The organism is Hymenobacter tenuis (assembly GCF_054780495.1).
On sequence record NZ_BAAGWF010000004.1, the window covers coordinates 683,563 to 741,233 of the forward strand.

Here is a 57,671-nt window from a genome sequence, read left to right on the forward strand (position 1 = left end):
CTGGCCTAGTACAAACACGTCGCCGCTGTTATCGAGCTGCAGAAAGAAGATGATTTCGCTAGCGCTGGTGCCTAGGTAGGTACTTTGGTGCAACGTGTTGCCAGCCGGATCAAAGCACACAATAAATCCATCCCGCGCTCCGGCCAGCCTCGGTTGCAACGCCCCGGTTACGGTCGGGAAGTCGGAGCTGGTAGTGCCGCCAGCCACGTACAGGCGCCGGTCGGGGGTGAGCTGCACCGAGAAAGCTGCATCGGCGGTGCCGCCGCCCAGATACGTGCTCCAGATGAGCTTATCCAGCAGGCGCGGTAGCTTTACCACCACGGCATCAGACGTGCCCTTTAGCGTGGATTGCAGCGCTTGTGCCGTCGGGAAGTTGGTGCTCTGCGTGACCGAAACCAGGTACACGTTGTTGTCGCCATCGGTTACTACATCGCCCCGAAATTGGTCGCCGTAGTTGTTGATCAGGTTCAAGTTGAGCCCGTCGTTGCCGCCACCTCCCAAAAATGTAGAAGCCACCAGCTGCGAGCCAGTCGTAGTAAGCGTAGCCACAAACAAGTCGGACCCGCTGGAGTATTCCATTACGCCGCCAGAGGCCCCTCCAAACGGATTGATGGTGGGGCCGCCCCGAAAGGTGCCCTGCACTACCCCATTGGTAACGGGGAAGTTGCGCGAGCTGGTAGAGCCCAGAATTACGAGCTCGTCGCGGCCGTTTACCACTAAGCTGTGCGGCGCATCGGTGCCGTTGCCACCCAGGTACGTAGCATACAGCCGCGCCGCCGGTCCGGAGGCTGTGATCTTGTATTTGATGATGGCCACATCTGTAGCGCCAGCAAAGGTGGTCTGGAAGGCACCGATAGAGGCAGGGTAGCCCACGTTGAATGCTATGCCCCCCGAGTACATATTGCCGGCCTCATCATAGGTAGCCGTAAAGCCCCAGTTATCGGCGGTAGAGCCCGTAAACGAGGAAAAAACCACGGTTGGGTCGATGAGCAGGGGTAGGCGCGGATTGTATTCGCCGAGCTTGAACTGCACTACCTGCTTACTGAGCACAAACCGGCAGCTAACCGGCAGCCGCTCGCCGTTGGCGGCAATCTGCCAGGCGCGGGGAGCCTGCTCCGTAATATCTCCTACTGAGGTTTGAATCAGCAGGTGGCCCTCGGGGGTAAGCTGCAGCTGGCGCACGCCCTCATACCGCAGCCGAATGGCAGTTGGCTTAGCGTTAGGCGCGACCATGAAATCATATTCCAGCTGTTGGTCGGCGTTTTCATACACTTTCGCCCCAATGCCCGGATAAATCCCCGAATAATTTACAGTTCGGAAGCCGCGCACGTTGCTAGCCCACTGGCGTTGGTCGGAGCCCTTGAAGTAGTTGCGCACTTCGGAGGTAGGCTCATCAGCGCGTAATTGAGCATTGGCGTTGCCGCCCTCAAACGTCATAGTGTAGGCGTGGCCGTGCAGCTCATTTGATGCTGAGGCCGGGCGGGCAGCGGTGTTGCTTTCCTGAGCGTGCGCATGGGTGCGTAAGTCGGCGGGGTCCAGAAAGCTGTAGGTAAAGCCGGTGCGCGTCAGAAACAGGCGGCCGGCGGCGGGTAGCTCGGCCATATAGTGCGCTTTGGCATCCCACTGGCCTTTGTTTTCCACAAACTCCAGGCTTCGCTCCGGCACTGCGGAAAGAGCCGGGCTTGGCTTGGGAAAGGGGCTAGCGAAACTGCTTATAGAAAGAAATAACGCGAGAGAAAAGAAAGTAAAAAGTCGGGGCATACGCAGGTAGGATACAGCGGTAGTAAGATACAGAATGTGCGCGCAAAACTTGGTCCAGTTCTAAGTGCTAAGGCTTAAAGGTAACCTCTACCTTTGCTCCTGATCTACTAGTCAGGAAAAAGGTTGCTTGTGCGTCGTTCATTTGCTTTTAAGTGCACTGTATTGCTGGTCTTGTGGGTGCTGGTAGCCATTGCCTGCGTCCAGATTCCGGCCTACACCTTCTGGCCTGCCATCTTCGGGGCCCTCACGCTACCGGTGGCCCTAGGGCTTAATTTGGTGGCGGTGGTGTATTGGCTGCTGCGGCGCTGGCCGGTAGCGCTGCTGCCGCTGGCCGTGGCGGTGCTTACGTGGCCGCACTTTCAGCGCGGGCTAGCCCTGCACCCCTTGCGCGTAGCACCTTCTGAAGCCGCTCAGCAAGCCGGTGGTCCCATTGTAAAGGTGCTCTCAGCGAATGTGCGCATCTTCAATGTGTATCCGCAGCTACGCGACGCCGGCCTGAACTCTTCGCGCCAGATGGTGCGCTGGCTGGTCGAGAACCCAGCCGATATTCTCTGTCTGCAGGAGTTTTACAACGAGCCGACTTCTATCCGTACCAAGGATAAGGATGTGTTCCAGACAGTGGATAAGATTGGGCAGAAAGCTGGCCGCCAAGTCTTCCTTTCCAAAACCCTGACCAATAGTGCCGGAGCGGAGTTCGGTATGGCTATTTTCTCGCGCCACCCTATTGTAAACCGCGGTACCATCAGCTTCGGTAAGCTTACCCAGAACCACGCCATGTGGGCCGATGTGCAGCTGCCTTCTCAGGATACGATTCGGGTGTACAGCTTCCATCTGCAAAGCATGAGTCTGGATGAGCAGGATATCGTGGACAGTTACTCCAGTAAGGCGGGCCTGAAGCAAAAAGGACTCGGCTTGCTGCGGCGGTTTAAGCGCGGCGCCATTGCCCGGCATTGGCAAGTTGACACCCTAGTAAACCGCTTCGCCAAATGCCGCTACCCCATTTTGCTCTGTGCCGACCTCAACGATGTGCCCTACAGCTATAGCTACGATCAACTAGCTGACCGCTTTCAAAATGCCTGGGCAGCCGTTGGCAACGGCGTGGGTAGCACCTACAACGGCCGCTTGCCCTTTGTGCGCATCGATAACCAGTTTGCCGGCCCGCACTGGACGGTTTCGGACTTCTGGGTGCACTATGAAATTCCTTATTCCGACCACTTCCCCACCATGGCTACTTACCAGCTCCAAAAGAAGAATACGCCCTAGGTAGTTTAATACCCCAAACCCCAACGCATATACCGCTGAGTGAACTTTATAAACTACGCTCAAAAGCTTTTGTACCTCTTGGCAGTGGTTTTAGACTTAGTTGCGGGAAATTGGAGGGAATTTGGGTTGGTATGTAGCCTTTTTTCGTAGTTGGCTGTTACAACCCGCTACGCGCCGGACCCTCTGGCCACAGGTTATAAAATCTGTGCATTCCACTTACTCTGCAAATTCTGCGGTTACTTTTGTACCCATGCAGCACCCCCTATCGCTCTACAATACCCTCACCCGTCGGAAAGCCCCGTTTGAACCCCTGCACGCCCCTTTTGTAGGAGTGTATTTGTGCGGACCAACGGTGTATAACGAAGCCCATATTGGCAATGCCCGCGGTCCGGTGGTGTTTGATGTGCTGACGCGCTACCTGCGCTGCTTAGGCTACACCGTGCGCTACGTGCGCAACATTACCGATGTAGGCCACTTGGAGGGCGACGCCGACGAAGGCGAAGACAAAATCGGGAAGATTGCCCGCGCCCGCCAAGTAGAGCCCATGCAAGTGGCCGAAGGCTATACCAATCTCTACCAAACCCACGTGGAGGCCCTGGGCTGCTTACCACCTGATATCACGCCCCGCGCCAGCGGCCATATCATAGAGCAGATTCAGATGATTGAGGAAATCATCGGGAATGGGTTTGCCTATGAGTCCAACGGCTCGGTATACTTTGATGTGCCTGCGTACAACGCTGCTGGGCGCGGCTACGGCAAGCTCTCTAACCGCGTGGTAGAAGAGCTGCTGGCCGGCTCCCGCGACAACCTAGCGGGCCAAGAAGAAAAGCGCAGCCCCCTGGATTTTGCTCTCTGGAAAAAGGCCGATGAGCGCCACCTCATGCGCTGGCCTTCACCTTGGAGCGACGGTTTCCCCGGCTGGCACCTAGAGTGCTCGGCCATGAGCCGCAAATACCTTGGCGCCGAGTTCGATATTCATGGCGGCGGCCTAGACCTGATGTTTCCGCACCATGAGTGCGAAATTGCCCAGAGCCAGGCCTGCAACCACCCTACCAATGAGGCTCAGGTGTGGATGCACAACAACATGATTACGGTGAACGGCCAGAAGATGAGCAAGTCGCTCGGCAACTTCATCACTATCAGCCAGCTGTTTGAGGGCTCCAATAACACGCTGGCCCAGGCCTACTCGCCCATGACGGCCCGGTTCTTCCTGCTCCAGGCGCACTACCGCAGCACCGTTGACATCACGGACGAAGGCTTGCAGGCCGCCCGCAAAGGGTACCGTAAGCTGATGAATGGCTTGCGCCTGCTCGAGAAGCTCAACGATGCCAGCTTGTCGCGAGACGTTATCATGAGCCGCACTGTGCTACCGATAACGGAAGGCCAGGCGCCTGATACCAACAAAGGCGATGAAGAACTGCGCAAGCTGGTGGCTGACTGCTTTGCCGGCCTGAACGATGACCTAAACACAGCTCGTGCTATTGCCAGCCTGTTTAATCTGCTGCGCAAGCTCAACGGCTTTGCGGCCAACCCCACCACGCTTTCTACTGTGAGTGCAGCTGCGTTGCAGGAAGCCACTCAAGCCTACCAAACGCTGGTGCAGGATGTGCTAGGCCTTGCAGACGAGCCCCGCGCCAGCGCCGAAGACCTGCTGCGCCTGACCTTGGAGTTCTACCAGGAAGCCAAAGTCACGAAAGCGTATGATAAAGTAGACCAGATTCGGGCTGCACTCAAGGAGCAAGGCATTGTGGTGAAAGACACCAAGGCCGGCGTTGATTGGGCGTACAGTGAAGAGTAACCGAAAACCCGAAACGGGCGTTTCGGGCTGCCACCAGCCTAGTGGCTCTTTCTTGCCAAAGCCTTTCTTTGAGTAGCGAAGCTGGAGCTTCACGCTTATATCTGCAACTTGCCCTCATGACCACGCTCTTTCGCTTTGCCCCAGCCGCTTTGTCGGCGCTATTATTTCTTACGGCCTGCCCTTCTAAAAAAGACGCATCGGAAGCCGAAACTGAGGTAGCCGAGGAGGCTGCATTGCCCAAAGCGCCGGCCTTCAATGCCGATTCAGCCTACGCCTTCACGGCCAAGCAGGTAGCGTTTGGCCCGCGGGTGCCCAACACCAAAGCCCACGTGCAAACCGGCGACTGGATCATCAAGAAGTTTCGGGATGCCGGCCTGACGGTGAAGGAGCAGCCGTTTGAGGCCATGGCGTTTGATGGCAAAATGCTGAAGTCGCGCAACATTATTGCCCAGTACATGCCGCAGGCGCCGCGCCGTGTGGCAGTTTTTGCCCACTGGGATACCCGCCCGTTTGCCGACAAAGACCAGGCCCGCAAAAACGAGCCGCTCGATGGTGCTTCTGACGGCGCCAGTGGCGTGGCTATTGCCCTAGAAATGGCGCGCGTATTGGCCGCTCAGCCCGATAGCCTGGCCCCCGGCGTGGGCGTCGACTTCATTCTCTTCGACTCCGAAGATTATGGCTACGATGGCAGCACCCAAAGCGAAAAGAAAAATCTGCTGGGCAACAAGGAAAGCTGGTGCCTGGGCTCCCAGTATTGGTCTAAGAACTTGGTGCCCGCGAATTATAAGCCCAACTATGGCATTCTGCTGGATATGGTAGGGGCCAAAGGAGCCAAGTTCAGCCGCGAAGAGCTGTCACGCCAGAACGCCCGCGACGTGGTAGAGAAAGTGTGGAATACAGCTTCGGCACTGGGTTTCTCTGATTACTTCCTGTATCAGGATGGTACCGGCATCACCGATGACCATGTGTTCACGAACCAAGCCGGCGTTCGCACCATTGATATCATTGATTTTCTGCCGAACGGTGAGTTTCAGCCCTATCACCACACCACCCAGGACAACATGAACATCATCGACCGGCGCACGCTCAAAGCCGTGGGCCAGACGGTGCTTACCACCATCTACGGCGAGTAAATTACTAGGCATTAAAACATAAGAAAGCCCCGGTAGCCTATGTTGCCGGGGCTTTCCTGCTTCTAATCAGTTGCTAGTGAAGTAGCTTATAGTACACCACCGTGGCATATAGCGCGCCGCTGGCCACGCGCGCATATTCTGGGATGGCGCCCGCGGCTGTGTAGCCGAGGCCCTGATACAGCAGCTCCGATGAGGCGCCCTCCAGCGTGTCGAGCACCAACGTAGTGCGCTGGTGCTGTTGGGCTAGTTCTTCCACGGCGTGCATAAGCTGGCGGCCTACTCCTTGGCGTTGCGCTGTGCTGTGTACCAGTACTTTTGCTACTTCTGCCCGATGCGCCGCGTTGGCCTTCGTGGCCAGATGCAGCTGTGCGGTGCCTACCACGTCACTTTCTTTCTCCGCAACCAGCAGGAGTACTTCCTGCGAAGGCAATGCCGCCGCTATGCCCCGCCAATACTGCCTAGCTTCTTCCGGTGCTAAAGGTGGCAGAAACCCTACGGAAGCGCCGGAGTCAACGGCATCTCGCAGCAGTTCGCATAAGCTGTCGAGGTACTGCGGAAAGTGCTGGGGCGAAACGGGGCGGATGGTAACCGACATAGTGGAGGCAATCGAATTAGATATAGGAAAGCGCGGTGCCCTGCTCCTGCACTACTAAGCGCGCCATGCGGCCAACAATAAGCGCCTGATTGTCGGGCTCGTGGCCGACGGGGAAGCCGTGGGCAATCGGGAAACCATAGGCGCCTGCGTACTGATTGATGATTTCGTGGGGCGTTTGGCCGTAGGGCACGGCGTTGTCCTGGGGGTTGGTGAAGTGCCCCACTACTAGGCCTGCCAGGTGCCGCAACTTGCCGGTCCGGTTCAGGTGCACCAGCATCCGGTCAATGGCGTAGAGGTACTCATCGATATCTTCCAGAAACAGAATGCGCCCGGCCGTGGAAGCATCGGAAGCGGTGCCCGTGAGGGTTTGCAGCATGCTCAGGTTGCCGCCCACCAACTCGCCGGTGGCGGTACCCAGAATATTTAACTGATGAGCCGGCGCGGTATAACGAACTGGCTCACCGAACAGCGCCCGCCGCAAACTTTCCAGCGACTCCTGCCCGCCTTCCTGATGAAACAGCAGCGGCATGACGCCATGAATGCTTTGGTGCCCCAGGTTCAGCAGGTGGCTGTTAAGGGCCGTGATATCGGAGAAGCCCGCTACCCACTTGGGCGCCTGCGCATACCTAGTAAAATCAAGGCTATCGATGATGCGGGTGGTGCCATAGCCGCCGCGGGCGCACAAAATGGCCCGGATACTGGGGTCGTCGAGCTGCTGCTGCAAATCCTGGCGGCGCACCTCATCGGCCCCGCCAAACTGATGATAGCCCACGTTGGTACTAGCCCCCAGCACTACCTGAAGCCCCCAGCTTTCCAGCGTGGCAATGGCCGCGGCCAGTTCCTCGTGCGAGGCTTTGCGTGCGGGGCAGACAATGGCAACCCGGTCGCCGGGCCGTAAGGGGGGAGGGGCAGTAGTGGGCATACGCAAGGGCGAAGAGCAGATGCACAAACATAGCAAGCTGCTTGCGTTCTGTGACTAAGTGCCGAAAACTAGTCCGAACTTTGCGGAGAGGTGATGCCCGTACCTTTTTGTGTTTTCTGAGTTGATGCTGCTTGTGCGCTTTTTTATTTTACTACTGACGCTAGGTCTGGGCCTGCTGCCAACTCGGTTGCAGGCCCAGGCCGCGCCCGATACTACCCGGGGTCGCTACCACAAGCCCATGTTCCGGCAAGTGACGGTGCAACGTGGGGTGGAGTTTGCTCAGGTAACCAGCCTGCTGGGCTTGCCCCAAACCTTGTATATGGATGTGTACCAGCCCACCGGCGACACCGTGCGGCGGCGCCCGGTAGTAGTGCTGGCTCACGAAGGTGGCTTCCTGACCGGCACCCGCGACGATGCCGTCATGACGGCGCTGTGCACGCGGCTGGCCAAGCTTGGCTATGTTGCGGCTACCATTGATTATCGGTTGTATTTCTTTCCCTTTGATACCGTAGGCATCGGCCGAGCCGCCATCCGGGCCACTCAGGATATGCGGGCGGCGGTGCGCTTTTTTCGGCATGATGCCGCCAAGGCCAAGCGTTTTCGGGTGCACCCAGGCTTCGTATTTGTGGGCGGGTCTTCAGCCGGCGGCTTTATGGCCCTGCAAGCTGGCTACCTCAATAAAGCGTCTGAAGTGCCCTCTTACTTAGGGCTAGCTGACCTGGGCGGCCTGGAAGGCAGCGGCGGACACGCCGGGTACAGCAGCCGTCCGCGGGGCGTAATTAACCTCTGCGGCGCGCTGGCCAGCGCCACCTGGCTAGAAAAAGGCGATGTACCCTTGTGCAGCGTACACGGCACCCGCGACGGGCTGGTGCCCTATGGGCGCGGCACCGTGGGCTCGGCGCTGCCACCGCAACTAGTGTACGGCAGCGGTGCGTTGCGCACGCGTGCTAATGCTGTGGGCGTGCCCAACGTACTGCGCAGTTTCCGGGGCGCGGGCCACGTGCCGTATTCATTTGAAGCTACTTATATAGACTCCGCATTTTTTGTAATGCGTGACTTTCTGCGGCCGCTTCTGGGGAATGATGCCCCCGGGCCGTTGCTGGCCGCCGCGCTTAATCCACGGCGCGTGGCGCAGGTTACGGCCTTCCTATTGCCTAGGCGTGTAGGGCTTGCCGTGCAGCCGCCAAGCCCAGCGCTCAGCTGGCAACCCGACGTATTGAAAGCCCTTCCTGATTCAGCAGGAGTCCCATCGTTGCCAGCGCTACCGGCTACCCAGGCTGCCACGGAGCCGCCAGCCTCAGCGCCCACTACTACTGCAAGTCCGTACTAGCCCGCTTGAAACTCAAAACCCTCTGCAGCACGTGCTGCAGAGGGCTTTTATAGTAACGCTAGGGTAGTAAACGGCTTACGCTGCTTCTTCTGAGTATTCGTTGGCACTTACTGGGCGCACATTGCCCGTGCGCACCAGAAACGCACCGTATTTGCGCAGTACCTCCCGATGGCGCAGCAGATGCGCCAGCGCCACATAGCCTACCACGTACCCATCCTCATCGGCTTCCTCCGAAATTTCGCTGAAGTCAAGCAGGTCAATTAGGCGGTCTTCGTCGGTGCGCAGGTAAATTTCGACCTCCAGGTCGGTGAGGGCCGAAGATCCGGGTAGCGGCCCCGATGCCGAAGCAAAATCGGCATCGATGCTGACAGCTGCCGCGCCCATTTGCGGGGCGAGCTGGGGCATTATCAGGGCCGTAATGCGGCCGTCGGGCAGGCGCTGAATGCTGGCTTCCAGCTCAATTTGGCAGCCGTAGCTAGCCGCAAAGGCAATATCAACGGGCTGCAGGTTTTCAATGCTGCTCTGAAACACATGCTCGGGTTGCAGGTAGGTTCCGAAGGTGCGGGCAGCTAGTAAAGCGGCTTCAGAGGTCAGATCGAAAAGGAGCTGCCGGCGCTCAGAGGCCGGAGTAGCCGGCTTTTTGCGCTTAGCCAAGGCGTTGAAATCAGAAGAAAATGCGGGTAACGGCGCAGCGCTAGTGGACATAGGTCTGGACGTAAAATCGTTCGAGGAAATGCGTGATTTGAGCAGTTTCAATCAGAAAGCCGTCGTGGCCATATTCTGACTCCATTTCAGCGTATTGCGCCCCCCGGATGTAGCGGGCGAGCTGCTGCTGCTCAGAAGTCGGGAACAGTATATCAGAAGTTATGCCAAGTACCAGGGTTCGGGCCCTAATGCGCCCTAGGGCTGCTTTTACACTGCCGCGGCCCCGGCCCACGTGGTGGCTGTCCATGGCCCGCGACAGGGCTACGTAGCTGTGGGCATTAAAGCGCGCCACCAGCTTATCACCCTGGTAACGCTGATAAGAGCTGGCCAGAAAATCGTCCAGCTTCTCGTCGTCGGTTTCGGTTTGGGTGCGGCCATAGGCGTGGTGGCTGCGGTAACTGAGCAGCGCCGTGGCCCGGGCTGCCCGCAACCCCGCCGCGCCACCATCCGGCGTGGCCGTGTGGTAGGTTGGGTCGGCGAAGATGGCTAGGCGCTGGGCTTCATTGAAGGCAATGCCCCAGGCCGAGTGCCGGGCGTTGGTAGCCAGCAGCACTAGGTTCTCAAACAAGGCCGGCCGCTGCACCGCCCACTCCACTGCCTGCTGCCCACCCAAAGAGCCGCCAATCAGGGTATGGATAGACGGTAGGGCAAGGTGCTCACGCAAGGCCTCATGGGCAGCTACCATATCCCGGATGGTCAGGAGCGGAAACGCTTGATATGGTGCTTGCTCCGTGTCGGCATCAGCATCAGCAGAGGCTGGACCGGTTGTGCCGTAGCAGGAGCCTAGTACATTGGCGCACACAATAAACCAGTCGGCGGGGTCGAAATAACAGCCCGGTCCTACTAGCCCCGGCCACCAGCTCAGCACATCAGAGTTAGCCGTGAGGGCATGGCACACCCATAGCACATTGTCGCGGGAGGCATTTAGGCGCCCGTAGGTATGGTAGGTTACGTTCACCTGAGGCAATATGGCGCCGCTTTCCAGCCGAAGTGGCCTAGGCAAACGAAACAGGTGTGGTTCTTCTTCGGAAGGCATGGTACTAGGGCAATTTCAAAGTCAATAGCCTGCGGGCGGAGCCGATTCTGCCCGGCTCCGCCCCGGCTGTAGTGCGGGCGGCGTTGGTCCTCGGCTTCCTCTCTCCTGAAAGCCCAGGCACCAGCCCGCGCGCTGCGTTGCTGGAAGCTGATCCGAGCCGCTCTCTCACCTGCGGCCCGGCATCAACCCCTCTCAAGTATCAGACTTCCAGCGTGGCAACGTGTTCGGTTTCGGGTTCGGGTAGGAGGGTGCTGCCACTCTCCCCAGAAGGAATGGTAGCTGCCGTGCGCACGGCGTCAAACGCTAGGGTCAAATCAGCCCGAATGTCTTCGAAGTGCTCTGTGCCCAACGACAGGCGCAGCAACGTGGGCGTTACGCCGGCCGCCCGCTGCTCTGCCTCGGAAAGCTGCTGGTGCGTGGTAGCCGAGGGCTGAATAATCAGCGTTTTAGAATCGCCAACGTTGGCCAGGTGGCTGATTAGCTTCAGGTTATCAATGAACTGTATAGCGGTTTCCTTGGTGCCTTTGATGGCGAAGGTGAGCACGCCGCCGTAGCCGCGCTTCAGGTACTTCTGGGCCAGCGTGTGGTACGGGCTGCTCTTCAGGCCGGGGTAGTTCACGGCTTCTACCTGCGGATGTTGCTCTAGCCAAGTAGCAATGCGCAGGGCATTTTCCACGGTGCGGTCTACGCGCAAACTCAGCGTTTCGAGGCCTTGCAGCAACAGGAAAGAGTTGAACGGGCTCTGCGAGGGGCCAAAATCGCGCAGGCCTTCTACCCGGGCCCGAATGATGAAAGCAATGTTGCCGAATGGGCCACCTTTGCCGAACACCTCATTAAATACGAGGCCGTGGTAGCCCTCCGAGGGCTCCGTGAATTGCGGGAACTTGCCGTTGCCGAAGTCATATTTGCCACCGTCTACAATCACGCCGCCAATGCTGGTGCCGTGGCCACCAATCCACTTCGTGGCCGACTCAACCACAATGTGCGCGCCGTGCTCCAGTGGCCGGAACAGGTAGCCGCCGGCCCCAAACGTATTGTCCACAATGAGTGGCAGATCGTGCTTATTGGCAATGGCGGCAATGCGCTCAAAATCCGGGATACTGAAGCTTGGGTTACCAATGGTTTCGAGGTAAAGCGCCTTGGTATTTTCGTCGATCAGGGCTTCAAATTCGCTAGGCTGGTCGCCGTTGGCAAAGCGCACCTCAATGCCCAACCGCTTGAACGCCACCTTGAATTGGTTGTAAGTGCCGCCATACAAGTGCGTAGTGCTCACGAAGTTGTCGCCGGCCTGCAGAATGTTGTTGAGGGCAATAAACTGCGCCGCCTGCCCCGAGGAAACCGCCAGTGCCGCTACGCCACCTTCCAGCGCGGCTATGCGCTGCTCGAACACGTCGGTGGTGGGGTTCATCAGGCGGGTGTAGATGTTGCCGAACTCCTTCAGGGCAAACAGGTTAGCGCCGTGCTCGGCATTCTTGAACACATAGCTGGTCGTCTGATAAATCGGAACCGCGCGGGACCCGGTTACGGGGTCGGGCTGCTGGCCGGCGTGGAGTTGGAGGGTCTCGAAGTGAGCGTTCTGCGTGGACATAGCAAGGCTGGTTAGCAGGAAGTTGGATATGAAGGAAGGGAGCGTAAACCGCTACAGTGGGGGCTACGCAAGGGCGTAGCAGGAGCCGGGCTGAAGTCAGCAACCTGTGAGGGCGAGCTGAGCAAACAGACGAGCCAGGCGACGCTGCCTAGGCAGCACCAAGGGCCAAAGCCCAGGAAACAGGGGAGGGGAGAAGCTGGGCCGCCGGGCGTGGGCTAGCTACAGCAACAACAAGCGCCGCTACAGCAGCGCATTCGCATTCGCCAAGCAGCGTGGGCGGCTACAGCAGCCCTAGAAACGCAGGAAAGCGGCTGGGCAGTAAGCAACAAAGCAGACTGGGCAGCAGCGGAAGGAAGGGCGAAAGCGAAGGTGTTTTCCATGGCACTCTGAGTTATATGCCCCGCCGCCGAATGGCTGGTCGGGCAGGAATTGGCACCTTTCGCGCGGTCGAAGGTTGCCAGTGGGTCAGGGAGCCTGTTCTCTCGCCACTTCTGTATAAATCTTTGAAAACTGCCCCGCCGCGAGCGGGAGAGTACCTAGTTGGTATTGCAAAGGTATACGCCTAGTTTCGATATATGCAATAGCTAGTGAAAATAATTTTTAATCAGCCGATACTGCTAATATGCTTATGCTGCGTTAAGATGAGTAGTCGTCAACTTGTTGATTGGCAAGCACTAATAGATGCAGGCAACAAGCTGTATTTTCTGCTCCTGTTGAGCAGAGGGTACACTTTAGGCAACAGTGAGCCCTAGTCTCTGTGGGCCATACCACCATCCGAAACACATTACAGGGAATTTTAGAAACACAGAAAAGCCACCTTGTAAGAGGTGGCTTTTTTGGATATTTCGAAGCTAGAGAAATGCTAGAGCTTGGGCAGCGTCAGTACCTGTCCTACTTCAATTAGGTCGGGATTCGAGCCGATAACGCTTTTGTTGGCGTCATAAATCTGGTGCCACTTGGCCGCGTCGCCGTAATGGCGCTTGGCAATTTTCGAAAGCGAGTCGCCGCTTACTACGGTATAGGTATCGCCCTGAGTAGTAGTAGCTGCAGCCTGGTTGGCGTTGCCAAAAAAATCGGTGGCACCACCCGCTGCCGGAGGAGTAGTAGGCTGAACAGGCTTCTTATCGCCGTCGTTAGAAAGGAAATCAAACAGTCCCATAGCAGTAAGTCAGTTTAGTTGTGAGAGGGGAATTGACCGAGAATCAGCACGATGCACTGGTCTGGTTTGCCTCTCTTACGCTTGATAATGCAATAAGTTGTAGCCGGACTGTAGCGCGAACATCTTGGGGAATGCTGCCGTAAGAGTGGCAATGCTGCCCTAGCAGCCTGGTTATCCAGGAGGCTGAGCAGAGACATAAAATCTACTCTCTCATCTAACCATTCTCCCCATGAAAACCCCCTCTTCCTCTTTTCGCTTGCTAGCTAGCCTGCTTATGCTGCTAGTACTTTTCACGGCTGCTTGTGGCAGCAAAGAAGGTAAAGTAGAAGGCGTTAATATGCTTTACGGTAAGGAAAGCAAAGTATGGAAAACCGATAAAGAACTCAGCGCTTCCGGCGACAAAGTAAAACAGACCGATGCCCAGGAAGATGAGCGCATCACGTTCTTCGCGAACCAGCAGTACACCATGATGTCGCCAACCGGAGCAGTGAACGGTAAGTACACCTTTGATCAGGCGGCCAAGAAAATCACGATGACGCCCGACGGTGCTACCCAAAGCAACACCTTTGATGTAGTAACCCTGACCGACGACAAGCTGACCCTAAAAAGCCCCCAAGGTGCGGAGTTGCGCCTAGAAAAGGAATAAACCAAGTTTTTTCCTAATTAGAAAAGCCCTTTTGTACTATGCAAAAGGGCTTTTTTTATGGCTATAGGTGAACAGTAAGTACTGTCGAGGCATAAAATATTGTACAGTGATGATTGGACAATTTTGATTTCATGTCGGTTAGGGGCGGGTAGTGCAGATCACTGGCTAGCACGTTATAACTCCCACTAAACCTGGTATATAAAGTCCCAGACGTTGTTTACACGCCTTATTGTTCTGCTGCTTTTGTGGAGCAGCTTCAACAGCCAAGCCCAGACGACGACGACCGTCGTCAGTTACGATTTCAACAGCGGCACCAGCTTCAGCAGCATCTCGCCGACAGTGGCTACCGACGTCACTAGCTCCGTTTCCTCAACCGAGCCCTTCGTTACGTTCACGGGCACTACCACTGGTTCAAGCGCCTTCACGGCGGGCACCGCTGGCCTGGCACTAGGTATGAACAACTCAGCCGGCACGAATACCCGGTATCTTGAATTTGTGCTTGGCGGAGCTAATCTGCCCAGCTACTTTGGCTATAAGCTTTATTACCAGCAGTACCACCCGTCCACGGGTGCCAGTACTATTACAGTGGCTTTCAGTGGTGATGGTGGGCGCACGTTTGAAACCGCAACACCCATAACCACTGGCAGCGGAATCTGGACCGAGCACCTGATTGACCTTTCAAGCCAAAGCAGCCTCCACAACAAAGCAGCGGTTGTGGTACGGCTACTAGTAAGTGGCGCGTCTGGCGTTGGCCCAGTTCGTATTGATAATTTTCAGGTGCAGGCTACTTCTCTGCTCAACCCCAAGCCCACACTTACAGCATTGGCGCCATCTAGTATAGCTGCCGGCAGCGGTGGGTTTACGTTGGCTGTTACGGGCAGTGGCTTCGGGGCAGGCAGCGTAGTGCGATTTAATGGCACAGAGCTGATTACTACAGTAGTAAGTGCTACGCAGCTTAGTGCCAGTGTGCCAGCTAGTGCGGTAGCAGCGGCTGGCTCGTTTCCCGTCACGGTGTTCAACCCTGCGCCGGGCGGCGGCAGCTCCGAGAGCCGTACGTTCACGGTTACGCCAGTGGTACGTTGGGATGGTGGCGCCGGCACGAGCAGTTGGTTTGACGCACAAAACTGGGACAAAGATGCCCTGCCTACCTCCAACGATGATGTACTGCTGGACCATACCAGCGTAGTCAAAAGCTATGCGGTGGTACTAGCGCCCGGCATAGCCGCTTCTGCCGTGGGTACACCTGCCGTTACGGTTCGCTCGTTGCGCGTAAACCCGGGGGCCGGCGACTCCATCTTCTTTGAAATTCCAGCCCTTAATACCAGCACTACGCCTCTCACGCTCACGCGCAGTGGCGCTACCGAAGTTGCACTGGCCATCCATGATAAAGGCGTGGTTACCAACTCCAGCGACCAGGGTGTTATTACCATTGAGAGCACCAGCCAGGTGTTTTATATCTACAATGGTGGCACCTATCGGCACTATACTGACCGGCCGCATGCCGCCTTGGTACAGACGCTGGCTACCACAGTTGGCACCGAGGCCGGCACTTGGGAGTTTCGAGCCAAAAACCAGGCTAGTGCCACGCCGTCGTTGGCCGGCCGCACCTATCCGAACTTGGTGTTCCGCAACCGCCCGGGTCAGCCCTATACTTCCTATGGCGGAAGCGGGGCCAATCCGCTGACGATTCGGGGCAACTTAATTGTAGGGTCTGCCGTGACGTTTGCCCCTGATTTAAACAGTGAGTTGCGGGTAGCCGGCGACATTATAGTGCGAGGCAATTTTCGGTTTCAGCCCAGCCAAACAACTGCCGCAAAGTTGGTATTAAACGGCAGTAAGCCCCAACGCATCAGCGGCACCGCTTGGGGTAGCCCTACCAGTTCCAGCTATTTGGGGCCTAGCGTGCCGTTGCAGATCAACAACACCAGCACCGATGGCGTGACGCTCGCCACTCCTGTCACCGTCAACAATATACTGCAACTGACCAGCGGCCGGCTCAATACCGACGCCACCGCTCTACTGACGCTGCTAAACCAGCCTACGGGCGGCTCCGATAACAGCTTTGTAAGTGGGCCGGTAGCGCGGCAGACCAGTGGTGCGGCCAGCCTCACGTTTCCACTAGGCCGCCTGGATGCGCAAGGCCATACGTTCCGCCCCCTGACACTCAACATTAGCAGTCTGAGCCGCGCTACCACGTTTGTGGCCACCCAAACCGAAGGTGGCTTCGCTGCTCAGCCGCTGGGTGCCGGCCTGAAGCGCATTAACAGCACGCGCTATTTCACCATCACGGCGGAGCCCGCCCTTACCGGCTCCGAAAATTTTGCCGCCACCGTCACGCTTAGCTTCGGGCCCGATGACAAAGTCACGAATCCGGAGGCAAGCACGCTGGTAGTGGCCCGGTACAACGGCACCGAATGGATTAGCGGCGGCCGCAGCAGCTACACCAGCGCCACCACTACGGATGCGTACGTATCGGGCACGCTCACCTCAGCCCCGGTATCGGCGCTTGGAGCCTTCACCCTCGGCAGTACCGACATTTCCGGCAGCCAGAACCCGCTGCCCGTAACCCTGCTCGGTTTCCGGGCTGAGCGCCAAAATGAAGGTGTGCGCCTGCACTGGACCACTGCCACGGAGCTAGCCAATGCCTATTTCCAGGTGCAGCGCAGCACCGATGGCCAGCACTTTGCCACCCTAACCACCCTAGCAGGACAGGGCACCAGTCAGACGGCGCACACCTATGCATGGTACGATGGCCTAGTACCAAGCGGGGCGCTGTACTATCGCCTGCGCCAGGTAGATGCCGATGGCACCAGCAACTTCTCTTCGGTGGTAGTGTTGCGCGCGGCCCCTGAGGCCATTACAGTGTATCCTAATCCGGTGCAAGGTCAGCTCGCTTTTCAAACGTCTGTGGCCAACGTGCCTTACCGGGTAGTGAACCTGTTCGGGCAAACCCTGCTGGATGGCAAGACAAGTGCGGGGGCCAATACGGTGGAGGTGCACCATCTGCCGGCGGGCGCCTACTATCTGCTGGTTCATGGAGCAGGCAAACCCGAGAGAAGCAAGTTTTATAAGCAGTAACCCGCCCCGCTTAAAAGCGAAATAGAGCATACCCTATATAAGCTGTACAGTTATGCCTAGCTTGTAGCGTTAGTGTAGCTCCATTCTATTTCTGCTGTATGTTTTTAGGTTTTCGGCTGGTATGTATTCTGTCTCTGTCCCTCTTAACTATAACCGCCAGTAGGGCACAATCGGCCTTTAGCCTACCCAGTGGCCTAGTAACCCACCCCGTCCGCAGCATCAACCCCACTGACACCGACTTTCAGGACTTGGCGTTTCTGCGCCAGGAAATTGGCAGTGCGCGGATCGTTATGCTAGGTGAGCCCACCCATGGCGTAGGCAACGCGACCGAGGCTCGCTTAAGGGTGTTACGGTTCTTGAAAGAGCGGATGGGGTTTACTACCGTTGCATTTGAAAGCGGTTTCTACGCGCTTGATCGGGCCGAGCGGGAAATTCAGGCCGGCGCGCCGGTAGCAGCCGCAATTTCGGCATCGGTATATCCCGTCTGGACCGAAACGCAGGAATTTCAGGCTATCCTGCCTCTGCTGGGCAAAGGCGAAATGCGCGTGGCTGGCTTCGACTCGCAGGTGGGGTGGGGCAACGACGAGCTGCTAGAGGAATTAGAAGCTTTCCTGAAACCGGAAAAAGGGGTCGATGGCATTGCCTATGACTACCTTGACGAATGCCTGAGCACGATGGGGGAAACCAACATCTTTCCGCCCTCGCACCAAATCCTGTTGTTCACGGCGCAGCTCAATAAGGCCCGCAAGCTGCTAGAAAAAGTAGCTGCCGGCCCCGATGCTGCCCGCCGGGAACGAGCCAAGTTCTGGTTGCAGAATCTGCGCAGCATCCGGGCACTGGCCCAGGACTATACCACCAATGACCCCGCTGCTAAAGACTCGGCCAGCTTTAAAGCTTCCGATAGCAATGCGCGTGATGCACAGATGGCCGATAACCTACTGTGGTACGTGCGCCAACATCCGCAGGAAAAAGTAGTGTGCCTAGGCGCCATCGGGCACTTAGCTAACAAAGTGGCCACGCTAGAAAATGCAGAGTTGCGCGAATTCAAGCCTATGGGCCAGACGGTGAAGGAAGCCTTGGGCCAGGATGCGGTGTATGTGCTGAGTACGGTGGCTGGTGGCGGTACGCACGGGTTTGGCTATTGGGGCAAGCACCAACCGGTTCCGGCTCCTGCGGCCGGCAGCCTAGAAGCTGAACTGCTGGCCCAAGGGCAAGAGTATAGCTTCGTAAGCCTGAAGCATGATGCGCCCAGTCGCCGGCTTACTACCTATGCCTTCGAGTTTATGCCTATTGCCGGCCCTTGGAGTGAGGTGCTGGATGGAGTGCTGTACTTGAAGTCAGTAAATCCGCCGCATGCAGCCGCAGCTATTGCCGGTGCGGAAGTGCCAGTTGAGCCCACTACGGCCACAATGCCCCCTGCCGGGCCACTGCGGCCAAACCCAGCCTTGTGTTTGCCAGCTAAAACCGGCGCGACGCTAACACTCGGCGGCACCATACTCGACCGTAAAACCGGTCAGCCCGTACCGTTTGCCACCATAGCCATACCTAGTAGGAGTGCAGGCACCATCACCGATGCGCAGGGGCGTTTTCGGCTGGAAGCGCGTCGGGGCGAAACGGTGCAGGTGAGCAGCATCGGGTATGAGCCCACTACATGGGCGGCTCAGCGTGGCGGTGCCCTAGCCGTGAAGCTGCAGCCCGCTGCTTTTGCTTTGGGCAACGTGCGTGTAAGCGCGCAGTCGCAGGACCCGAAGCGGATCATGAAAAAGGTGATTAAGGCTGCTGAAACCAATTATGAGCGGCAGGATTATGTGGCGCAGGCCTACATACACCGCCGCAGCATCAGCTTTGATACCCTGAGCCAAGAGTTAGAATGCGTTGGCCAAGAATACGTGCCAGCCGGCTATAAGAACTGGGCGGGCGGTTTTCTGGGTATGGAGCCGTATCCATTGATCCGCTTGCAGCAGAAGCATGTGCTAGCTCCTGTGCCGGAGCCAGAAGGGATAGTAGGCAATGATGAGGGAGGGCACGGTTTCGCTGGAGGCTTCGACCCGGTGCGAATTTCACCGTTATTCAAAAGCAGCACGCTTGGCAAATACCAGCTGCACCTGGATACCATTGAACAGCGCGGAACTGAAACGGTGTATGTCATCCGTTTTGCTGCCAAACGGGCCAACCACCGTACCACCGGCATGTATCTCGAAGGTGGCTATTCCGGAAAAGTATACATCCGGGAGCAGGACTACGCCGTGGTGCGCTACGAAGCGCTCTGGCAGGAGGATACGTTGAAATGGAACAGCATTGCGCGCAAATACCACGGTACCCGAAGCCCTATTTCACGGCTGTACCAAGGAGTATACTCTGAGCACCGCAAAGCGCACGTAGTAGTATATCAGAAGGCCCCTAGTGGCCGGTATTATGCTGCCTCCAGCGTGGCGCAGGCTTCGGCAGTGGGGCGCGTACTAGGTGCCGGAGCCTTTCATAAGCAGAAAACCAACGAGGTGTATTTCTCCGCTCCCGTGCCGGTAGCCGCCACCGACATGCCGGATCAGAAAGTAAGCAAAGACATGCGCGGTGGCGGATTATGGCAACTATCTAAAGTTCCGTACCGCCCGGAGTTCTGGCAAACCTACCAGCGCCCGGTGCCCACTGAGCCAGCACCAGAGTTGAAAGCCGTGGCTCCCTAGGCCTCTTACAGCCCCAAACCTGCCTACATACGCCCGATAGGTGCATTTAGAGTGCTAGGCGATGAAAACTAAGAAGCTGATTGTAGAAAGTTGAGCCATCCCGTTATACCAAAAAACGTCCTGCTGAGCTTGTCGAAGCAATGCGTTCTAGTATAGATGAAACAACTGGCTTACTCACCCTGCACTGCTTTCTAAGCAGTTTTTACACTAGGAGTGTATCACTTCTTCCACCTTGCGCTTGCCATAAATGCGGGTAATCCAGCGAGGCAAGAAGATGGCTCCGAGCATTAAGTAGAGGTAGTAGGTCAGCAGCCGGTACATCAGCACCATGAAGTTGGTCATGGTAGCGGTGCCGATGAATTTGCCGAAGAATGTGGGGAAGGCGCCTTCGGCAATGCCCGCGCCGCCGGGCGTAATGGCAATGAGCAGAATAACCTTATACGTAAGGTTGCGCCCGAAAATCAGCCAGAACTCCGGCCACGTTACATCAATAAACGCCGCAATCAGGCACCCGATAACTAGGTAGCGCGCCGTCCAGACGAAGGCTGTACTCACGGATGCCCGCACCCAATACGCGCGGCCATTGTTGCGCAGCTCCGCCGAGGCCAGCACCATTTCGTTGCCCATTTTATAGGCTTTGTTGCGCCAGCGTCGCAGCCCGCGCAAGGAAAACAGGCGCACCAGCAGCCGCTTCACGGCCTGCGGATTGATAAAAATAGCGTACAGCATCAGCAGCGCATACACCGTCACGAATACGTAGCTCAGAATAAAGCCTACCCTCAATGTAGCCACCAACCCACCCTGCAGCGCCTCGTGCGGATACAGTGCGTCGCCGCCAATTAGCACTACCAGCGGCACGGCCAGCACATAATACAGGTTATCGAGCATAGCCGTAGCCATGATATAGGCCACCGACTTGCCCAGCGGAATACCTTCTTTGTGCAGCAGGACTGGCGCCACGGCGGTTCCGCCCACCGCGGAGGGTAGTACGCATGAAGAAAACTCCCAAAGCATAATCACGTCCAGGGCCGCCCGCCAGCTCAATACTTTTTGGGTGAGGTAGCGGATGCGGTACACATAGCCGGCGTCGCGGGCTACAAGCACCACCAGCATCAGCAGCAGCCATGTGGGTTTGGCATTGGCCAGCGGAGTCAGGTCGCCGGGCTTATAGCTGCGCCATAACATAAAGCCCACCACGCTCAACCCAATCAGCACCGGCAGGATAATCCGCGAGGGGCGGAGCTTATCCAACAGTTGCTGATCCTCGTTCTGGGTTTCCGTGAGCTGGGGCATACGATGGCAATAAGAGCGGGTGGGGGGCGGGTAAAGGTACGGATTCGGGCAGGGGAGGATATTAAAGTAGGGTTAACGAAAATTGAGAGTGATAGTCCGCTCTATATAGGCACCCCGCAATTTCATAAGTACGGCATTAATCCGCTCCTCTGGAAAACCCGTAACTTTGTCTAATTGTATGCAGCTGGAACCTAAGAAGGGTTAACCTTTCGGCCACCTAGCTGTTGCTTTGCTACTTATCTTTCTTTTCCTACCCCCTGCCACATGATTGTTGAACCTGGTGCCTTGCTGGCGGAAATTAATTCCCCCGACGACCTGAAAAAGCTCAGCCCGGAACAGTTGGTTCAGGTCAGCCAGGAGCTACGGCAGTTCATCATCGATTCCGTATCCATTTACGGTGGACACTTTGGCGCCTCGCTGGGGGTAGTAGAGCTGACGGTGGCGCTGCATTACGTGTTCAATACGCCTCACGATCAGCTGGTTTGGGACGTAGGACACCAGGCGTACGGCCACAAAATCCTGACTGGCCGCCGCGACCGGTTCCCGACTAACCGCCGCTATCATGGCATGTCGGGCTTTCCGAAGCGCAGCGAAAGTGAGTATGACGCCTTTGGCGTTGGCCACAGCAGCACTAGCATTGGCGCCGCACTGGGCATGGCCGTAGCCTCCGACTACAAAAAGGAGTTCGACCGCCAGCACATTGCCGTCATTGGTGATGGTGCCATGACGGCCGGTATGGCGTTCGAGGCCCTGAACCACGCCGGCGTAGAGAAGTCGAACCTGCTGGTTATCCTCAATGACAACTGCATGAGCATTGACCCCAACGTGGGCGCGCTCAAAGAATACCTCACCGACATCACTACCTCCCGTACCTATAATAAGGTGCGCGACGAGCTGTGGAATGTGCTGGGCAAGCTCAGCAAGTTTGGTCCCAACCCCCAGCAGATTGCCCGCAAGGTGGAGTCGGCCATGAAGGCTACCCTACTCAAGCAGAGCAACCTGTTTGAAGCCCTAAACTTCCGCTACTTCGGCCCCGTGGATGGCCACGATGTGCAGCACCTCGCTACCATCCTCAACGACCTGAAGAGCATTCCCGGTCCTAAAATCTTGCATTGCGTAACGGTGAAGGGCAAAGGCTATGCCCTGGCCGAAAAGGACCAGACGCTATGGCACGCCCCCGGCCTCTTCGATAAGGTAACGGGCGAAATCCATAAGAAAACCTACGATAAGCCCCAGCCGCCCAAGTACCAGGACGTGTTCGGCGAGACTATTGTAGAGCTGGCGGAGCAGAACGATAAAATCATGGGCGTGACGCCGGCTATGCCCTCGGGCTCGTCGCTGAACATCATGATGAAAGCCATGCCTACCCGCGCTTTCGATGTGGGCATTGCCGAGCAACACGCCGTAACGTTCTCGGCGGGTTTGGCCACACAGGGCTTGGTACCTTTCTGCAATATTTACTCCTCATTCATGCAGCGCGCCTACGACCAGGTAGTGCACGATGTAGCCCTGCAGAATCTGCACGTGGTGTTCTGCCTCGACCGCGCCGGTTTCGCCGGTGCCGACGGCCCCACCCACCACGGCTGTTACGATTTGGCTTATATGCGCTGCATTCCGAATATGGTGGTTTCGGCCCCTATGGATGAAGAAGAGCTGCGCAACCTGATGTACACGGCTACCCTGCCCGAAAATGCCGGCCCGTTTAGCATTCGCTACCCGCGTGGCGAAGGTGTAATGCCCGAGTGGCGTAAGCCGCTCAAAAAGTTAACCATTGGCACGGGCCGCGTGGTGCGTGAGGGCGAAGGCGTGGCGGTGCTCAGCATTGGTCACATCGGCAACTACGCCGTGAAGGCTACCCAGCAGCTTGTGGCCGAAGGGCTTAACCCTGGCCACTACGATATGCGCTTCTGCAAGCCGCTGGATGAGGAAATGCTCCACACTATTGCCCGCCGGTACAAAGCCATCGTCACGGTGGAGGACGGCTGCGTGCAAGGTGGCTTCGGCACCGCTGTGCTGGAATTCTTCGCCGACCACGGCTATGCCTTGCCCATGCGGCGGTTAGGCATCCCAGATAGGGTAGTAGAGCACGGCACGCAGGATGAACTTTATAAGGAGTGTGGCTTCGACGCCACTGGCATTGCGCAGGCCCTGCGCGAAATGGCCGGCAGCGTAGTTGCCAACAAGCCCAAAGAAACAGTACTGCTCTAAGTCAGCAAATACTTTTTGCCCCTGAAGCCGAAGTAGCCACCGCTGCTTCGGCTTCAGTGCTTTTAGCTACCTAGGGAAGGAGTGTAAATAATAAGAAACCATAGGATTGTGAGCATTCTACCCGTCATGCTGAGCTTGTCGACGCATCTTGCATGCTGAGGCTATAGTGGTCAATGTCATCCTGAGTGTAGTCGAAGCATCTCGGCTTGATCGTTGCGCTGCATTACTAGCCTAGTCTTGATGCGCCACAGGCACAACAGGACGTTTTTTACTAGCTGTCTACACAGGCAAGGGAACAAAAAAAATTTATCCGTGTAGGTACATCAATTAAAATAATGTCTCTACATTTGTTCCGGATTCAGCGGCGCAACTGCTCCAGAGTCTTCCCGTGTCATCAACAGCAAAACATACTACCATGGCTACTACCAACTGGGCAATTGACCCCACCCACTCCGAAGTGCAGTTTAAAATCAAGCACTTGGTAATTTCAACCGTTACCGGCTCATTCAAAAAGTTTGAAGGCCAGGCCGTAACTGAAAACGACAGCTTTGAAAACGCCCAGATTCGCTTCGCGCTGGACGTAAGCAGCATCGACACCAATCAGGAGCAGCGCGATGAACACTTGCGCAACAACGACTTCTTCGACGCCGCTACCTACCCCCAAATCACGTTTGTATCGACCTCACTGACCAAGAAGAGCGAGGACGAATACAAGCTGACTGGCAACATGACCATCAAGGACGTGACCAAGCCGATTACCCTCGATGTAGAATACGGCGGCGTGGCTACCGATTTCTACGGTAACGAAAAGGCTGGCTTTGAAATCAGCGGCAAAATCAACCGCAAAGAGTTTGGCCTGACTTTCCACGCTGTAACCGAAGCCGGCTCCATCGTCCTTGGCGACGACGTGAAGCTCTCGGCCAGCGTGCAGCTAGTAAAGCAGAAAGAAGAAGTAGCCGCGTAAGTAGCACTTAACGTCATCTAGTGCTACAGTAAAAGAGCCAGCACCCATAGGTTGCTGGCTCTTTTACTGTGCGTACAAGTAAAAAGAGCGTAATTGTGCCCGTTCTTTCTGCAAAGCTGCTCAGTAGCAAAGCGCTTCCTTTTCCTATGTCATCACAGCAACCTACTATCCTATTCCTGCACGGCTTTGCCGAATCACGCGAGGTCTGGACTGAATTTACCCGCGAATTTCCCGAGCAATACCGCTTACTCATGCTGAACTTACTGGGCCACGGCACCAACGTGCACGATATCCGGGACTACTCCATGGAAGCCCAGGCACGCTACGTGGCCGAGCAACTTCGGCAGAAAAATGTGGAGCGGGCACTGCTAGTGTGCCACAGCATGGGTGGTTACGTGGCCCTGGCCTTCGCGGAACGCTACCCCGAAATGGTAGCCGGACTAGTGCTATTCCATTCCACTGCCCTTCCCGATACGGAAGATAAAAAAGCTAACCGCGACAAAAATAAAGACTTCGTGCGCCGGCATGGGGTAGAGAAGTTCATGGAATCGTTTATTCGCCCCTTGTTTGCGCCCGCCAACCGCGAGTGTATGCTGGAGCAGCGCGAATTCCTGGAAGACATCGGCCGCTCGACTCCTGAAGCCACAGTAGTAGGTGCGCTGGACGCCATGAAAAACCGCCCCGACCGCACCCAGGTGCTCAAGGATGCCCGGTTTCCAGTGTTGTTTATAGCCGGTAAAGATGATGTAGCCGTTCCCACCGAAAGCCTGCTACCCCAACTGGCGCTGCCAAACCAAAGCCATGCGCTGCTCCTGAGTGACGTGGGCCACCTCGGCTATTTCGAGGAGGCAGATCTGACACGGCAAGCCGTTATCCATTTTGCAGCAGTCGTGTTTGAAACCAACTAGTTGAAATAAAATTTCTTGTTCTGTACATAGCGGCCTCATCTCAATGTATCCGCACAAGCTGAACTAGAAAACTGCAAATATTTCTTAGAAGAAGTTATATATGTTATTTCTGATTATGTATTAATTTTATATAAAATATAATTATTTTATATAAATGTCATAAATCTTCAAAGGTGAACAGTAATTAATGGTATGAAATTAAGGGTGTTGCTGTAAACTACGAGTTAAATCTCTAAATTTACGCGGTTGAGTTATTTTTGAGGGATAGCAGGGCTACAGCAAAGGACTTTAGCGCTGATGCTCATTGCATGCTTCTCTGTCAAAATTAGACACAACCATACGCGGAGCAACATGTGTTAAGCCAACGTATTGATTTGACCGACGAATGTTTAGTATTCATTGGTAAACAGTACATTTTTCTCTTGGACTAGGCATCGCTCTAGATCAAGTTACCCAGAATCAAATTAGCTGGTTTAACCACGCTAGACTTTCAGCCTTTACAAAAGTTAACAAATGAAAAATCTGTACAAACTGTTAAGTGGCCTTATGTTGGTGGTTGGTTCTGCAACTACTAGCCAGGCACAGACCGGTACCAATAACTGCTCAGGTCAGTTTATTCTCAAATACCCTTCAACAGAAACCGGGTCAGTAAATGGTGTTGGTACCATCTCGGTCAACAACGGAACAGGACCTTTTACCTCTTCTTACTGCCCTTCACTAAGCACCACTGCGTCTCAATTAACTGTTACACCTTCGTCTGAGCAGCGCTTCATCCTTTATCGGGGAGCTCTTGCAGATACTACTGGGAATCGGGTAAGCAAAAATATAGTATTAACAGATGCTACTCTTAACTTACCTCTGCCTATTACCTCTACTAACACTACTTACACATTACGTAGTGATATCAGATGCAATAATCCTAAAACAAACACTTTCACTTTCACACTAGCGCCTACGCTTAGGATTACAGCCGCGACCCTTGCCGGTGCAGCTATTACCGGTGCTGTTTGCCCTGGTACCACTGTAAGGTTAACAGCTCAAGGTGGCTCTACCAATGCAACCTATTTCTTGCGTAGCTCAGGTAGCACTACTGTGTTGCAACAGAACACAACTGGTATTTTTGATGTAGTGCCTACTACTTCTTCAACTTACTCTATTACAACCAATACTCCTACGTGTGGTACGGCAGACGTTGTGCAGCAAATTGTTGTTAACACTAATAACATTACCATAGCTTCTAATGATGCTGATAACAGTATCCCAGCACCTACACCAGTTGTCATAACGGCTGCAGGAGGAACGGCGGGGGCTTACACCTTCGTTGCATTCGATGGTTATACTACTAAAACAATCACCACTACCGGATCATCAATCACGGAAATTCCTACTCGTACAACTCGGTATACAGTTTCTGGAAATACCGCTATTGGCAATTGCCCTAGCTCCGCAGCCTTGGTTATTACAGTCGGTGGGCGTCCACTTCCTGTAGAACTCACTAGCTTCAAAGCAGCTTGGAATGGCAAAGCAACTAAGCTTACCTGGGCTACTGCTTCCGAGAAGAACAGCGCTTATTTCGAAGTAGAGCGCAGCCTAGATGGTGGTGTTAGTTTCCATGTAGTAAACAAGCAGGCTGCTGCTGGTACGGCTACTTCGCAGAACAACTACCAGTTCTCGGATAACACTGTGCCTAGCACTACCGCGGGTACCGTGTACTACCGCCTGCGTCAGGTAGATATGGATGGTACATCCAGCAACTCAGAAGTGCGGACCGTGTTGGTAACCAACGCTGGTCGTACGTTCAGTGCTAACGTATTCCCGAACCCATATGAAGGCTCTGCCACGGTGCAGTTCAGCGTATTGGGCGCCGGTGCCGTTACGTTCACGGTGCATGATGTACTGGGTCAGACGTTGCTGACCAAAACCTCTACTTACTCCGCCGCCGGGCAGCAGGAACTTACCTTGCCACAGGCTGCCAGCTGGCCAGCCGGGGTGTACTACCTCACCATTCGTCAGGGCAACCAGCAGCAGGTTGTGAAGATTAACCACCGCTAGGCCGCCTAGTCTTCTAGCGTAAAAAAAGCCCCGACCAAGTAGGTCGGGGCTTTTTGCTTTTATCTATCAGGCAGATGCTCAAGGCATGCTAACTATCGTGCGGAGGCTCAGCGTTTCCTAGCCGGTAAAGATGATGGGGGCGTTCCCATCAAATGCCTGCTACCCCAACTAGCATTACTACCCCAATGCCACGCCCTACTCCTAAGGGATGTGGACCATCCCAGCTACTTTGAGGAACGAGACCTGACACACTACGTTGTAGTCAATGTTGCAGCGGTGGTGTTTGAGGACTAAGGACTTAAATTTAGTTGCGTGAGAATGTCATTGGCAGAAGGTAGCTGGCTCGTACGGTTCGGCCATGATGTTGGGCTGGGATAAAGACCGGTAAACTACGGACCACGCGCAAGGCTTCTGCATCTAAAGCAGGATGTACAGATTGTAATACCTCTGGGTTTTCTACTTCACCTAGCTTGTTGATAACAAAGTACAGCAACACCTCGCCCTCCGCCTTTTCCTTCCAAGCTGCCGACGGGTACTTGGTTTTGCTGGCTATGAAGCGTACCAATGCTTCTTCGCCTCCGAAGTACTCGGGCATTTTATCTACAAGCTGATACACAGTATCGGCGGCGGACTGTAGCTGGTAGTTTACGATAGCCACATTATGGCTAAGCAGCGGCTTTTTGTCTAAGGTGCTGGGCTGCCATGAGGCTAATGTCTTAACTGTAGCTTCGGCAGCAGTAGGTAAGCTAGGATGCAACGGATGCAAAACTGGTCGTTGATGGAGCTTACGTTGCATTTCAGCACTAATAGGCTGCATAGCCTTAACGTTCGTTACCTGCCCGGTTGTATCTATATCAAAAAGCACCACTACGCGGCCTTCTGCCTTTGCGGCCTGTGCCTCAGTAGGGTACGTTGGGAAGTACAGCCTCGCATTAAGCTCCTCCGCAGTGCCTTGGTACTGAGCACTCTTGAATACAACTTCGGGAGCCTCTGTGAATGTACCGTTGGGAGCACCTTTGCGGGCTGGGCCGGCAATTCGAAATGTAACGGGCAAGCTGAAGGCCACGGGCACCGCCCGGCCGGTCTGCCTGCCCGGATGCCAGCTTGGCATTTCTTGTACGACACGCAAAGCCTCCTTGTCTAAGGCCGGATGAGCACTTCTCAACACCCGAATATTATCCAGGCGCCCGTCAGCTCGTACCGTAAACCCTACCAGTACGGTACCCTGAGCGCGTTCCATGATGGCTTGGCCCGGATACTTTATGCGGGAGGCAACGTAGCGTAGCGCATCCTCCGCATGTTCACCGAACAGCGGCATTTGCTCAACATACGTGTATGGGAGCTGCGCCTCTGATGTGCCGGCAGTAGTTGTGTCTATGGCTTGGGCTAGTACTTTGGAAGTGCCGCTTCCGATAATAAGTAATGCTAGTAGAGTGGTTCTCATACACCTGGGAAGGATAGATGCTGCTTATAAGATAGATCCGCAAGATACAGGCCTGGAGAGCTGTGGAGCCGGTGAGACCAGCAAACTTTACAGAGAAAGCCCCTACCGAAACAGCTAGTGTTTCCGGTAGGGGCTTTTTACTAGGTCGCTGACTATGTGAAACCTACTTCAGCAGGCCCATTTCGAGCATCTTCTCAGCAATCTGGACGGCATTGGTGGCGGCTCCTTTGCGCAGGTTGTCGGCTACTACCCACATATTGAGGGTGCGGGGCTGGGTTTCGTCGCGGCGCAAGCGGCCGACGAGTACAGCATCTTTACCGTGTGCATCTTTAGGCATGGGGTAGATGTTATTTTTCACGTCATCTACCAGCTCAACCCCTTCCGTCTGGCGCAGCAATTCGCGCACCTCGGCTAGGTCGAATTCGCGGGCAAACTCCACATTCACGGCTTCGGAGTGGCCACCCATTACGGGGATACGCACGGTGGTAGCGGTTACGCGGATGGAGTCGTCGCCGAAGATTTTCTTGGTTTCCTTTACCATCTTCATTTCCTCCTTGGTGTAGCCGTTGTCCTCAAACACATCAATGTGGGGCAGCACGTTCAGGTCGATGCGGTGGGGGTAGGCGGGGTTGCTAGGCTCCTGGCCGGCGCGCTCTTCCAGCAGCTGATCGACGGCCTTTTTGCCGGTGCCCGTTACGCTCTGGTAGGTGCTGACCACAATGCGCTGCACCTGATAAGCTTCGTGCAGCTTGTTCAGGGCCACTACCATCTGAATGGTGGAGCAGTTGGGGTTGGCAATAATCTTGTCTTCGGCGGTCAGCTCTTTGGCATTGATTTCGGGCACCACCAGCTTTTTGGTGGGGTCCATGCGCCAAGCCGAGGAGTTATCGATTACTACGGTGCCCACTTCGGCAAAGCGTGGGGCCTCTTCCTTGGAGATAGAGCCGCCCGCCGAGAAAATGGCTACCGCCGGCCGCGCCGCAATGGCGTCGTCCATGCTTACCACTTTGTACTTTTTACCCTTGAACTCGATTTCCTGCCCCACCGATTTCGCGGAGGCAACGGGCAATAGCTCGGTTACCGGGAAGTTACGCTCGGCCAATACTTTCAACATTTCGCCTCCGACCAGGCCGGTGGCACCTACTACGGCTACTTTCATGGGGTGTAAGGGTTTGTCGGAAGCAAAGGTACATTAGGAATGGTGGTTATATTTCACTTAGGCGCTATAGTGGAAAAGTTATAGCTCAGCAGTGGTACTGGTGCATGCTCAACTGTAGTAACTCTGTTTTATACAAACAGTACTCTATGTGTTGACTAAGCTCTAACCTGCGTGAAAAACCTGCTGCTTTTAGCACTTTGGCTCTGGGCTATGCCCGCTGCGGCCCAGCTGACCGATACCTTCTCAGATGGCGACTTCACGCAGCAACCAACCTGGACGGGCGATACTGCCGGCTTTCAGGTAAACGCGGCGCTGCAGCTCCAAATCAAAGGCCCCGCCGTTACGGGCAGTACGCTGCACCTAGTTACACCCTGCACTGCTACTATCGGCACTAGCTGGGAATTTTGGGCAAACCTCAAGCTAGCAACCAGTGGCGGCAACTACGCCGATGTATGGCTGATGGCCGACCAGCCTACACTAGGTGCCAGCGGCACCAAAGGCTACTTCGTGCGCCTGGGTGGTACTCCCGATGAGGTAGCACTGTTTCGGAAAGATGCCACTGGCAGCCCTGTGTATGTTATCAATGGCCAGGATGCTACTCTGCGCTCTACCAACAACCTAGTGCGGGTACGCGTGACACGCTCCGTAGACAACCTCTGGACCCTGGAGCGTGACCTCACCGGTGGTACTGCTTTTGCGCAGGAGGGCACCGCTACCGATGCCACCTACCAGCGCAGTGCCTATTTTGGTGTGTTTGTAACGTACTCAGCCACCAACAGCAACGCCTTTTTCTTTGATGATATACAGGTGCGAGACGCCACGGCTCCCGTGTTAGTGCAGGCGAATGTGAAAAGCGCCCGCCAGCTAGATGTGGTCTTTAATGAAGCTGTAGTCTCGTTGCAGCAGGCAGCTAATTACCAGGTTGTGGCCCCGAATGCACCTAGTGTGACAGCCGCCCAGCTAGATGCCACGGACCCCACGTTGGTGCATCTTTCTTTGTCCTCTGATTTGCCACTAGGCTCCCTCAGGCTGGAAGCGCGTAACATAACCGACCTGTATGGCAATGTGGCTGCCGGGGCGCTTTCTGCCACGTTTCAGAATGTGGGGTTTGCCGTGGCACCTGGTCTTAATCAGTTGCTTATCACAGAAATTCTCGCCGATGAACTGCCCACCGTTGGGTTACCGGCTTCTGAGTTTGTGGAGATTCACAACCCATCAGGTACGGCAGTGCTCAATTTGGCGGGTGTACGCCTACTGAAACCAGGTAGCAACGGAAATCCGGCGGTATTTCCGGTCGGTGCGGTGCTACTGCCCGGCGAGTATGCAGTAGTGTGTGGCAGTACCCGCGCGGCGCAGTTCGCGGCCTACGGCAAGGTGTTCGGCTTAGCAAACTTTCCGAGCCTCAGCAATGCCGCCGACCAGCTGATGCTACGAGACAAAGACGGCCGCACCCTGTTTGAAGTCAGCTATGCCGATACCTGGTACCGCGACGCACGTAAGAAAGACGGCGGCTGGACGCTGGAAATGCTGGACGAAACCAACCCGTGCGCAGGTGCCGACAATTGGCGGGCCAGCACCGACCCTAGCGGCGGTACGCCCGGCCGGGCCAACTCCGTGCGTACCACTAACCCCGACCGCACGGCCCCTGTTTTGCTGCGAGCCCTCGCTCTGCAACCTACCCTAGTGCGGCTCTATTTTGGCGAGAAGCTGGATAGTGCTGCGGCATCTACTATAGCGCACTATACGCTTACGCCGGCCACTGCCATCCTGAAGGCCGTGCCCCTTGGCCCCGATTTCCGGCAGGTAGAACTTACGCTGGCCGCGCCGCTAGGTGTTAATCAGCCTGTAACCATCACGGTGCAACGTGCTACCGACTGCGTAGGCAATGCCAGCGGCCCCATTTCCTCCACCCGCTTTGCTGTGCCGGCTCCGGTAGCGGCCGGCGACGTAGTTATTAATGAAGTCCTCTTCAACCCGCGGGTAGGCGGAGTTGATTTTGTGGAGCTGCTGAACCGCTCCGGTAACTACCTAGATGTGCAGGGGTGGCAGCTGGCCAGCCAAACCCCCGATGGCTCTGTGCGCACCGAACCGATTAGCGCTGAGCCAGTGCTGCTGGCGCCCGGCGGGCTGCTAGCTCTTACCACACAGCCCGAGGTGCTGGAGCGTCATTACCCCACCAGTACTACCCCCGCTAACCTGCTAAAGCTGCCAGCGCTACCTACCTTTCCCGATGATGCCGGTGTTGTGCTCCTTACGGACGCCCAGGGCCGCCAACTCGACCGCTACGCCTACTCTGAAAAGCACCACCTGAAGCTCTTGGACGATGTAAACGGCGTGTCGTTGGAGCGTATTCGGGCGGAGGGCCCCAGTGAGCCGGTCAACTTTCATTCGGCAGCTAGCACCGTGGGTTATGCCACGCCCGGCCGCGCCAACTCGCAACAGCAGCCTGACCCCGCCGGCGCTGGCTTCCTCACGGTAGCGCCCGAGCTGTTCACACCCGATGACGACGGCCAACAGGACTTCACTACTCTCAGCTACCAGTTAGACGCTCCCGGCTACCTAGGCTCCGTCACGGTTTATGATGCGCAAGGCCGCCTGGCCCGCCGGTTAGTTCGCAACGAAACGCTGCCTACCAAAGGCTTCTGGCAGTGGGATGGCCTCACCGACCAAGGCCGTAAAGCCGCTGTAGGCTACTACGTGCTATTGGTAGAGCTATTTCAACCCAACGGAGGCCGCAAGCAGGAGTACCACAAAACCGTAGTGGTAGGAGCACGCATCTGAACCAGCATACATACTTCGGCAAGCGTTGCGCCGATACCTTTTTGCCGCCACCTTCCGTGCTTAATTGCTAGCTGATTACACCTCTTCTGCCCGATTGAGCTGAGCATTCCTGCACCGTGTTTCAAGCCGTTAACGGGAGCTGCTCGGCAGTAAAAAGCCGAGGAAAGATTATGTAAAATGTTGCACCTCAACAATATCCTTTGAAAAAGAGGGGCGTAAAAAAGGCAGTTGTCCTTCTAAAACTCCTAGCTATGAAAGTTATATCACCTCGCATGCACGGCATGCTCGACTACGGTACCATTGCCATTTTCGCTTTGGCTCCCACGCTCTTCCACTTCGCTGGTCCTTATGCCACGGCGTGCTATGTGCTGGCAGCTGGCTACTTGCTGATTACGCTCATGACCGATTTTCCAATGGGCGTAATTCGTATGATTCCGTTTCCAATACACGGTGGCTTAGAGCTGATAAGTGGTCTGGCGCTGTTGGCAGCTCCCTTCATCTTCGGTTTTCACGATGATAACACGGTCGCGCGTAACTTCTTTATGATCATGGGCGTGGTGTTCCTGGGTGCTTGGATGCTCACTGACTGGCGCGCCGATACGCATACCCACACGCACAACAACATGATGCCCCAGCACTAAGCTGGCCGGTATTTCATCTGAAAAGAGCTCGATAGTCTCTGCTGTCGGGCTCTTTTAGCGAGACAGCTACACGTTTACTTCACCCATACTCTTTTCCAATATGAAGATCCTCTCATCGACGGCCCACGGCTTTGTAGATATCGCCTTTATCACGGTGCTGACCATGGCCCCCATCATGTTCGACTTGGAGCCGGCCGTTGATACGGCTTGTTTCGTGCTGGCCGGAGGCTATTTGCTTATCACGTTGCTCACTGATTTCCGGCTTGGGTTATTCAAGCTGATTCCGTTTCCGGTACATGGAATGCTCGATTTGCTCACGGGCCTGGCGTTGCTGGCTGCGCCCTTTCTGTTCCATTTTGAGGCAGGTAGCGCCGAGCGAAATCTGTCGTGGGCGCTAGGGGCGGTTTCGGTCGTAACTTGGTTTATCACCGACTGGAAAGGCCGTACGCGTAGCATGATGACCGACCAAGGCTAATTCATAGCTCTGCCATTGGCAACGCAAAGCGCCCGGAACTCCGCAAGGAATGCCGGGCGCTTTGGTGTACTATAGGGGGTAGTAAAGTGGCTAGCGTCGGTACGTGAAGCCGATGAAAAACTCGCGGTCTGATTCTCGGTTTAGGGCCAAATGAGCGCCTAGGTCAACCTGCAGGTTTTCGTTTAGGCTGAAGATGGGAGCGAAGTTCAGGGAAGAGCGCCAGTTGCGGCTTTGGGCATCCCATTGCGTAACGCCTTCTACCAGAAAGCTGAATACGTCGCTGAACTCATGATCCAACGCGACGGAGGGCATCATCCGGACGTAATGCTTGCCCTGTTCCCGGTCGTAGTTCAGGTCCGATTCAATCTGGAGGTCTAGGTTATACTTGTGAGGTAGCTCGATGTTCACGGGCAAAATCAGGCCACCTTCCATGGCCCCGCTTCCGGCTTTGCCACCAGTTGGCAGGCGCGTATAGGCCACTATGGCTATGGCAATCGGGCCATCCTGGTCATCGCCAATGAAGTTGTGCTTTAGGCGCAGGGCCACGTCGCCGAAGCCGGCCTCGCGCTGCCAGTCAGCGCCTTCCGTTTCCCGCTCTTTCGCAACTTTATACAGCGGCACTTCCAGCTGCACATCAGTTCGGCGGCTTAGGCCCAGTTTCAGGGTAGTGTAGGCCGCTTTCCACTCCCGGCTTCTTGACTCGCCCTCGCGGGTGTTAATGAGGCGCAGCGCATCGGTTTCTAGCTGAAAGTGGCCAGCATCAACGGTAAACGGGCTTTCTGTTACGCCGGGGCGGTCGGGCCGCAGGGGGCGCAGCTGGTTGCGCGGTACGGGCTTGAACAGATTGAAATGGGCGGAGTCGTAGGGACAGGTTTTGGGTTTTTCCTGGGCTAGGGCCACAGGCCCCGAAGCCAGGAGGCTCATCAGAGCCACGTAACGTAAAACAGACATAGGAGTGAGGGGAGAAAAGAGTGCGGTGCCCCTCATACGCATGCTAGCAGGCAATAGGTGCTAAGGCTGAGCCTAGAAAAAACAACTTCTTGTCATGCAGTTCATAATGCGTAGCGCACGCCCAAAAACAGCCGCCGACCCTGCAACGGCGCGAAGTTGTAGCTGGTATCGAAGGTGTAGCCCTGGGGGTTATCTACCCCCACATTTTTGTCAAACGGATCGAAGGGGCGCAGCAAAGCATGGCGGGGCAGAAAGTTGAAGATGTTTTTCAGGCCCCCGTACAGCTCTAGCCCTTCCTTCAGCTTGCGGGTTGCCTGCACGTTCTGCAGGGCAAACCACGGCGAGCGGCTGGGGCGGAAATCATTCGGGAAAACGGGCAGGGCCATGGGGCTGCTCACCTGGCCGGTATAGTCGAGGCTGAGGCCTAGGCGCTCCAGGGCGTAACTCACGGCCCAGGTACCCGAGAAGGGTGGCGAGTGAAACTGTGCCAGCCGCTGGGTTGGACCGTCTTCCTGTGGGCGCTCTTTCCGGAACACATCCAACACAGTTACGCCCACCATCAGCTTAAGGGGCCGGCTAAACACTAGGTCAGTATTGAGCGTGAACCCCCGGCTCACGGCATACCCGTTCAGGTTACGGTACACAATCTGGTTGGGGTCGGTGTCGTAGTCGGGGCTGATTTTGTTGGTGAAGTAGGTGTAGAACACGCTGCCATCGAGGGTGAGCGTACCACCGCTTGGGAGCTGGAAAAAGCGGTTATAGTTGATGTTCACGTTCCAGCTGCGCTCCGGCTTCAGGGCCTCAGGCACTACTACCTGCCGGGCTCCTGTGAGAGCAGCGTGGTCTTCCGTGAACAAGTTCACTACCCTATAGCCGTTGCCCAACCCTACCCGCCACACGCGGCTGCCATCGGGTAGGCCCCACTTGTAGTTCAGGCGCGGACTCAGGATGCTACCGTGGCTAGAGTTGTAGTCGTAGCGTAGGCCGGCCAGTAGGGTGGCATCTGGTGTAAGGCGCCACTCATCCTGCACGAAAGCACCGGGCAGCTGTATCAAATCGGGAGCATTGCGGGGCGCATCTTGGGAGGTAGTAGCCGTAGCGGGCGTGTTGTCGTCGTACCAAGTGGTGCGGTAGGTAGCGCCGGCCAGCAGGTTGTGCCGAATGCTGAGCTCCTTGGCCCACGTCAGTTGCCCGAACCCTACACGCTGCAAGGCTCGGTACAAAGTAGTGCCGTAGGCCGAGTTCTGGTGGTGCTGATTGAAAGTGCCGCTCAGCATCAGTTTCTGGCCACGCACCGGCAGTTGGTATTGGCCCAGCAGCTCGTAGCGGCTGGTGTACACGCTTTCCCCATACACGCTATCAAGGCCGCGGTGCTCCGGGCTCCAGTTGAGCTGGCCTCCGAAACGGTCTTCATAATAATAGCGGCCGGCTACGTTGGCCACACGCTGCTCGGGCCGCGCCCAGGTCCATTTGTTGAACACTGAGACGCGCTTCTGAATGGGCACATCCGTGAAGCCGTCGTCGTTCACGTCGCGGCGCTGGTTGTAGTGGTAGAGGCTAGTGCTGAGCAGGGTAGAGGCTGTTCCGACTTTTCGCGCTACCCCCAGGTCTAGGTTCACGTCGCGGTGCGAGGTGCCAAACAGGTCGGCGGAAAAGCGCGGTGCTTTCGCTGGGTTTTTGGTAATGACGTTGATCAGGCCGCCCACTGCTTCGGAACCATACAGCGTGGAGGCCGGACCTTTCACTACCTCTACTCGTTCAATAAGGCTGCTCGGGATGCCACTCAGGCCATACACTGTGCTCAGGGAGCTTACCAGCGGCATGCCATCAATGAGCACCATCGTGTAGGGCCCTTCCAGCCCGTTGATATGGATGTCGCCGGTGCCGCATACGTTGCAGTTGAGCTGGGGCCGTACCCCGTTTATCATCGCTAGGTTCTCAAACAAACACACTGCGGGGTTTTTCCGGAACAGTTTCGGCGAATACAGCTCCACCGCTACCGGCGACTCGCTGCGGATCACCTCATTCAGCGTGCCGCTTACCACTACGTCGCCTAAAGCATTGGCACCGGGGTTTAGGCTGAGGTTGAGGGTAGTGGTTTGCCCCGCCGATACGGTTACGTTGCGCTCCGTAGGTAGCAGCCCCACGGCGCTGCCCACCAAGCGGTGGTTGCCGGCTGGCACTTTTTCCAGTACAAAGCTGCCGTGCTCATTGGCCGTGGTGCCCAGCGTAGTGCCTTTCAGCCCGATGCTGGCAAACGGCACCTCTTTGCCCTCGGAGCGCACGACTCCCCGCACCGTTCCGAGCGACTGCGCCGCGGCCGTAAAGCTGCTTATCCAGAAGAGAATCCAAATGCAGAGTTGTTTCATATTAGGAAAGGCTGCTAATAATATTTAGATGAGTCTAAACCTGTGAGCCCGAAAAAAGCGCAGATGGTGCGCTTTTTTCAAGTGAAGTACTAGGGCAGTTTGCAGCGCAAACCGCTTACCCAAAGAAGGTTTCCCAGAGCAGGTACACGTTCAGAACAATGATGATAGCCGAAACTACCCACGCCAGCCACTGTACCCAGGGCTTGTTCACGAACACACCCATTTTGGCTTTGCTCCCCGTGAACATAACCAGCGGCACTACCGCGAAGCTGAGCTGAAACGACAAGATGACCTGACTAAGTACCAGCAGCTCCCCGGTACCTTTCTCGCCATACAACAGCGTTACAATGAGGGCCGGTACTACAGCAATGCCGCGCGTAATCAGACGGCGCAGCCAGGGCCGCAGGCGCAGGTTCAGGAAACCTTCCATCACAATCTGGCCGGCCAGCGTACCCGTGAGCGTGGAGTTCTGGCCAGATGCCAGCAGCGCCACAGCAAACACGGCTGAGGCTGCGCCGGCACCTAGTACCGGGGCAAGCAGCTCATGGGCCTGGTTGATGTCAGCTACATCGTGGCGGCCGTTTTTGTGGAAGGCAGCGGCAGCAGTTACCAGAATGGCGGCATTCACGAAGAACGCCAGAAACAGGGCCAGGGTACTGTCGATGGTTGCAAACTTGATGGCCATGCGCTTACCGGGCTCGGTTTGCTCAATGGCCCGCGTCTGCACAATGCTGGAGTGCAGGTACAGGTTGTGGGGCATGACGGTAGCACCCAAAATACCAATGGCAATGTAAAGCATGCCCGGCGTGGTGACTACCTCCGGCCGCGGCACCAACCCGGCCAAAATCCCAAAATAGTCAGGGTTCGAGACGATGATTTCATACACGAAGCAGCCGAAAATCAGTACAATCAGGCCGGCCACAATGCTTTCCAGTACCCGGAATCCTTTATTCTGAAACAGCAGCACTACCATCACATCCAAGATGGTAAGTACTACCCCCCAGGGCAGCGGCAACCCAAACAGCAGGTTCAGGGCAATGGCCGAGCCGATAACCTCGGCCAGGTCGCAGGCGGCAATGGCTACCTCGCACAGAAACCACAGCACCATCGAAACGGGCTTCGAAAAATGGTCGCGGCAGGCCTGGGCTAGGTCGCGGCCCGTTACAATGCCCAGCTTGGCGGCCAAGTGCTGCAGCAGCATGGCAAACAAGTTGGAAATCAGAATGACGGAAAGCAACGTATACCCGTAGCGCGAGCCGCCGGCGATGTCGGTGGCCCAGTTTCCGGGGTCCATGTAGCCTACTGCCACCATCAGGCCCGGCCCCCAGAAGGCCAGCAGCTTCCGCCAGAACGAGGCATCTTGGCCGGGCACCCGAATAGAGGCATACACTTCCTGCAACGAAGGCGCATTACGGGCATGCCGCCAGCCTGATTCGGGCGGCGGAGTGATGCTAGGTGGAGTTGTATCGGGAGGCGTTTGTAGGGTTGAAGGCATAAAGCTATCTACTAGGTCCGGCAAAGGTCCAAAGTGGCTGGTACTTACAAAGTAAGCGAATTTTAGCCTTGTCTAAATTTATTTTTAAGACAGTCTACATACTGTTTTTGTTTTGAAAAGTTGCGAGCCGACACATAAACCGGAATTTTCCCGGAATTTTGTTGCCCTCGTTCGTGTCATTCCTTGCCCGACCAGAAATCTGATTACCCGGCTCAGCCGGTATACGCTGGTTCCATCCTGTTTGCTTTCGAATGACGTCCCGCTTTGCTGCCCGCTCCATGTTCACGCTACCGCTCAAAACGCGGTATGCCCTGCTTTCCCTGGTAGTAAGCGTGGTACTGGTGGCCATAAAGTTTTATGCGTGGCTCCTGACTCGCTCACAAGCCGTATTAACGGACGCCCTCGAATCGATTATCAACGTGGTAGCCAGTGGCTTTGCGCTGTATAGCATCTACCTCGCTAGCCTGCCCAAAGACGAAAACCACCCCTACGGCCACGGCAAAATAGAGTACCTGTCAGTAGGCTTTGAAGGGGGCCTGATTCTGATGGCGGGTGTGTACATTTTCTACACCGCGCTGCAGTCATTGCTGCACCCGCACGCCATTGAGCGGCCCGACTGGGGCATGGTGCTGCTGGCCATTACGGCCGTAGTAAACTTGGGCACTGGGTTTCTGCTGATTCGGGCCGGGCGTACGCATCATTCTCCCACGCTGATTGGCGATGGGCAGCACCTGTATCTCGACGCCGTGAGCACTTTTGTATCGTGCGCTGCCCTGTTGCTGGTGCTATTCACTGGAAACGTGGTGTTCGACTCCGGGGCGGCGCTGCTGCTGGGCGTGTTCATTGTGGTAAATGGCTACCGCATGGTGCGCCGCTCCGTATCGGGGCTGATGGACGAGGCCGATGATGCCACTGTGCAGCACGTAGTGGCCGAGCTGCAGGAGCACCGCGAGCCCGCCTGGATAGACGTGCACAACCTGCGCGTGGTGCGCTACGGCGCCAATCTGCACATCGACTGCCACGTGACGATGCCCTACTATTTCAGCCTGGAGCAAACCCACGAGCAGGTGCACCGCATTGAGGTGCTGGTCGATCAGGAGTTTGAAGTGCAGGTAGAAATGTTTGTGCACGCCGACCCGTGCACCTTTGCCGCCTGCTCGCACTGCCACATGCCCGACTGCCCTGTGCGGCAGCACCCCTTCAGCCAGGAAATTCCCTGGACGATGGCCAACGTGGCAAAAAACGAGCGGCATCAGCTAGCCGAGCCAGTACAAGGGTAGCGCAATTATAGAGGGCTATCAGTCAGTTATTCTACCACTAGGCGCTGCGTAGCCGCACCCATCTTCACCGAATACACACCCGCCCGCAACCCCTGCAAAGGCAAGGTTACGATTGATTGGCCGGCCAGGAATTGGGTTGAGCGCACCGCGCGGCCTAGGGCGTCCTGTACTTCTACCGACGTGGTAGCCGTTGCGGGCGTGGGCAATTGTAGCGTGGCGGTTTGCTGCGCGGGGTTAGGCCAAAGGCTTAGGTTGCGGTTCTGCTTAGGGGTAGTAGAAGTGGGAACGAACGCCCGGTTTTCCAGCACCAGAATTCTATCATCGGTAGGAGCAGGGGTAATGCGGCCGTCGCGGTTGCTGGTGCCCACGTACACCCGGCCCTGCGGCGAAACGCAAATAGCGCGCAGCCGCCCGAAGCTGGTTAGGTAATCTGAAAAGGGCAGCGGAATGGCGTCGCCGGCCGCGTTCAGCGTGAGGGCTGTGAGGCGCGAAGCTTTCAGGGACAGCAATAACAGCTTGCCTTGCCAATCCGGAATAGCCGGTGAGTTGTAATACGTCAGGCCCGACACGCCCCGCGTAGGCGTCCAGACGGCCAATGGTTCGCGCACATTGTTAGCGGTGCAGAAGGCCTGTTCAGTGGCCCCGCTGCAAAGGCCCGCTACCGTGGGCCAGCCATAGTTGCGGTTTGGCTCAATCAGGTTCACTTCGTCATCCGTGTCGGGGCCGTGCTCTGAGCTATAAATACGGCCTCCCGGCCCCTGTACCAGGCCTTGTGGGTTGCGGTGGCCTAGCGTGTACACCAAACTCCCGGCCACCGGATTATCAGCCGGCACGGTTCCATCCAGGTTCAGGCGCAATATCTTGCCATTTAATGAAGCTGGGTTTTGCGCCTGGGGCTGTTGCTGCGCATCACCGGTGGTCATCAGCAACGTTTTATCGGGCAAAATGAGCAGGCGAGAGCCGCTGTGCGTGCTGGTGGCTGGTATATTGGCCAGCAGCACCAGTGGGCTGCCCAGCGTACCTGCCGCGTACGTTAGGCGCACCAGCTTTTCTTTGTAACCATTGTCGTTGTAGTTGTACACCACATACACGTACGGCGAGGTAGCAAAGTCGGGGTGCAAGGCCATGCCCAACAGGCCGCCTTCTAAGGAAGTAGCCACATCGGGCAGCGTAACCAGCGGCGTAACCTCACCCGAGGCAGGGTTCACACGACTGATGCGGCCACCCCGCTCCGTCATCCAGATAAAGTTATCGGGGCCCCACACTAGCTCCCATGGCACCTGCAAACCTGTAGTAAGGGCCGATACGGTTACCGTTGTGCTGCCCACCGGAAACGTGGTAAGCACCGGTGCCGTTTGGGCCTGCGCACAGGTGGCGCTAGCTACACCTATAACCATAGTCCAGATAAAGTTCAGGTGTTTCATAGTCAGGTTGTTGTGGCTTGATATGGTCAATAGAAGCTAACGTAGCGCCACAGATTTTGGATTACTCCTGCTGGAGTTTTAGCCTAAACTGCCTTTCTTACCCCAGTGCCTTACTAGGCACCATCCATGCCCAAAGCTCTTTTCCGCCCGCTATGTATACTGTCAGCCCCGATCCTGCCCGCCTCGATGTGGCGCTCATCCACCAATACTTATCTGAAGAGTCGTACTGGGCGAAAGGTATTCCGCGTGAAACAGTAGAGCGAGCTATTGCCAATTCGCTCACTTTCGGCGTCTATACTCCGGAAGGCGCGCAGGTGGCATTTGCCCGCGTAGTGACGGATAAGGCCACTTTTGCCTGGCTCTGCGACGTATTTGTGCTAGCCAACTACCGCGGGCAAGGCATCAGCAAGCAGCTGATGCAGGAGGTCTGGGCTCACCCTGAGCTGCAGGGCCTGCGCCGACACCTGTTGGCTACCCTGGATGCGCATAGCCTCTACCGGCAGTTTGGGTTTCAGGAGCTGGCGGCCCCGGAGCGCTACCTGGAAGTGCGGCGCCCCAATCCATACGGAGTGCCTACTGCCAATTAAGCAGGTGGCTCGGCATCGGAACATAAGCAAGACCGCTACGTCAGGAAAGCAACCTTTTCGGCGCCGAAAGCTTTCAGATACTACCTATATTTTCTATCCGAAGCCACTTTCCTTTACTTGCCCTGATCCGCTCTGCCCTATGAATACTACCCTGAGCGCCCGCTGGCACCGTCTCACTACCCCGCTACTGGCTGATAAGGACCGTCGCACGGCCACCTATCAGCAGCTGGCGGGCGCGTATGGTGCCTCCGACCGGCACTATCATGCCCTGCCACACGTGCGGGCGCTGCTGGATACCGTGAGTAAGCATGCCGCTTTGGTGCAGGATCGGGAGGTAGTGGAGCTGGCCGTGTGGTTTCATGATGCCGTGTATAGCACCCTGCGCGATGACAACGAAGCTCGCAGCGCTTTGCTGGCCCTGGAGTTTTTGGAGCACACCACGCTGCCAAAGGAGCGCCGCCAACGGGTAGCATTTCTGATTGAGTGTACCAAAGACCACACGCAGCCGCAGCTCCCCGACGCAGATCTGCACTTCTTTCTCGATGCTGACTTGCAGATCCTCGGCGCTCCGGAGGCCGACTACTGGCAATATGCCCGGCAGGTGCGCCAAGAGTATCGGCTGGTACCCGACTTTATGTATCGCCGTGGCCGCCGCAAAGTGCTGGAAAAGCTGCTCGGCGTCAGTGCGCTCTACCGGACCCCGCTTTTCCACGAGAAGCTGGATACCCAGGCCCGGCGCAATTTGCAGGCCGAGCTGAAAGCCTGGGAAAACGGCAGTGTATAAGCCGGCGGGCACTTAAGCCAGCAGCACAAGCTAGTGGATTGGGTAAAAGGCGAATGAAAGGCGCAACGCCCGTTGCGAAGGCGCGTCCATTGGGCGCTGTGTGCTATGTTGCAGCCTGATCTTCCCCCCCTCTGTCATGCCGAACCGTTACCGTTTAGTGCTGAGCGCCGTCCTAGGGCTGCTTGCGGGCCAAGCCCACAGTCAGCAGCTAGCTCCGCTTACCGTTGAGAAAATAATGCGCGACCCAGCCCAGTGGCTCGGCAACTCGCCCAGCAACGTTTCCTGGTCAGAAGATGGCAAGGCCATTTACTTCAGCTGGAACCCCGAAAAAGCGCGCCGCGACTCATTGTATACAATAGCGCCGAATGGCGGCAAGCCGCGCAAAGTAAGCCTGCGGGAGCAACTGAGCCTGCCCACCTCCAACGGCGAATACGACCAGCGCTACACCCGCAAAGTGTATGAGCGCGACGGTGACATCTATCTGCTAGACCTGAAAACGCAACGGGTACGGCGCGTTACGAATACGGCGGAACGAGAAACCGATGCGCAGTTTGCGCTGCTGGGTAAGCTAATAAGCTACACGCGGCAGGGCAACCTCTTCACATGGGACCCCGCTACCGGCGAAACGGTGCAGCGCACCGACTTCCGCTATGGCAACCGGCCCCGCATCGGCGAGCCCACCGACAAATCAGAGAAGTTCCTGAAAGCCCAGCAGCTGGCGTTATTTGAGGTATTGCGCGGCAAAGAGCAAGATGCCAAAGCCCGCCAACAACTACAGAAAGCCTTGGCTCGGCTGCGACCTAAGTCTATTTGGCTCGGCCAGCAAGTGGTGCGCAACCTGCGCCTCTCGCCCGATGGCCGCTACGTTACCTACACGCTGGTGCAGGAGCCAAGCGGCGAAAAACGCGCGCTGGTACCCAATTTCGTCACTACCTCGGGCTTCACCGAAGACATTAACACCCGCACCAAGGTGGGTGCTGCCCAAACGGCCTATGAGCTGGGCCTCTACGATATCGGGCGCGACACCACATTTGTATTAGGGTATAAAGAGCTGCAAGGCCTCGATGAGCAGCCAGCTTACCGCAAAGAGTACCAGCTGCAGGCCAAAGCGCCTACCCCCGCTGATACGGCAAAGGCCGGCAGCACGCGCAAAACCAAGCCGGCCACTGAAATGCGCCGTGTGGTGCCCTTCGGTCCGTTTTGGTCCGATAATGGGCAACACGCTTTCCTGGTCATCCGCAGCGCCGATAACAAGGACCGCTGGATTGTCAGCCTCGACCCCACCACCCAGAAAATTAAGCTGCTCGACCGCCAGCACGATGATGCCTGGATTAATGGCCCCGGCATTGGCTACGAAGACGGCAACGTAGGCTGGATGCCCGATAACCGCCGCATCTGGTTTCAGAGCGAGGAAACCGGCTTCAGCCACCTTTATACCGCCGATATTACCTCGGGCCAGAAGAAAGCCCTGACTAGCGGCCGCTGGGAAGTGCTCAAAGCCCAACTCAGCCGCGACCGGAAAACGTGGTACCTCACGGCCAATAAAACCCACCCCGGCGAGCAGCACTTCTACCGCATGCCCCTGGAAGGCGGCGCGATGACGCAGGTTACCACCCAAACCGGGGCTAGTGAAGTCACGCTTTCGCCGGATGAAAAAACGCTAGCCGTGCGCTACAGCACCTCCAACAAGCCTTGGGAGCTGTTCGTGATGGACAACAAGCCAGGGGCTAAGCTGCGCCAGCTCACGCATAGCACTACCCCCGAGTTCGAGAGCTACCCCTGGCGCGCCCCCGAAGTTATCAGCTACAAAGCCCGCGACGGAGCCGATGTGTATGCGCGCTTATACCGCCCTGCTAACCCCGTAGTGCAGGGCCCAGCCGTCGTTTTCGTGCACGGCGCCGGCTACCTCCAGAATGCGCACAAGTGGTGGAGCACCTACTTCCGGGAGTACATGTTCCATAACCTGCTCGTCGACAAAGGCTACACGGTGCTTGATATCGACTACCGCGGTTCCGCTGGCTACGGCCGCGACGTGCGCACGGGCATTTACCGCCATATGGGTGGCAAAGACCTCACTGATCAGGTAGACGGCGCCAAGCTCCTCACGGATAAATATAGCGTTAGTCCGCAGCGGATTGGTATTTACGGCGGCAGCTACGGCGGCTTTATCACCCTGATGGCCATGTTCACCCAGCCTGAGGTGTTTAAGGCCGGTGCCGCCCTGCGCTCCGTTACCGACTGGGCCCACTACAACCACGACTACACCGATAACATCCTCAACGAGCCCTACAATGACTCCTTGGCCTACGCCCGCTCTTCGCCTATCAACTACGCTGCCGGCCTAAAGGGCGCCTTACTCATGTGCCACGGCATGGTCGATACCAACGTGCACTTCCAGGATATTGTACGCCTCTCCCAAAAGCTGATTGAACTGAAAAAGGAAAACTGGGAGCTGGCGGTATATCCCGTCGAAGACCACGGTTTCGTGGAGCCCACTTCCTGGACCGATGAATACCGCCGCATCCTGAAGCTGTTTGAAACCAACTTGAACCCTAGCGCGCCAGCTACCGGCTCCACCGGCGGCCAGTAACGAATGGTCAAGTCGGCCACCTGAGGTACTACCCCTGGCGATAAGCTCAACATGCCTAGAGCTAGCCTTTGTGCGGTTTAGAGGAAAGCGTGACCTAGTAGGGTATTAGGTCACGCTTTTGCTTAAAGCTGTTTGGTGAGCAGGAAGCCACTGTACGCGTGGCCCTCCAGATTCCGTCCCTGAATGGGCAATACCGACAGGCTACTGCCATTTTTCTTGTGCAGTTGCGGAATCAATATGCCTGACAAAGCGCCGACGGTGTAGCCCACAATGTTATCAGACAGAAAGTGCTTGCCTGCCTCCATGCGCGTGTAAGCTACTGCTGCTGGCACCAGTGCCGCGGCGCCCCATACAAACGGCTCAGCCGGCGAGTCTGGGTTGAAATCGTGAAATACTTTGGCCGCAAAAAAGGTAGCCGTGGCAGTATGTGCCGTATGCCCCGCGAAAAAGGAGTTAGTTGAAATCTTACTGTTTCGGTCGCCGCCACCTTCTGGGCCATACAGAAATGGACGATACCGATACACATTTCCTACGGTTAGCGTGAAAGCAGCATCAGTGGCCACCAACGACTGCAGATAAAGCCCTAGCACTTGGCCGTAGTTTCCCCGGATGTCAGAGTTCAACGCTAGCAAGCCGGGCGCAACTACCAGAGCGCCATAGCAAAGGAAGTCGCCGGCCGTTTGGGCCGTATTGCTGTAGTTGCCGGCCGAAAAACGGTCAAACTTCGGGATGTCGTTTTTGTCTAATGCGGCCAGCTCCGCATTGGTAAGGCCGTTTTTTTGCTGAATTAGGTAAAGTCCTAGGCCACTGGCGGCGCCCAACCCCAGCGTGATGGGCGCGTCAACGGCAAAGCGCGTGCGGTACGGCGTGGTATTGCGCTGGGCTTGCGCCGTAGAGCAGGCCAGCGACAAAGAAATTACAAGCGAAAGTATCGTCTTAGTCATGTAGGAGGGGAGTAAGCAGAACAGTTGAGGCCTAAACGCAACTTTTGCCCAGAGGTTGGGGCCAGAAAATGAGGCTGCCCCGTGGTATTTGTCTGGTCCCACTACTTCTTGAGTCTCTTATACATTTAGAAAACTTGTAGCTTTGCGACCCTGCCTGACCTAGTCGTGGCGGCGGGGCAGGGGCTGCCGGCCCCTAGCGTACTTCTACCCTATAAGCTGATGCCGTACCTGTTCACCTCCGAATCCGTTTCGGAAGGCCATCCCGATAAAGTAGCTGACCAGATTTCCGATGCCATCCTCGACGAGTATTTGCGTCAGGATCCTACGGCAAAAGTTGCCTGCGAAACCCTAGTTACCACTGACTTTGCCCTAGTGGCGGGTGAAATCAAATCGACGGCTCACGTGAAGGCTGAGCCCATTATCCGCGAAGTTATTCGCCGCATTGGGTACAACAAGCCGGAATATCTCTTCAACGCCGATACCTGCGAGGTGATGAACCGCCTGCACGAGCAGTCGCCGGATATTAACCAAGGAGTGGAGCGTGCCAAGCCCGAGGAGCAAGGTGCCGGCGACCAAGGCATGATGTTCGGTTACGCCACCCGCGAAACCGAAAACTACATGCCACTGGCGCTCGATCTTTCGCATCGGTTGCTGCGTGAGCTGTCGGCCATTCGCAAAGCCGGCCAGGAAATGACTTACCTGCGTCCTGATGCCAAAAGCCAGGTAACCATCCGATACAACGACGACAACACGCCCGAAGCCATTGAAACCATTGTGGTAAGCACCCAGCACGATGAGTTTGATGCCAACGAGCAGACCATGCTCAAGCAGATTGAGCAGGATATTAAAACCATCCTGATTCCGCGCGTGAAAGCGCAGCTGGGCCAGGAAGTGCAGGACCTCTTCACCAAGGACATCACCTATCACATCAACCCCACGGGCAAGTTCGTGATTGGTGGCCCTCATGGCGACTCCGGCCTCACCGGCCGCAAAATCATCGTGGACACTTACGGTGGCAAGGGCGCCCACGGCGGCGGTGCTTTCTCCGGCAAAGATTCCTCTAAAGTAGACCGCTCAGCCGCGTACGCGGCCCGCCACATTGCTAAGAACCTGGTAGCCGCCGGCGTGGCAGATCAGGTGTTGGTGCAGGTAGCCTACGCCATTGGGGTAGCCGAGCCGGTTGGCGTGTTTGTAACCACCTACGGCACTACCAAAGTTACTGGCGCCTTCGGGCATCTGCTCACCGACGGCGAAATCGCCGCCAAGGTGCAGCGCATTTTTGATCTGCGTCCTTATGCCATTGTAAAGCGCTTGGGCCTGCAGAACCCGATTTTTGCCGAGTCGGCTGCGTATGGCCACATGGGTCGTCAGCCCGGTACCAAGCAGGTACAGGGCGCTGATGGCACTTCCCGCACCGTAGAAACCTTCACGTGGGAAAAGCTGGACTATGTTGACGCCATTAAGGCAGAGTTCGGCCTATAAGTTACCCTAGTAAACCAGTAGCAAAAAGCCCCAACCTTCTTCAAGGTTGGGGCTTTTTTTATAGCGCGTGGTCTGCGCGTCTAAATAGCAGGACGCTTAATGAGCAGTTAACTTTTCTTTATAGCGCGTGATCTGGCGCTTGAGGCTGTCGGCCGCGGCATCGGTAGCCGCTTCAAAGGTACCGGCATCTTCCTGGGAGAAAAGGGTAGAGCCTGGCACGAAGAGCTTAATCTCCACCGTCTTATTGGCAATACCATCTTTATTGTTCAGGCGCAGAATAACTTCGCCTTCTGTCACGCGGTCATAGAAGGTTTCGAGTTTATCGAGGCGCTTCTGGATGAAGTCGAGCAGTTTCTGGTCGGCATCAAAATGCACCGATTGCATCTGTACTTTCATCGGTCGTGGGGTTAAGAGTAAATGAAGAAACAAATCAGGCCTTTGGGTGGGCCTTTTCAAAAACAGATTTCAATTTGTCAATACTCAGGTGAGTATATACCTGAGTGGCAGCCAGGTTGGCGTGCCCAAGTAGCTCTTTGATGGCGTTTAGATCGGCTCCTTTGCCTAGTAAATGGGTGGCAAAGGAATGGCGCAACACGTGTGGGTGCTGCTGCCCAGAAGCAGTAGTAATTTGACTTAAATAGTGCTTTACTGTCCGATATACAAACTTTTCATAGAGCGGCTCTCCTTTATCCGTAACGAGTAGGGACCGGCGCACGTTGCTCTCCGAGCCAAATTCGCGTTGTTTTTGGCCTATATAGCGTTCTAGCACTAGAAGGAGTGTTGGGTTAAGGGGCACTACCCGTTGCTTGTTGCCTTTGCCAGTTACGCGCACCGTGTGCCCAGTTAAGCTAAGGTCATCGTGGCCGATGCCAATAAGCTCTGAGAGGCGAATGCCAGTGCCATAAAGCAGCTCCAATATCAGTTGGTCGCGGACTCCATCAAACGTAGTTGGAAACTCGAATGTATTCAGCAATGCATTCAATGAATCTTCCGGCACAAAATCAGGAAGCTTCTTGGCCACTTTCGGTGAAGTGATGCGTAGCATTGGGTTTTTCTGTACCGCGCCAGTACGCAGCAAAAATTTGTAGTAAGAGCGCAGGCAGGCTATTTTCCGATTGACCGTCCGCGGGTCTTGGTGCTGCTGCATGAGTTCTACTACCCATGAGCGAATTAAAGTATGATCGGCCTGGGTAGCATCAGCTAGCTCATAGGTGGTCTGCAGGAAGGCTGCAAACTGCCGTAAATCAGTCTGGTAAGAGAGGACGGTATGAGGGCTGTAGCGCCGCTCAAATCGCAAGTAGTCAAAAAACAATTCCATATTTCCGGCTCCGACTGTTGAGGTCAGATATCCAATGTATGGAATTCAACGCAGGAAAAAAACACAATACTGCGCACACGAAAAAACCCGCTGATTTGCGCCAGTGGGGCAAATCAGCGGGTTTTTTCGTCCTAGCTTGAGCAGCGGAAGCCGACTACGCTTCGGTAGCGTCGGGGCCGTAGGTGGCTAGCTTGTAGATAGCCTTCTGCTTCTGCTTACGATTGGTGATGGAAGGCTTCTGGAAGAAGGTGCGGCGACGCAGCTCTTTCAGAACGCCGGTGCGCTCAAATTTCTTTTTGAAGCGCTTGAGCGCACGGTCAACCGACTCGTTTTCTTTGATTTGGACGATGATCATATCTTCAGTGAACTTAGGAACCCGAACTTGGAGGGGCCGCAAAGATAGATAATGATACTAAATGATGCAAATGATAAAGAATGCAAAAGGTAACAAGTCAGTAGAGTAGCCTCTTTCCTGCACCTGTTGCAGCACTTTACCCATTGTATCTACCTAGTATTTTACTTCAGCAGGGCGCGTGCAATCACCAGTTTTTGAATTTCCGACGTGCCTTCACCAATGGTGCACAGCTTGGCGTCGCGGTAATATTTCTCGGCTGGATAATCTTTGGTGTAGCCGTAGCCGCCAAAAATCTGCACGCCCTCGTTGGCTACCCGCACCGATACTTCCGACGCATACAGCTTAGCCATTGCTGACTCCAGGTTTACGTTCAGGCCGCGGTCTTTCATATCAGCGGCGCGGTACGTGAGCAGGGAGGCAGCCTCTATCTCGGTAGCCATATCAGCTAGCTTGAAGCTAATGCCCTGGAAATTGCTAATGGGCTGGTTAAACTGATGACGCTCTTTGGAGTATTGCAGAGCAGCTTCGTAAGCGCCTTGCGCAATACCAAGGCTAAGCGCCGCAATACTGATGCGACCGCCATCCAGCACCTTCAACGACTGCACGAACCCATCACCAACTTTACCAATTACATTCTCCTTCGGTACGCGGCAGTCGGTGAAAATTAGCTCGGTGGTTTCAGAGGCACGCATGCCTAGCTTATCTTCTTTCCGACCAGCTTCGAAGCCTGGCGTGCCGCGCTCTATAATAAAGGCAGTCATACCGTGCGAATCTCCCACTTCACCCGTGCGCGCAATCACGACGGCTACATTGCCGGTTTTGCCGTGCGTAATGAAGTTTTTGGCACCATTCAGCACATAGTGGTCGCCGTCCTCAATAGCTACAGTGCGCATATTGCCTGCGTCGGAGCCGGTGTTAGGCTCGGTAAGTCCCCAGGCGCCAATCCATTCACCTGAAGCCAGCTTCGGAAGGTATTTCTGCTTTTGTTCTTCCGAGGCGTGCTGCAGGATATGGCCCGTGCAAAGCGAGTTGTGTGCAGCCATACTCAGGCCAATACTGCCATCTATTTTGGCTAGCTCGGCAATGGCCGTAACATATTCTACATAGCCAAAGCCAGCGCCGCCATATTCCTGGGGTACCAATACGCCCATCAGGCCTAGCTCACCCAGTTTATGAAATACTTCTTTCGGAAATTCCTGTGTTTCATCCCAGCGCATCATGTGGGGCTTGATGTGCTGTGCGCCAAAGTCACGCACCATCTGGGCAATCATCGTCTGGTTTTCGGTTGCTACCAGTTCCATAGTACTAGGGGTGGGGTGGGAAATATGTGGGAAGGTACGACAAGAACCGGCACAGGCCGGTTTTGGGTCCGCGAAAGTAGGATTTTACTGCCGCACAAGCCAGTACAGTATTTAGTGCTAGAAGGCATGGATTTTGAAAGCGGGCACTAATTAGGTTACTTTGATGGTTTTTCAGGCAATTATCGGCATATGTAGCCACTGCCTTTCTGTTGTAAATCTGACTTTGGCTTGCCAGCCTACATGAATAAAACAACCTCTGGATACCTGCTGCGTCTGCTGATGCTATGCCTGCCTCTGGCGGCGCTTACTGTCTCTTGCACTACTTCTCGCGTAAGGCAGCAAAATATTCTGTTCCGTACGGATGGCACTGGTAGCATTGACACTGCTCGTTTGCGAGATGTAGTTAACCGGGCGGAACGTAACTACATCATTCAACCTAACGATTACTTGAGTGTTCGAGTGTTCACTAACAAAGGTGAGCGGATCTTGGATCCCAATGGCGAGTTGTTCTTCGGTTCACCCAACGGAACTAATACCGGTGGCGGCGGATTTAGTCGGCAAGGAACCTCAGGTATATCTGGGGGAGGTATGCAGCGTCAGGGCGGCCAGCAAGGTCAAGGTTCTGTGAACGGTCAGCAGGGAGGTACTGAATTTTTAGTCCAGCATGATGGCATTGTAAAGTTGCCAATGGTGGACTACGTGAAGATTTCAGGCTTAACGCTATTGCAAGCTGATAGCCTCTTGCAAGTAAAGTACACTGCTTTTTATAAAGATGTGTACGTCATCACCCGGGTTACCAACAACCGAATTGTAATTCTTGGTGCTACTGCGGGCGGAGCCAGGGTTGTGCAAATGCTTGATGATAATATGAATCTACTAGAAGTATTAGCTCAGGCTGGTGGCATCTCAGGTGGCTTTGTGGGGCCTAGTGGGGGTAGCGGCCAGTCAGGCCGCGCTGACAACATCCGCTTGATACGAGGTGACTTGAAGAATCCGCAGGTGCAAATCATCAACCTCACTACAATTGATGGTATGCGTCGGGCTAATCTTCAGGTAGAGCCAAATGACATTATTTACGTAGAACCTATTCGTCGTCCGTTCTATGAGGCTTTAGCTGACGCTACGCCGCTTTTCTCCTTCTTAGGAGGGCTGTCCGGACTGGCCACGCTTATCATCGCTATTTCAAGATAAGCTTCATAATCTCAACAGTTCCTTCGGGTTTCGCTGAAGGCAATTTTTACTACTCATTACTACATGGCGGCGAAAGAAGAAGCTGAACTGGAAGAACTAATTCGTAATTCAGGAGCTGAGCCAGACGAGGACGAAGGCGGAGGGTTTGACTTGACCATACTTTTCATGGTAGTGCGTAAAAGCCTGCCATGGATGCTACTGCTTATTTTACTTGGCCTAACAGCTTCTTGGTTGTTTTTACGCTATACCCAACCTATATATAAGTCCTCCTCAACTATTAAGATAGATGAGAAAACTGAAGCAGGTGTTCTAGGATTAGGCACAATTGGAGGGGCAGCGGAAAAGCAGCAAAGCATTACTAATCTTTCTGGTGAAGTTGAGCTTATTAAGTCTGATATTATCTATAGGCAACTGAAAGATTCATTACGCCTTGCTGTCAATTATTACGTGCAAGGAACAGTGCTTGAAAGTGAACTATATAAAAATTCTCCGTTTCGAATAGAATACACAGCTAGCCAAGATGCACACTACAATACTAAAGTAGGGGTACAATTTTTGCCTAATAGTCGTGTTCGTTTGCACTGGGTCGTTAATGATGCCGAGCAATCTGGTGAGTACATCATCGGAGAACAAATCTCAATTTTAGGATTTAAGCTGAGAATCTACCCTACTGCGTTCTTTAATCCGGAAGTTGCTGGTAGAGAATATTCCTTTGTAATCAATGATGATGCAAGTCTCAATGCATATTTAAGCCAAAACTTATTGGTTGAAATTGTAAATATTGATGCTAGTACAATAGGTATTTCTTTTACGGATCATAATCCAGTAAAAGCACGTGATATAGTTAATAAGACTGATTCAGTTTATCTGGTAGAGAAGCTAGAACGGAAAAAGGAGCAGGCCGCCCGTGCTACTCGCTATATTGATGATCGATTAGGGGAGAATAAGCAGGATTTGCAAAAGGCTGAGGAAGAAATGCAGGCTTTTGTCAAGAGAAACGGTACCTATGATGTCAAAGAAGAAGTAGGTCAGATTACTACTTTGCTAGAAACAGCAGAGGAGGAGCGCGAGAAACTACAGGAGCAGGCGGACATGCTGGCAAGCTTAGCCGTATTAATTGAGCAAAAGCAAATTACAACCAGAGAGGATGGCGATGTAACACAGGCAATTCCTGCATTAGCAGAACTCAAGGACGTTCAGTTAACACAGCGTATTACAGACTTGAGCAACTTGCAGATTGATTTGCAACGGGCAGAATTATCTTATCAGCCAGGTGCTACCACTGCTCTGCAGACGAAAGAATTGCAAATCACGAATACGAAACGAATTATTCGGGAATTGCTACAGAAAAACCAACAGCTGATCCGGAGGCAGCTAGCCAAGATGGATGCTAAAAGAGCGGAATTGGAGGGACGGCTACGCCAGTTGCCGGAGAGGCAGACGGAACAAGCGCGTTTACAGCGTCCCTTGGAGTTGTATGAGAAATACAACGTCAACATGATGGATAAGAAAATCGAATTTGGTATCGAGATGGCTGGAGCCACTGCCGATTTTCAAATTCTATCTCCTGCTACTACACCTAGCGTTCCAATTGCGCCGGTTAAAATGATGGTGTATGCCATTGGCTTGGCTGCTGGAATTGTACTAGGTTTAGGCTTAATAGCCGTTCGGTATTTATTGCACAATACGGTAACCAGTGCCAAAGAATTAGAGAGAAATACTACGGCATCTGTTTTAGGTATTATCCCTACGTATGATAGAGAAAAAATGAGTGTCTCTAAATTGGTAGTGGATAAGAATCCAAAGTCAGCTATTTCAGAATCAATTCGCTCGATTCGTACTAATTTGGAATTTGTTGCTTCTTCCAAAAAGAAACGGCTTATTTCTATTACCTCTACTGTGAGCGGGGAAGGTAAGACTTTCGTTACTGTTAACTTGGCGGGGATTATTGCTGCTTCAGATCAGCGCGTGGTCGTACTGGATCTTGATATGCGGAAGCCTAAAGTGAATTTGGCTTTTAATGCTGAAAACATTAAGGGGGTAAGTACTATTTTAATTGAAAAGCATACGTGGCAGGAGTGTATCCAGCACACTTCCATTCCGACCCTTGATTTTATTTCAGCGGGTCCGACGCCTCCAAACCCTTCTGAGTTAATTTTGAGTTCTCACTTTGATGAGCTTATTAATAATCTTCATATGCAGTATGATGTTGTGATTATTGATACGCCTCCTGTGGGTTTAGTAACCGATGGTATTCTTATTATGAGAAAGGCGGATGTTCCTATTTATATTGTTAGAGCTAACTATTCTAAGAAATCATATCTGAAAAACATTAATAAATTAATTCGGACAAATGGTTTTACCAAACTGTGCACTATTTTGAATGATGCCCAAGGTGGTGGAGGCTATGAGTATGGTTACGGGTATGGCTATGGCTATGGCCAAGGATATTATGAGGAGCCGACGGTAGCAAAAGGCTTATTCTCCCGCTTTCGAAAGCGCGCATCCTAATTCCATGCGGCGCTAGTAATGTCATTCTTTCAGAAATTATTCGGGCAAACTGCACACGACAACGGAGCCAGCATAACGCTGGCTCCGTTGGGCGTTGATATGCATTCTCATTTGCTGCCTGGGCTTGATGATGGAGCGGAAACGGTTGAACAGTCAGTAGAACTGCTGCGGCAACTGCAGGAACTGGGGTACCACAAGTTGGTAATGACGCCGCACATCATGGGTGACTTTTACCGCAATACGCCTGCTCAAATTAAGGAATCACTTGAGGTTTTGAAACGGGCCGCTTTGGCGGCGGGTATCACGGGCATGACCTTGGAATGCGCGGCCGAATATTACCTGGATGAATGGTTTGCTGAGAAAATGAACTCCGGAGAAGAGTTGCTCAGCTTCGGGGGCGACCAGCGTTATGTCCTGTTTGAAACGTCGTACATCAACGAGCCCTTCAACTTTCAGGAAACAGTTTTCAATCTGAAAGCCTCGGGGTACCAGCCCGTATTAGCCCATCCGGAGCGGTATACTTACCTGTATGGGCGTTTCGAGGAACTGATCAGAATACGGGAGGAAGGAGTACTGCTACAAGTAAACCTCAACTCGCTGGTAGGGTATTATTCCTCGGGAGCGAAGCGAGTGGCAGAAAAGCTAGTGGACGCGGGTATGGTAGATATGGTTGGAACTGATGCCCATAATGTGAAGCATCTGGACAACATCCGGACGAAGGTGCTGGCTAATCCATATTTGCCGAAGGTGCTGGCGCTTCCGCTTCTTAATAATACTTTATAGTTCCCAACCCCCTAGTACTTCTCTTTCACTAGCCCATTTCCGCTCGATGATATTTGTTACTGGTGGCAGTGGCCTAGTAGGTAGCTTTCTGATATCGGCGCTGGTAGCTCGCGGGCTGCCTGTACGCGCCCTGTATCGGGAGCAGATTCCGGATATACCCAATGCTGACCAAGTAGAATGGGTGCCGGGTGATATAAGGGATGGGCTAGGGTTGCGTACGGCCTTAGAAGGCGTTACACACGTATTTCACTGTGCTGGCCTTGTGTCGTATGCGCCGCAGGATGAAGAGGCGCTGTTGCAAATAAACGTAGAAGGTGCCGCGAACCTAGTAGACGCCTGCCTAGAGCGGCCCGGCCTGCGCCTCGGCTTTGTTTCCTCGGTAGCGGCACTAGGGGGCGGAATAACACCAACCGACGAACAACCGACAGCTGGCCCACTGCTGATAGATGAGAATGCCAAATGGGACTTGGGTGCTGAGCACAACGCGTATGCAACCTCTAAGTACCTCGGTGAGCTGGAAGTTTGGCGTGGTATTTCAGAAGGACTGCGCGCTGTTATGGTCAACCCATCTGTTATACTGGGCCCTGCTGACTGGGACCGAAGCAGCACGCGGTTGTTCCGATATGCCTACAACGAACACCGCTTCTACACCCCCGGGAATATCAATGTAGTGGATGTGCGGGATGTGGTGGAAGCACTGCTTCGCCTGACGCTCGATTCTGACAGTAGTGGGGAGCGGTACGTGCTGAATGCAGCAGCAATTCCGCTGCATAGCTTCCTGACGCAGGCCGCTGCTTGCTTTGGTAAGCGGGCACCCAGTGTAGCAGTGCCGGAATGGGCCGCCGAAACGATTTGGCGAGTAGAACATGTGCGCTCCATGCTAACCGGAGCCCGGCCCCTGATTACCAAAGACACTGCCCGGGCGGGAAGGCGCGCCGTGGAGTATCGCTCTGATAAAATTAAAAAAGCCCTGAACCTGGAATTTCGGCCCGTGTCAGAAACTATTGCATGGTGCTGCGCCGGGTTGGGCGCTCACACTACGGTAGCAGAACAGGCCAACTAGTTCGGAAGTAAAGTAGTTGGGTTGGCGAAGTTAGGCTGCCTAGTAACGCCAGATATTCCTGCCTGAACCTGCTTAGCTCCGGTGCGGTTGTTGTATATTAAGGGCGTAGGCTGTTTGTATAGCAAACAGCCTACGCCCACCCACGAAGTCTGCCGTTTTGGCGGCTCCGTGTTGATTGTAGCAGGATGAGAATGAACGAAAACTTCGAGGATCAGGATGAAATACTAGCTACTGTGCGCCGTTTCGAGCACATGGTGGCTAATAATGAGCCGGTGTTTTTTGACCTGGCTGATTTTGAAAACATAATTGACCATTACACTACCAATACGCTGTACGAAAAGGCTCTGCAAGCCTGCGAAGCAGCCATTGCGCAGTATCCGTTCAGCACGGAACTCCTGATTGACCGCTCACAGGTACTGGCTATGAAAGGCGAGTACGCTGCTGCCAGTACGCAAATTGAGGACGTAGCGCACTTAGAGCCGGATAATCCGGATGTGGCCGTTACGCGTGGAATCATTGCTACCCAGAAAGGTGACTTTGCGGAGGCCGTGGCGTTTTTTCATCAGGCTTCAGAACGAGCGCAGGACCGCGACGATATCTATTTCAACCTTGGGCTAGCTTACCAGAGCTGGCAGAAGTATAAGAGCGCCGCCAAGTATTACAAGCAAAGCCTTCGCCTGAACCCCGACAATGATATAGCGGTACAGGAGCTGCTGTATTGCCTGGAGGTAAGCGAGCGACTAGAGAAAAATCTGGAGTTTTTCCGCCGTTTCACAGATGAAGACCCTTATTCGGCAGTGGCGTGGTACAACCTGGGCCAGGCATACTACCGCTCCGGCAACCTAGATGATGCTATCAGCGCTTTCGAGTATGCCATTCTGATTGACGGGAAATTCCATGAGGCGCATGGCTTCTTGGCCAGCGTATATGTCACCCAGGAGCGTTACCGCGCAGCCATTAGTGAGTTTGAGCTGAGCTACCCCGAAGGCGAGCCTAGCCCGGAAGCGTTGTGCAACATTGGCGAGTGCCATGAGAAGCTAGCCGAATGGGATTTGGCGCGCCGGTTCTATCAGCGGGCCATTGACCAGGACCCCGAAATGGACGAAGCCTGGTTTGGCATGGGCATCGTGATGAACGTGCAGGAGAAGTTCTTCGAGGCCATTCACTTCTTCCGCAAGGCCGTGAGCCTCTACGAGGAAAGCATTGAATATTGGCTGGCCTTGGCGGCTGCGGAATACCAGATTGGTAATGTAGTATCGTCCATCGAAGCCTATGAGAAAGCCACTGAGGTGGCACCCGATAGCAAAGACGCTTGGCTGAACTGGAGCATTATCCTGTATGAGCAAGGCAACTTTGATGGGGCCATTGACCTGATGCGCAACGCCGTGGAAATTCAGCCCCTGGAGGCTGAACTGCACTACCGCCTGTGCGCGTATTTGCTGGCGGGTGGCCGCTACCGCGAAGCCTACCAGTGCCTGGAAAATGCGCTGGTGCTGGACTTTGATAAGCACCGTTTGCTGTTTGAATATTTCCCCGAGCTAGAGTCGCAGAAGGCACTGGCGCGCCTGATTGATCAGTATCGGAAGTAGGCTGCACGTTTGAAGGGCTGGGGCCTGGGAA

43 protein-coding genes and 1 riboswitch are annotated in these 57,671 nt (G+C 55.0%); of the genes, 24 read left to right on the forward strand and 19 right to left on the reverse strand.

Annotated features, from left to right (window positions below; translation table 11 throughout):
• A partial coding sequence (locus ACYVGU_RS16470; RefSeq protein WP_460622957.1) for a DUF7948 domain-containing protein occupies nucleotides 1-1,641 on the reverse strand: 1,641 nt, incomplete at its 3' end.
• Nucleotides 1,642-1,890: 249 nt separating this feature from the next.
• Between ACYVGU_RS16470 and ACYVGU_RS16475 the strand changes: the two genes are divergently transcribed.
• From ACYVGU_RS16475 to ACYVGU_RS16485, 3 genes are all read left to right on the forward strand, one after another.
• Complete coding sequence (locus tag ACYVGU_RS16475; RefSeq protein ID WP_460622958.1) at nucleotides 1,891-3,024, forward strand: endonuclease/exonuclease/phosphatase family protein; 1,134 nt, start codon at nucleotides 1,891-1,893, stop codon at nucleotides 3,022-3,024.
• 250 nt (nucleotides 3,025-3,274) lie between these two features.
• Nucleotides 3,275-4,822, forward strand: coding sequence for a cysteine--tRNA ligase (gene cysS, locus ACYVGU_RS16480; protein ID WP_460622959.1), 1,548 nt, complete (start codon nucleotides 3,275-3,277; stop codon nucleotides 4,820-4,822).
• Nucleotides 4,823-4,938: 116 nt separating this feature from the next.
• Nucleotides 4,939-5,955, forward strand: coding sequence for a zinc-binding metallopeptidase family protein (locus ACYVGU_RS16485; RefSeq protein WP_460622960.1), 1,017 nt, complete (start codon nucleotides 4,939-4,941; stop codon nucleotides 5,953-5,955).
• Between the two features lie 73 nt (nucleotides 5,956-6,028).
• On the opposite strand, the gene ACYVGU_RS16490 is transcribed toward ACYVGU_RS16485, so the two are convergent.
• Both ACYVGU_RS16490 and ACYVGU_RS16495 read right to left on the reverse strand, forming a co-directional pair.
• Nucleotides 6,029-6,550, reverse strand: coding sequence for a GNAT family N-acetyltransferase (locus ACYVGU_RS16490; protein WP_460622961.1), 522 nt, complete (start codon nucleotides 6,548-6,550; stop codon nucleotides 6,029-6,031).
• Nucleotides 6,551-6,566: 16 nt separating this feature from the next.
• Nucleotides 6,567-7,472, reverse strand: a complete 906-nt coding sequence (locus ACYVGU_RS16495; RefSeq protein WP_460622962.1) for a S66 peptidase family protein — start codon at nucleotides 7,470-7,472, stop codon at nucleotides 6,567-6,569.
• A 133-nt stretch (nucleotides 7,473-7,605) separates the two neighbouring features.
• On the opposite strand from ACYVGU_RS16495, the gene ACYVGU_RS16500 reads away from it, so the two are divergent.
• The gene (locus tag ACYVGU_RS16500; protein ID WP_460622963.1) at nucleotides 7,606-8,802 is read left to right on the forward strand and encodes an alpha/beta hydrolase; all 1,197 of its coding nucleotides are present in this window, start codon (nucleotides 7,606-7,608) and stop codon (nucleotides 8,800-8,802) included.
• 75 nt (nucleotides 8,803-8,877) lie between these two features.
• On the opposite strand, the gene ACYVGU_RS16505 is transcribed toward ACYVGU_RS16500, so the two are convergent.
• From ACYVGU_RS16505 to ACYVGU_RS16520, 4 genes are all read right to left on the reverse strand, one after another.
• Nucleotides 8,878-9,507: a hypothetical protein gene (locus tag ACYVGU_RS16505; RefSeq protein WP_460622964.1), complete on the reverse strand. Its 630-nt coding sequence runs from the start codon at nucleotides 9,505-9,507 to the stop codon at nucleotides 8,878-8,880.
• On the reverse strand, nucleotides 9,497-10,543 hold the full coding sequence (gene metX / locus ACYVGU_RS16510) for a homoserine O-acetyltransferase family protein (RefSeq protein ID WP_460622965.1): 1,047 nt from the start codon (nucleotides 10,541-10,543) through the stop codon (nucleotides 9,497-9,499). The genes ACYVGU_RS16505 and metX overlap by 11 nt, the downstream gene beginning before the upstream one ends.
• A gap of 199 nt (nucleotides 10,544-10,742) precedes the next feature.
• Nucleotides 10,743-12,131: an O-acetylhomoserine aminocarboxypropyltransferase/cysteine synthase family protein gene (locus ACYVGU_RS16515; RefSeq protein WP_460613735.1), complete on the reverse strand. Its 1,389-nt coding sequence runs from the start codon at nucleotides 12,129-12,131 to the stop codon at nucleotides 10,743-10,745.
• A 388-nt stretch (nucleotides 12,132-12,519) separates the two neighbouring features.
• Nucleotides 12,520-12,633, reverse strand: a riboswitch (SAM riboswitch).
• Nucleotides 12,634-12,993: 360 nt separating this feature from the next.
• Nucleotides 12,994-13,290, reverse strand: coding sequence for a LysM peptidoglycan-binding domain-containing protein (locus ACYVGU_RS16520; protein WP_460613736.1), 297 nt, complete (start codon nucleotides 13,288-13,290; stop codon nucleotides 12,994-12,996).
• A gap of 229 nt (nucleotides 13,291-13,519) precedes the next feature.
• On the opposite strand from ACYVGU_RS16520, the gene ACYVGU_RS16525 reads away from it, so the two are divergent.
• The 3 genes from ACYVGU_RS16525 (at nucleotide 13,520) to ACYVGU_RS16535 (ending at nucleotide 19,698) form a co-directional block, all read left to right on the forward strand.
• Complete coding sequence (locus ACYVGU_RS16525) at nucleotides 13,520-13,936, forward strand: lipocalin family protein (RefSeq protein ID WP_460622966.1); 417 nt, start codon at nucleotides 13,520-13,522, stop codon at nucleotides 13,934-13,936.
• 213 nt (nucleotides 13,937-14,149) lie between these two features.
• Nucleotides 14,150-17,014: a T9SS type A sorting domain-containing protein gene (locus ACYVGU_RS16530; protein ID WP_460622967.1), complete on the forward strand. Its 2,865-nt coding sequence runs from the start codon at nucleotides 14,150-14,152 to the stop codon at nucleotides 17,012-17,014.
• 98 nt (nucleotides 17,015-17,112) lie between these two features.
• Nucleotides 17,113-19,698, forward strand: a complete 2,586-nt coding sequence (locus ACYVGU_RS16535) for an erythromycin esterase family protein (protein WP_460622968.1) — start codon at nucleotides 17,113-17,115, stop codon at nucleotides 19,696-19,698.
• A gap of 207 nt (nucleotides 19,699-19,905) precedes the next feature.
• Here the strand turns inward: ACYVGU_RS16535 and ACYVGU_RS16540 are convergent, their stop codons facing one another.
• A complete protein-coding gene (locus ACYVGU_RS16540) occupies nucleotides 19,906-20,991 on the reverse strand; it encodes a lysylphosphatidylglycerol synthase transmembrane domain-containing protein (RefSeq protein ID WP_460622969.1) in 1,086 nt (361 codons plus the stop codon).
• Nucleotides 20,992-21,255: 264 nt separating this feature from the next.
• Here ACYVGU_RS16540 and dxs point away from each other — a divergent pair, with 264 nt between their 5' ends.
• The 4 genes from dxs (at nucleotide 21,256) to ACYVGU_RS16560 (ending at nucleotide 27,123) form a co-directional block, all read left to right on the forward strand.
• Nucleotides 21,256-23,199 carry a 1-deoxy-D-xylulose-5-phosphate synthase gene (gene dxs, locus ACYVGU_RS16545; RefSeq protein ID WP_460622970.1) on the forward strand — a complete coding sequence of 648 codons (1,944 nt, stop codon included), beginning with the start codon at nucleotides 21,256-21,258 and terminating at the stop codon, nucleotides 23,197-23,199.
• Between the two features lie 415 nt (nucleotides 23,200-23,614).
• Complete coding sequence (locus ACYVGU_RS16550; RefSeq protein WP_460622971.1) at nucleotides 23,615-24,163, forward strand: YceI family protein; 549 nt, start codon at nucleotides 23,615-23,617, stop codon at nucleotides 24,161-24,163.
• A gap of 146 nt (nucleotides 24,164-24,309) precedes the next feature.
• Complete coding sequence (locus ACYVGU_RS16555; RefSeq protein WP_460622972.1) at nucleotides 24,310-25,071, forward strand: alpha/beta fold hydrolase; 762 nt, start codon at nucleotides 24,310-24,312, stop codon at nucleotides 25,069-25,071.
• 1,452 nt (nucleotides 25,072-26,523) lie between these two features.
• On the forward strand, nucleotides 26,524-27,123 hold the full coding sequence (locus tag ACYVGU_RS16560) for a T9SS type A sorting domain-containing protein (protein WP_460622973.1): 600 nt from the start codon (nucleotides 26,524-26,526) through the stop codon (nucleotides 27,121-27,123).
• A gap of 304 nt (nucleotides 27,124-27,427) precedes the next feature.
• Here ACYVGU_RS16560 and ACYVGU_RS16565 read toward each other — a convergent pair whose 3' ends face one another.
• Both ACYVGU_RS16565 and ACYVGU_RS16570 read right to left on the reverse strand, forming a co-directional pair.
• On the reverse strand, nucleotides 27,428-28,567 hold the full coding sequence (locus ACYVGU_RS16565) for a TonB family protein (protein ID WP_460622974.1): 1,140 nt from the start codon (nucleotides 28,565-28,567) through the stop codon (nucleotides 27,428-27,430).
• Nucleotides 28,568-28,730: 163 nt separating this feature from the next.
• Nucleotides 28,731-29,726 carry an aspartate-semialdehyde dehydrogenase gene (locus ACYVGU_RS16570; RefSeq protein WP_460622975.1) on the reverse strand — a complete coding sequence of 332 codons (996 nt, stop codon included), beginning with the start codon at nucleotides 29,724-29,726 and terminating at the stop codon, nucleotides 28,731-28,733.
• Between the two features lie 171 nt (nucleotides 29,727-29,897).
• Between ACYVGU_RS16570 and ACYVGU_RS16575 the strand changes: the two genes are divergently transcribed.
• The 3 genes from ACYVGU_RS16575 (at nucleotide 29,898) to ACYVGU_RS16585 (ending at nucleotide 33,623) form a co-directional block, all read left to right on the forward strand.
• Nucleotides 29,898-32,507: a lamin tail domain-containing protein gene (locus ACYVGU_RS16575; RefSeq protein ID WP_460622976.1), complete on the forward strand. Its 2,610-nt coding sequence runs from the start codon at nucleotides 29,898-29,900 to the stop codon at nucleotides 32,505-32,507.
• A 251-nt stretch (nucleotides 32,508-32,758) separates the two neighbouring features.
• Nucleotides 32,759-33,148: an SPW repeat domain-containing protein gene (locus tag ACYVGU_RS16580; RefSeq protein WP_460622977.1), complete on the forward strand. Its 390-nt coding sequence runs from the start codon at nucleotides 32,759-32,761 to the stop codon at nucleotides 33,146-33,148.
• A 100-nt stretch (nucleotides 33,149-33,248) separates the two neighbouring features.
• The gene (locus tag ACYVGU_RS16585) at nucleotides 33,249-33,623 is read left to right on the forward strand and encodes a hypothetical protein (RefSeq protein WP_460622978.1); all 375 of its coding nucleotides are present in this window, start codon (nucleotides 33,249-33,251) and stop codon (nucleotides 33,621-33,623) included.
• Between the two features lie 90 nt (nucleotides 33,624-33,713).
• Here ACYVGU_RS16585 and ACYVGU_RS16590 read toward each other — a convergent pair whose 3' ends face one another.
• The 3 genes from ACYVGU_RS16590 to ACYVGU_RS16600 all read right to left on the reverse strand — a co-directional run bounded on the left by ACYVGU_RS16590 (nucleotide 33,714) and on the right by ACYVGU_RS16600 (nucleotide 38,438).
• Complete coding sequence (locus tag ACYVGU_RS16590) at nucleotides 33,714-34,574, reverse strand: transporter (protein ID WP_460622979.1); 861 nt, start codon at nucleotides 34,572-34,574, stop codon at nucleotides 33,714-33,716.
• A 101-nt stretch (nucleotides 34,575-34,675) separates the two neighbouring features.
• Nucleotides 34,676-36,943, reverse strand: a complete 2,268-nt coding sequence (locus ACYVGU_RS16595; RefSeq protein ID WP_460622980.1) for a TonB-dependent receptor — start codon at nucleotides 36,941-36,943, stop codon at nucleotides 34,676-34,678.
• A 115-nt stretch (nucleotides 36,944-37,058) separates the two neighbouring features.
• Nucleotides 37,059-38,438, reverse strand: a complete 1,380-nt coding sequence (locus ACYVGU_RS16600) for an Nramp family divalent metal transporter (RefSeq protein WP_460613752.1) — start codon at nucleotides 38,436-38,438, stop codon at nucleotides 37,059-37,061.
• Between the two features lie 251 nt (nucleotides 38,439-38,689).
• On the opposite strand from ACYVGU_RS16600, the gene ACYVGU_RS16605 reads away from it, so the two are divergent.
• Nucleotides 38,690-39,718 (forward strand): cation diffusion facilitator family transporter, encoded by a 1,029-nt coding sequence (locus ACYVGU_RS16605; RefSeq protein WP_460622981.1) that lies wholly within the window; start codon nucleotides 38,690-38,692, stop codon nucleotides 39,716-39,718.
• A gap of 26 nt (nucleotides 39,719-39,744) precedes the next feature.
• On the opposite strand, the gene ACYVGU_RS16610 is transcribed toward ACYVGU_RS16605, so the two are convergent.
• Complete coding sequence (locus tag ACYVGU_RS16610) at nucleotides 39,745-41,142, reverse strand: PQQ-dependent sugar dehydrogenase (RefSeq protein ID WP_460622982.1); 1,398 nt, start codon at nucleotides 41,140-41,142, stop codon at nucleotides 39,745-39,747.
• Nucleotides 41,143-41,294: 152 nt separating this feature from the next.
• Between ACYVGU_RS16610 and ACYVGU_RS16615 the strand changes: the two genes are divergently transcribed.
• From ACYVGU_RS16615 to ACYVGU_RS16625, 3 genes are all read left to right on the forward strand, one after another.
• Complete coding sequence (locus tag ACYVGU_RS16615) at nucleotides 41,295-41,729, forward strand: GNAT family N-acetyltransferase (protein ID WP_460622983.1); 435 nt, start codon at nucleotides 41,295-41,297, stop codon at nucleotides 41,727-41,729.
• Nucleotides 41,730-41,868: 139 nt separating this feature from the next.
• Nucleotides 41,869-42,513: an HD domain-containing protein gene (locus tag ACYVGU_RS16620; RefSeq protein ID WP_460622984.1), complete on the forward strand. Its 645-nt coding sequence runs from the start codon at nucleotides 41,869-41,871 to the stop codon at nucleotides 42,511-42,513.
• Nucleotides 42,514-42,649: 136 nt separating this feature from the next.
• Nucleotides 42,650-45,103 carry a prolyl oligopeptidase family serine peptidase gene (locus tag ACYVGU_RS16625; RefSeq protein ID WP_460622985.1) on the forward strand — a complete coding sequence of 818 codons (2,454 nt, stop codon included), beginning with the start codon at nucleotides 42,650-42,652 and terminating at the stop codon, nucleotides 45,101-45,103.
• 122 nt (nucleotides 45,104-45,225) lie between these two features.
• Here ACYVGU_RS16625 and ACYVGU_RS16630 read toward each other — a convergent pair whose 3' ends face one another.
• Nucleotides 45,226-46,047 carry a phosphatase PAP2 family protein gene (locus tag ACYVGU_RS16630; RefSeq protein WP_460622986.1) on the reverse strand — a complete coding sequence of 274 codons (822 nt, stop codon included), beginning with the start codon at nucleotides 46,045-46,047 and terminating at the stop codon, nucleotides 45,226-45,228.
• Nucleotides 46,048-46,266: 219 nt separating this feature from the next.
• Between ACYVGU_RS16630 and metK the strand changes: the two genes are divergently transcribed.
• The gene (gene metK / locus ACYVGU_RS16635; protein ID WP_460622987.1) at nucleotides 46,267-47,529 is read left to right on the forward strand and encodes a methionine adenosyltransferase; all 1,263 of its coding nucleotides are present in this window, start codon (nucleotides 46,267-46,269) and stop codon (nucleotides 47,527-47,529) included.
• Nucleotides 47,530-47,625: 96 nt separating this feature from the next.
• On the opposite strand, the gene hpf is transcribed toward metK, so the two are convergent.
• The 4 genes from hpf to ACYVGU_RS16655 all read right to left on the reverse strand — a co-directional run bounded on the left by hpf (nucleotide 47,626) and on the right by ACYVGU_RS16655 (nucleotide 50,503).
• Nucleotides 47,626-47,925 carry an HPF/RaiA family ribosome-associated protein gene (gene hpf / locus ACYVGU_RS16640; RefSeq protein ID WP_460613760.1) on the reverse strand — a complete coding sequence of 100 codons (300 nt, stop codon included), beginning with the start codon at nucleotides 47,923-47,925 and terminating at the stop codon, nucleotides 47,626-47,628.
• Nucleotides 47,926-47,959: 34 nt separating this feature from the next.
• The gene (locus ACYVGU_RS16645) at nucleotides 47,960-48,847 is read right to left on the reverse strand and encodes a site-specific integrase (protein ID WP_460622988.1); all 888 of its coding nucleotides are present in this window, start codon (nucleotides 48,845-48,847) and stop codon (nucleotides 47,960-47,962) included.
• A 154-nt stretch (nucleotides 48,848-49,001) separates the two neighbouring features.
• Entirely contained in the window at nucleotides 49,002-49,202 is a 201-nt protein-coding gene (gene rpsU, locus ACYVGU_RS16650) for a 30S ribosomal protein S21 (RefSeq protein ID WP_460613762.1), read from the reverse strand.
• Between the two features lie 161 nt (nucleotides 49,203-49,363).
• A complete protein-coding gene (locus ACYVGU_RS16655) occupies nucleotides 49,364-50,503 on the reverse strand; it encodes an acyl-CoA dehydrogenase (RefSeq protein WP_460622989.1) in 1,140 nt (379 codons plus the stop codon).
• A gap of 240 nt (nucleotides 50,504-50,743) precedes the next feature.
• Here ACYVGU_RS16655 and ACYVGU_RS16660 point away from each other — a divergent pair, with 240 nt between their 5' ends.
• The 5 genes from ACYVGU_RS16660 to ACYVGU_RS16680 all read left to right on the forward strand — a co-directional run bounded on the left by ACYVGU_RS16660 (nucleotide 50,744) and on the right by ACYVGU_RS16680 (nucleotide 57,640).
• Nucleotides 50,744-51,694 carry a polysaccharide biosynthesis/export family protein gene (locus tag ACYVGU_RS16660; RefSeq protein ID WP_460622990.1) on the forward strand — a complete coding sequence of 317 codons (951 nt, stop codon included), beginning with the start codon at nucleotides 50,744-50,746 and terminating at the stop codon, nucleotides 51,692-51,694.
• Nucleotides 51,695-51,757: 63 nt separating this feature from the next.
• Nucleotides 51,758-54,205 carry a GumC family protein gene (locus ACYVGU_RS16665; protein ID WP_460622991.1) on the forward strand — a complete coding sequence of 816 codons (2,448 nt, stop codon included), beginning with the start codon at nucleotides 51,758-51,760 and terminating at the stop codon, nucleotides 54,203-54,205.
• Nucleotides 54,206-54,223: 18 nt separating this feature from the next.
• The gene (locus ACYVGU_RS16670; RefSeq protein ID WP_460622992.1) at nucleotides 54,224-54,988 is read left to right on the forward strand and encodes a tyrosine-protein phosphatase; all 765 of its coding nucleotides are present in this window, start codon (nucleotides 54,224-54,226) and stop codon (nucleotides 54,986-54,988) included.
• A gap of 46 nt (nucleotides 54,989-55,034) precedes the next feature.
• Nucleotides 55,035-56,051 carry a Rossmann-fold NAD(P)-binding domain-containing protein gene (locus ACYVGU_RS16675; protein ID WP_460622993.1) on the forward strand — a complete coding sequence of 339 codons (1,017 nt, stop codon included), beginning with the start codon at nucleotides 55,035-55,037 and terminating at the stop codon, nucleotides 56,049-56,051.
• Between the two features lie 191 nt (nucleotides 56,052-56,242).
• Entirely contained in the window at nucleotides 56,243-57,640 is a 1,398-nt protein-coding gene (locus tag ACYVGU_RS16680) for a tetratricopeptide repeat protein (protein ID WP_460622994.1), read from the forward strand.
• Nucleotides 57,641-57,671: the final 31 nt, after the last annotated feature.

Bases quoted from the DNA above. Each gene is read 5' to 3' on its own strand.
- cysS (WP_460622959.1), top strand. From the start codon at position 3,275: ATGCAGCACCCCCTATCGCTCTACAATACCCTCACCCGTCGGAAAGCC.
- ACYVGU_RS16485 (WP_460622960.1), top strand. From the start codon at position 4,939: ATGACCACGCTCTTTCGCTTTGCCCCAGCCGCTTTGTCGGCGCTATTA.
- ACYVGU_RS16490 (WP_460622961.1), bottom strand. From the start codon at position 6,550: ATGTCGGTTACCATCCGCCCCGTTTCGCCCCAGCACTTTCCGCAGTAC.
- ACYVGU_RS16495 (WP_460622962.1), bottom strand. From the start codon at position 7,472: ATGCCCACTACTGCCCCTCCCCCCTTACGGCCCGGCGACCGGGTTGCC.
- ACYVGU_RS16505 (WP_460622964.1), bottom strand. From the start codon at position 9,507: ATGTCCACTAGCGCTGCGCCGTTACCCGCATTTTCTTCTGATTTCAAC.
- metX (WP_460622965.1), bottom strand. From the start codon at position 10,543: ATGCCTTCCGAAGAAGAACCACACCTGTTTCGTTTGCCTAGGCCACTT.
- ACYVGU_RS16515 (WP_460613735.1), bottom strand. From the start codon at position 12,131: ATGTCCACGCAGAACGCTCACTTCGAGACCCTCCAACTCCACGCCGGC.
- ACYVGU_RS16520 (WP_460613736.1), bottom strand. From the start codon at position 13,290: ATGGGACTGTTTGATTTCCTTTCTAACGACGGCGATAAGAAGCCTGTT.
- ACYVGU_RS16525 (WP_460622966.1), top strand. From the start codon at position 13,520: ATGAAAACCCCCTCTTCCTCTTTTCGCTTGCTAGCTAGCCTGCTTATG.
- ACYVGU_RS16535 (WP_460622968.1), top strand. From the start codon at position 17,113: ATGTTTTTAGGTTTTCGGCTGGTATGTATTCTGTCTCTGTCCCTCTTA.
- ACYVGU_RS16540 (WP_460622969.1), bottom strand. From the start codon at position 20,991: ATGCCCCAGCTCACGGAAACCCAGAACGAGGATCAGCAACTGTTGGAT.
- dxs (WP_460622970.1), top strand. From the start codon at position 21,256: ATGATTGTTGAACCTGGTGCCTTGCTGGCGGAAATTAATTCCCCCGAC.
- ACYVGU_RS16550 (WP_460622971.1), top strand. From the start codon at position 23,615: ATGGCTACTACCAACTGGGCAATTGACCCCACCCACTCCGAAGTGCAG.
- ACYVGU_RS16555 (WP_460622972.1), top strand. From the start codon at position 24,310: ATGTCATCACAGCAACCTACTATCCTATTCCTGCACGGCTTTGCCGAA.
- ACYVGU_RS16565 (WP_460622974.1), bottom strand. From the start codon at position 28,567: ATGAGAACCACTCTACTAGCATTACTTATTATCGGAAGCGGCACTTCC.
- ACYVGU_RS16570 (WP_460622975.1), bottom strand. From the start codon at position 29,726: ATGAAAGTAGCCGTAGTAGGTGCCACCGGCCTGGTCGGAGGCGAAATG.
- ACYVGU_RS16580 (WP_460622977.1), top strand. From the start codon at position 32,759: ATGAAAGTTATATCACCTCGCATGCACGGCATGCTCGACTACGGTACC.
- ACYVGU_RS16585 (WP_460622978.1), top strand. From the start codon at position 33,249: ATGAAGATCCTCTCATCGACGGCCCACGGCTTTGTAGATATCGCCTTT.
- ACYVGU_RS16590 (WP_460622979.1), bottom strand. From the start codon at position 34,574: ATGTCTGTTTTACGTTACGTGGCTCTGATGAGCCTCCTGGCTTCGGGG.
- ACYVGU_RS16595 (WP_460622980.1), bottom strand. From the start codon at position 36,943: ATGAAACAACTCTGCATTTGGATTCTCTTCTGGATAAGCAGCTTTACG.
- ACYVGU_RS16600 (WP_460613752.1), bottom strand. From the start codon at position 38,438: ATGCCTTCAACCCTACAAACGCCTCCCGATACAACTCCACCTAGCATC.
- ACYVGU_RS16605 (WP_460622981.1), top strand. From the start codon at position 38,690: ATGACGTCCCGCTTTGCTGCCCGCTCCATGTTCACGCTACCGCTCAAA.
- ACYVGU_RS16610 (WP_460622982.1), bottom strand. From the start codon at position 41,142: ATGAAACACCTGAACTTTATCTGGACTATGGTTATAGGTGTAGCTAGC.
- ACYVGU_RS16615 (WP_460622983.1), top strand. From the start codon at position 41,295: ATGTATACTGTCAGCCCCGATCCTGCCCGCCTCGATGTGGCGCTCATC.
- ACYVGU_RS16620 (WP_460622984.1), top strand. From the start codon at position 41,869: ATGAATACTACCCTGAGCGCCCGCTGGCACCGTCTCACTACCCCGCTA.
- ACYVGU_RS16625 (WP_460622985.1), top strand. From the start codon at position 42,650: ATGCCGAACCGTTACCGTTTAGTGCTGAGCGCCGTCCTAGGGCTGCTT.
- ACYVGU_RS16630 (WP_460622986.1), bottom strand. From the start codon at position 46,047: ATGACTAAGACGATACTTTCGCTTGTAATTTCTTTGTCGCTGGCCTGC.
- metK (WP_460622987.1), top strand. From the start codon at position 46,267: ATGCCGTACCTGTTCACCTCCGAATCCGTTTCGGAAGGCCATCCCGAT.
- hpf (WP_460613760.1), bottom strand. From the start codon at position 47,925: ATGAAAGTACAGATGCAATCGGTGCATTTTGATGCCGACCAGAAACTG.
- ACYVGU_RS16645 (WP_460622988.1), bottom strand. From the start codon at position 48,847: ATGGAATTGTTTTTTGACTACTTGCGATTTGAGCGGCGCTACAGCCCT.
- rpsU (WP_460613762.1), bottom strand. From the start codon at position 49,202: ATGATCATCGTCCAAATCAAAGAAAACGAGTCGGTTGACCGTGCGCTC.
- ACYVGU_RS16655 (WP_460622989.1), bottom strand. From the start codon at position 50,503: ATGGAACTGGTAGCAACCGAAAACCAGACGATGATTGCCCAGATGGTG.
- ACYVGU_RS16660 (WP_460622990.1), top strand. From the start codon at position 50,744: ATGAATAAAACAACCTCTGGATACCTGCTGCGTCTGCTGATGCTATGC.
- ACYVGU_RS16665 (WP_460622991.1), top strand. From the start codon at position 51,758: ATGGCGGCGAAAGAAGAAGCTGAACTGGAAGAACTAATTCGTAATTCA.
- ACYVGU_RS16670 (WP_460622992.1), top strand. From the start codon at position 54,224: ATGTCATTCTTTCAGAAATTATTCGGGCAAACTGCACACGACAACGGA.
- ACYVGU_RS16675 (WP_460622993.1), top strand. From the start codon at position 55,035: ATGATATTTGTTACTGGTGGCAGTGGCCTAGTAGGTAGCTTTCTGATA.
- ACYVGU_RS16680 (WP_460622994.1), top strand. From the start codon at position 56,243: ATGAACGAAAACTTCGAGGATCAGGATGAAATACTAGCTACTGTGCGC.